59 protein-coding genes, 1 other RNA gene and 4 pseudogenes (2 of these 64 cut by a window edge) are annotated in these 57,671 nt (G+C 36.6%); 34 read left to right on the top strand and 30 right to left on the bottom strand.

The window, feature by feature from the left end:
* Positions 1-1,164: the 5' portion of an insulinase family protein gene (locus BMW38_RS07995; RefSeq protein ID WP_213031125.1), read on the bottom strand. 1,776 nt of this gene lie to the left of the window's left edge; 1,164 of the gene's 2,940 nt are visible here — the first part of the coding sequence; it begins with the start codon at positions 1,162-1,164; its stop codon lies off the left edge, out of view.
* Positions 1,165-1,544: 380 nt separating this feature from the next.
* On the opposite strand from BMW38_RS07995, the gene BMW38_RS07990 reads away from it, so the two are divergent.
* The 8 genes from BMW38_RS07990 to BMW38_RS07955 all read left to right on the top strand — a co-directional run bounded on the left by BMW38_RS07990 (position 1,545) and on the right by BMW38_RS07955 (position 7,223).
* Positions 1,545-2,549, top strand: coding sequence for an adenosine kinase (locus tag BMW38_RS07990; RefSeq protein ID WP_092707097.1), 1,005 nt, complete (start codon positions 1,545-1,547; stop codon positions 2,547-2,549).
* Positions 2,550-2,565: 16 nt separating this feature from the next.
* On the top strand, positions 2,566-2,874 hold the full coding sequence (locus tag BMW38_RS07985; RefSeq protein ID WP_003652095.1) for a Rieske (2Fe-2S) protein: 309 nt from the start codon (positions 2,566-2,568) through the stop codon (positions 2,872-2,874).
* Between the two features lie 25 nt (positions 2,875-2,899).
* On the top strand, positions 2,900-3,508 hold the full coding sequence (locus BMW38_RS07980; RefSeq protein ID WP_003652096.1) for an OB-fold-containig protein: 609 nt from the start codon (positions 2,900-2,902) through the stop codon (positions 3,506-3,508).
* A gap of 380 nt (positions 3,509-3,888) precedes the next feature.
* Complete coding sequence (cydP, locus tag BMW38_RS07975; RefSeq protein ID WP_003652097.1) at positions 3,889-4,083, top strand: cytochrome oxidase putative small subunit CydP; 195 nt, start codon at positions 3,889-3,891, stop codon at positions 4,081-4,083.
* Entirely contained in the window at positions 4,083-5,669 is a 1,587-nt protein-coding gene (locus BMW38_RS07970; protein ID WP_092707095.1) for a cytochrome ubiquinol oxidase subunit I, read from the top strand. Before cydP ends, BMW38_RS07970 begins: the two co-directional genes overlap by 1 nt.
* Complete coding sequence (gene cydB, locus BMW38_RS07965) at positions 5,666-6,811, top strand: cytochrome d ubiquinol oxidase subunit II (RefSeq protein WP_005040079.1); 1,146 nt, start codon at positions 5,666-5,668, stop codon at positions 6,809-6,811. The genes BMW38_RS07970 and cydB overlap by 4 nt, the downstream gene beginning before the upstream one ends.
* A 10-nt stretch (positions 6,812-6,821) precedes the next feature.
* The gene (gene cydX, locus BMW38_RS07960) at positions 6,822-6,923 is read left to right on the top strand and encodes a cytochrome bd-I oxidase subunit CydX (protein ID WP_000270276.1); all 102 of its coding nucleotides are present in this window, start codon (positions 6,822-6,824) and stop codon (positions 6,921-6,923) included.
* On the top strand, positions 6,924-7,223 hold the full coding sequence (locus BMW38_RS07955; protein ID WP_080593069.1) for a cyd operon YbgE family protein: 300 nt from the start codon (positions 6,924-6,926) through the stop codon (positions 7,221-7,223).
* Positions 7,224-7,236: 13 nt separating this feature from the next.
* On the opposite strand, the gene BMW38_RS07950 is transcribed toward BMW38_RS07955, so the two are convergent.
* The 6 genes from BMW38_RS07950 to BMW38_RS07925 form a co-directional block, all read right to left on the bottom strand.
* A complete protein-coding gene (locus BMW38_RS07950; protein ID WP_092707093.1) occupies positions 7,237-7,761 on the bottom strand; it encodes a GNAT family N-acetyltransferase in 525 nt (174 codons plus the stop codon).
* Positions 7,762-7,839: 78 nt separating this feature from the next.
* Complete coding sequence (locus BMW38_RS07945; RefSeq protein WP_092707091.1) at positions 7,840-8,511, bottom strand: YccT family protein; 672 nt, start codon at positions 8,509-8,511, stop codon at positions 7,840-7,842.
* 218 nt (positions 8,512-8,729) lie between these two features.
* A complete protein-coding gene (locus BMW38_RS07940; RefSeq protein ID WP_004643073.1) occupies positions 8,730-9,326 on the bottom strand; it encodes a nitroreductase family protein in 597 nt (198 codons plus the stop codon).
* Positions 9,327-9,513: 187 nt separating this feature from the next.
* Complete coding sequence (gene ftsY / locus BMW38_RS07935; protein ID WP_005040068.1) at positions 9,514-10,626, bottom strand: signal recognition particle-docking protein FtsY; 1,113 nt, start codon at positions 10,624-10,626, stop codon at positions 9,514-9,516.
* A 120-nt stretch (positions 10,627-10,746) separates the two neighbouring features.
* Complete coding sequence (locus BMW38_RS07930) at positions 10,747-11,073, bottom strand: hypothetical protein (RefSeq protein ID WP_004643075.1); 327 nt, start codon at positions 11,071-11,073, stop codon at positions 10,747-10,749.
* A 98-nt stretch (positions 11,074-11,171) separates the two neighbouring features.
* Positions 11,172-11,531: a hypothetical protein gene (locus tag BMW38_RS07925; protein ID WP_005046658.1), complete on the bottom strand. Its 360-nt coding sequence runs from the start codon at positions 11,529-11,531 to the stop codon at positions 11,172-11,174.
* A 217-nt stretch (positions 11,532-11,748) separates the two neighbouring features.
* On the opposite strand from BMW38_RS07925, the gene BMW38_RS07920 reads away from it, so the two are divergent.
* The 3 genes from BMW38_RS07920 to BMW38_RS07910 all read left to right on the top strand — a co-directional run bounded on the left by BMW38_RS07920 (position 11,749) and on the right by BMW38_RS07910 (position 13,249).
* Complete coding sequence (locus tag BMW38_RS07920) at positions 11,749-11,982, top strand: hypothetical protein (RefSeq protein WP_003652111.1); 234 nt, start codon at positions 11,749-11,751, stop codon at positions 11,980-11,982.
* A 316-nt stretch (positions 11,983-12,298) separates the two neighbouring features.
* The gene (locus tag BMW38_RS07915) at positions 12,299-12,673 is read left to right on the top strand and encodes a DUF2750 domain-containing protein (RefSeq protein ID WP_005040064.1); all 375 of its coding nucleotides are present in this window, start codon (positions 12,299-12,301) and stop codon (positions 12,671-12,673) included.
* Between the two features lie 144 nt (positions 12,674-12,817).
* Positions 12,818-13,249, top strand: coding sequence for a CBS domain-containing protein (locus tag BMW38_RS07910; RefSeq protein WP_003652114.1), 432 nt, complete (start codon positions 12,818-12,820; stop codon positions 13,247-13,249).
* A 53-nt stretch (positions 13,250-13,302) separates the two neighbouring features.
* On the opposite strand, the gene BMW38_RS07905 is transcribed toward BMW38_RS07910, so the two are convergent.
* Positions 13,303-14,511, bottom strand: a complete 1,209-nt coding sequence (locus BMW38_RS07905) for an aspartate aminotransferase family protein (protein ID WP_092707089.1) — start codon at positions 14,509-14,511, stop codon at positions 13,303-13,305.
* Between the two features lie 226 nt (positions 14,512-14,737).
* Here BMW38_RS07905 and grxD point away from each other — a divergent pair, with 226 nt between their 5' ends.
* Positions 14,738-15,079: a Grx4 family monothiol glutaredoxin gene (gene grxD, locus BMW38_RS07900; RefSeq protein ID WP_004643080.1), complete on the top strand. Its 342-nt coding sequence runs from the start codon at positions 14,738-14,740 to the stop codon at positions 15,077-15,079.
* Between the two features lie 47 nt (positions 15,080-15,126).
* On the opposite strand, the gene BMW38_RS07895 is transcribed toward grxD, so the two are convergent.
* Entirely contained in the window at positions 15,127-15,450 is a 324-nt protein-coding gene (locus BMW38_RS07895; protein WP_005040058.1) for a hypothetical protein, read from the bottom strand.
* 243 nt (positions 15,451-15,693) lie between these two features.
* On the opposite strand from BMW38_RS07895, the gene BMW38_RS07890 reads away from it, so the two are divergent.
* Positions 15,694-16,593 carry a LysR family transcriptional regulator gene (locus BMW38_RS07890; RefSeq protein ID WP_092707087.1) on the top strand — a complete coding sequence of 300 codons (900 nt, stop codon included), beginning with the start codon at positions 15,694-15,696 and terminating at the stop codon, positions 16,591-16,593.
* Between the two features lie 42 nt (positions 16,594-16,635).
* Here the strand turns inward: BMW38_RS07890 and map are convergent, their stop codons facing one another.
* Complete coding sequence (gene map, locus BMW38_RS07885) at positions 16,636-17,430, bottom strand: type I methionyl aminopeptidase (RefSeq protein ID WP_017392243.1); 795 nt, start codon at positions 17,428-17,430, stop codon at positions 16,636-16,638.
* Between the two features lie 353 nt (positions 17,431-17,783).
* On the opposite strand from map, the gene brnQ reads away from it, so the two are divergent.
* From brnQ to BMW38_RS07870, 3 genes are all read left to right on the top strand, one after another.
* Positions 17,784-19,085, top strand: a complete 1,302-nt coding sequence (brnQ, locus tag BMW38_RS07880) for a branched-chain amino acid transport system II carrier protein (RefSeq protein ID WP_092707085.1) — start codon at positions 17,784-17,786, stop codon at positions 19,083-19,085.
* A 192-nt stretch (positions 19,086-19,277) separates the two neighbouring features.
* Positions 19,278-19,697, top strand: a complete 420-nt coding sequence (locus tag BMW38_RS07875; RefSeq protein ID WP_092707083.1) for a GlcG/HbpS family heme-binding protein — start codon at positions 19,278-19,280, stop codon at positions 19,695-19,697.
* 266 nt (positions 19,698-19,963) lie between these two features.
* Positions 19,964-20,206 (top strand): hypothetical protein, encoded by a 243-nt coding sequence (locus BMW38_RS07870; RefSeq protein ID WP_004643085.1) that lies wholly within the window; start codon positions 19,964-19,966, stop codon positions 20,204-20,206.
* 38 nt (positions 20,207-20,244) lie between these two features.
* Here BMW38_RS07870 and BMW38_RS07865 read toward each other — a convergent pair whose 3' ends face one another.
* A complete protein-coding gene (locus BMW38_RS07865) occupies positions 20,245-20,700 on the bottom strand; it encodes a hypothetical protein (protein WP_092707081.1) in 456 nt (151 codons plus the stop codon).
* A gap of 141 nt (positions 20,701-20,841) precedes the next feature.
* On the opposite strand from BMW38_RS07865, the gene BMW38_RS07860 reads away from it, so the two are divergent.
* From BMW38_RS07860 to BMW38_RS07825, 8 genes are all read left to right on the top strand, one after another.
* Positions 20,842-21,702, top strand: a complete 861-nt coding sequence (locus BMW38_RS07860; RefSeq protein ID WP_092707079.1) for an alpha/beta hydrolase family protein — start codon at positions 20,842-20,844, stop codon at positions 21,700-21,702.
* Between the two features lie 324 nt (positions 21,703-22,026).
* Complete coding sequence (gene ptsP / locus BMW38_RS07855; RefSeq protein ID WP_092707077.1) at positions 22,027-24,882, top strand: phosphoenolpyruvate--protein phosphotransferase; 2,856 nt, start codon at positions 22,027-22,029, stop codon at positions 24,880-24,882.
* A 15-nt stretch (positions 24,883-24,897) separates the two neighbouring features.
* A complete protein-coding gene (gene pfkB, locus BMW38_RS07850; RefSeq protein WP_092707074.1) occupies positions 24,898-25,845 on the top strand; it encodes a 1-phosphofructokinase in 948 nt (315 codons plus the stop codon).
* The gene (locus BMW38_RS07845) at positions 25,832-27,550 is read left to right on the top strand and encodes a fructose-specific PTS transporter subunit EIIC (RefSeq protein WP_092707072.1); all 1,719 of its coding nucleotides are present in this window, start codon (positions 25,832-25,834) and stop codon (positions 27,548-27,550) included. The genes pfkB and BMW38_RS07845 overlap by 14 nt, the downstream gene beginning before the upstream one ends.
* Before the next feature lie 839 nt (positions 27,551-28,389).
* Positions 28,390-28,854 carry a MarR family winged helix-turn-helix transcriptional regulator gene (locus BMW38_RS07840; RefSeq protein WP_002121027.1) on the top strand — a complete coding sequence of 155 codons (465 nt, stop codon included), beginning with the start codon at positions 28,390-28,392 and terminating at the stop codon, positions 28,852-28,854.
* A gap of 196 nt (positions 28,855-29,050) precedes the next feature.
* Positions 29,051-29,266: a hypothetical protein gene (locus BMW38_RS07835; RefSeq protein ID WP_003652142.1), complete on the top strand. Its 216-nt coding sequence runs from the start codon at positions 29,051-29,053 to the stop codon at positions 29,264-29,266.
* A 601-nt stretch (positions 29,267-29,867) separates the two neighbouring features.
* Positions 29,868-31,964, top strand: a complete 2,097-nt coding sequence (locus BMW38_RS07830; protein WP_092707070.1) for a sensor domain-containing protein — start codon at positions 29,868-29,870, stop codon at positions 31,962-31,964.
* A 140-nt stretch (positions 31,965-32,104) separates the two neighbouring features.
* The gene (locus BMW38_RS07825; protein WP_005040033.1) at positions 32,105-32,548 is read left to right on the top strand and encodes a universal stress protein; all 444 of its coding nucleotides are present in this window, start codon (positions 32,105-32,107) and stop codon (positions 32,546-32,548) included.
* A gap of 56 nt (positions 32,549-32,604) precedes the next feature.
* Here BMW38_RS07825 and BMW38_RS07820 read toward each other — a convergent pair whose 3' ends face one another.
* Positions 32,605-34,047 (bottom strand): glucose/sorbosone family PQQ-dependent dehydrogenase, encoded by a 1,443-nt coding sequence (locus BMW38_RS07820; protein WP_092707068.1) that lies wholly within the window; start codon positions 34,045-34,047, stop codon positions 32,605-32,607.
* 275 nt (positions 34,048-34,322) lie between these two features.
* Here BMW38_RS07820 and BMW38_RS19600 point away from each other — a divergent pair.
* Both BMW38_RS19600 and BMW38_RS07815 read left to right on the top strand, forming a co-directional pair.
* Positions 34,323-34,418, top strand: a pseudogene (locus BMW38_RS19600) (SOS response-associated peptidase); the annotation flags it as partial.
* Between the two features lie 242 nt (positions 34,419-34,660).
* Positions 34,661-36,115 carry a SulP family inorganic anion transporter gene (locus BMW38_RS07815; RefSeq protein ID WP_092707066.1) on the top strand — a complete coding sequence of 485 codons (1,455 nt, stop codon included), beginning with the start codon at positions 34,661-34,663 and terminating at the stop codon, positions 36,113-36,115.
* Between the two features lie 47 nt (positions 36,116-36,162).
* On the opposite strand, the gene BMW38_RS07810 is transcribed toward BMW38_RS07815, so the two are convergent.
* From BMW38_RS07810 to BMW38_RS07800, 4 genes and pseudogenes are all read right to left on the bottom strand, one after another.
* The gene (locus tag BMW38_RS07810; RefSeq protein ID WP_092707064.1) at positions 36,163-37,341 is read right to left on the bottom strand and encodes a S8 family peptidase; all 1,179 of its coding nucleotides are present in this window, start codon (positions 37,339-37,341) and stop codon (positions 36,163-36,165) included.
* 252 nt (positions 37,342-37,593) lie between these two features.
* Positions 37,594-37,707 carry a hypothetical protein gene (locus tag BMW38_RS19595; protein WP_227558840.1) on the bottom strand — a complete coding sequence of 38 codons (114 nt, stop codon included), beginning with the start codon at positions 37,705-37,707 and terminating at the stop codon, positions 37,594-37,596.
* Positions 37,708-37,907: 200 nt separating this feature from the next.
* Positions 37,908-38,185, bottom strand: a pseudogene (locus BMW38_RS07805) (DUF6527 family protein).
* Positions 38,186-38,716: 531 nt separating this feature from the next.
* Positions 38,717-39,025, bottom strand: a pseudogene (locus tag BMW38_RS07800) (alpha/beta hydrolase); the annotation flags it as partial.
* Between BMW38_RS07800 and gigD the strand changes: the two are divergent.
* Positions 39,023-39,309 (top strand): annotated as a pseudogene (gene gigD / locus BMW38_RS07795) (Lrp/AsnC family transcriptional regulator GigD); the annotation flags it as partial. The pseudogenes BMW38_RS07800 and gigD overlap by 3 nt on opposite strands.
* Positions 39,310-39,339: 30 nt before the next feature.
* Positions 39,340-39,873 (top strand): GNAT family N-acetyltransferase, encoded by a 534-nt coding sequence (locus BMW38_RS07790; RefSeq protein WP_092707060.1) that lies wholly within the window; start codon positions 39,340-39,342, stop codon positions 39,871-39,873.
* Here BMW38_RS07790 and BMW38_RS07785 read toward each other — a convergent pair.
* Entirely contained in the window at positions 39,870-40,184 is a 315-nt protein-coding gene (locus BMW38_RS07785; RefSeq protein ID WP_092707058.1) for a hypothetical protein, read from the bottom strand. The two genes, BMW38_RS07790 and BMW38_RS07785, sit on opposite strands and share 4 nt — an antisense overlap.
* Before the next feature lie 462 nt (positions 40,185-40,646).
* Here BMW38_RS07785 and BMW38_RS07780 point away from each other — a divergent pair, with 462 nt between their 5' ends.
* From BMW38_RS07780 to BMW38_RS07765, 4 genes are all read left to right on the top strand, one after another.
* Entirely contained in the window at positions 40,647-41,333 is a 687-nt protein-coding gene (locus BMW38_RS07780; protein ID WP_213031124.1) for an HAD-IA family hydrolase, read from the top strand.
* The gene (locus BMW38_RS07775) at positions 41,317-41,745 is read left to right on the top strand and encodes an RNA-binding S4 domain-containing protein (protein ID WP_004643101.1); all 429 of its coding nucleotides are present in this window, start codon (positions 41,317-41,319) and stop codon (positions 41,743-41,745) included. Before BMW38_RS07780 ends, BMW38_RS07775 begins: the two co-directional genes overlap by 17 nt.
* Positions 41,746-41,890: 145 nt before the next feature.
* Positions 41,891-42,937 (top strand): recombinase RecA, encoded by a 1,047-nt coding sequence (gene recA / locus BMW38_RS07770; protein ID WP_005040004.1) that lies wholly within the window; start codon positions 41,891-41,893, stop codon positions 42,935-42,937.
* 56 nt (positions 42,938-42,993) lie between these two features.
* Positions 42,994-43,476, top strand: coding sequence for a regulatory protein RecX (locus BMW38_RS07765; protein WP_045431055.1), 483 nt, complete (start codon positions 42,994-42,996; stop codon positions 43,474-43,476).
* Between the two features lie 15 nt (positions 43,477-43,491).
* Here BMW38_RS07765 and ffs read toward each other — a convergent pair.
* An RNA gene (gene ffs, locus BMW38_RS07760) (signal recognition particle sRNA small type) lies at positions 43,492-43,588 on the bottom strand.
* A 317-nt stretch (positions 43,589-43,905) separates the two neighbouring features.
* Between ffs and BMW38_RS07755 the strand changes: the two genes are divergently transcribed.
* Positions 43,906-44,769 (top strand): YbgF trimerization domain-containing protein, encoded by an 864-nt coding sequence (locus tag BMW38_RS07755; RefSeq protein WP_092707056.1) that lies wholly within the window; start codon positions 43,906-43,908, stop codon positions 44,767-44,769.
* 58 nt (positions 44,770-44,827) lie between these two features.
* Here the strand turns inward: BMW38_RS07755 and lpxA are convergent, their stop codons facing one another.
* From lpxA to rimO, 12 genes are all read right to left on the bottom strand, one after another.
* Positions 44,828-45,616 carry an acyl-ACP--UDP-N-acetylglucosamine O-acyltransferase gene (gene lpxA, locus BMW38_RS07750; protein WP_003652175.1) on the bottom strand — a complete coding sequence of 263 codons (789 nt, stop codon included), beginning with the start codon at positions 45,614-45,616 and terminating at the stop codon, positions 44,828-44,830.
* The gene (gene fabZ, locus BMW38_RS07745; RefSeq protein ID WP_003652176.1) at positions 45,613-46,098 is read right to left on the bottom strand and encodes a 3-hydroxyacyl-ACP dehydratase FabZ; all 486 of its coding nucleotides are present in this window, start codon (positions 46,096-46,098) and stop codon (positions 45,613-45,615) included. The genes lpxA and fabZ overlap by 4 nt, the downstream gene beginning before the upstream one ends.
* Positions 46,099-46,104: 6 nt before the next feature.
* Complete coding sequence (gene lpxD / locus BMW38_RS07740) at positions 46,105-47,175, bottom strand: UDP-3-O-(3-hydroxymyristoyl)glucosamine N-acyltransferase (protein ID WP_092707054.1); 1,071 nt, start codon at positions 47,173-47,175, stop codon at positions 46,105-46,107.
* 4 nt (positions 47,176-47,179) lie between these two features.
* Entirely contained in the window at positions 47,180-47,680 is a 501-nt protein-coding gene (locus tag BMW38_RS07735; protein ID WP_042894155.1) for an OmpH family outer membrane protein, read from the bottom strand.
* Between the two features lie 40 nt (positions 47,681-47,720).
* Positions 47,721-50,297: an outer membrane protein assembly factor BamA gene (bamA, locus tag BMW38_RS07730; protein ID WP_213031123.1), complete on the bottom strand. Its 2,577-nt coding sequence runs from the start codon at positions 50,295-50,297 to the stop codon at positions 47,721-47,723.
* On the bottom strand, positions 50,278-51,633 hold the full coding sequence (gene rseP, locus BMW38_RS07725) for an RIP metalloprotease RseP (RefSeq protein ID WP_092707052.1): 1,356 nt from the start codon (positions 51,631-51,633) through the stop codon (positions 50,278-50,280). The genes bamA and rseP overlap by 20 nt, the downstream gene beginning before the upstream one ends.
* 1 nt (position 51,634) lies before the next feature.
* On the bottom strand, positions 51,635-52,831 hold the full coding sequence (ispC, locus tag BMW38_RS07720) for a 1-deoxy-D-xylulose-5-phosphate reductoisomerase (RefSeq protein WP_092707050.1): 1,197 nt from the start codon (positions 52,829-52,831) through the stop codon (positions 51,635-51,637).
* Entirely contained in the window at positions 52,832-53,656 is an 825-nt protein-coding gene (locus BMW38_RS07715) for a phosphatidate cytidylyltransferase (protein ID WP_005039985.1), read from the bottom strand.
* Complete coding sequence (gene uppS, locus BMW38_RS07710; protein ID WP_092707048.1) at positions 53,656-54,408, bottom strand: polyprenyl diphosphate synthase; 753 nt, start codon at positions 54,406-54,408, stop codon at positions 53,656-53,658. Before uppS ends, BMW38_RS07715 begins: the two co-directional genes overlap by 1 nt.
* Before the next feature lie 5 nt (positions 54,409-54,413).
* Entirely contained in the window at positions 54,414-54,968 is a 555-nt protein-coding gene (frr, locus tag BMW38_RS07705) for a ribosome recycling factor (RefSeq protein WP_003652184.1), read from the bottom strand.
* A gap of 85 nt (positions 54,969-55,053) precedes the next feature.
* On the bottom strand, positions 55,054-55,782 hold the full coding sequence (pyrH, locus tag BMW38_RS07700; protein ID WP_003652185.1) for a UMP kinase: 729 nt from the start codon (positions 55,780-55,782) through the stop codon (positions 55,054-55,056).
* 49 nt (positions 55,783-55,831) lie between these two features.
* Positions 55,832-57,175 (bottom strand): 30S ribosomal protein S12 methylthiotransferase RimO, encoded by a 1,344-nt coding sequence (gene rimO / locus BMW38_RS07695; protein ID WP_092707046.1) that lies wholly within the window; start codon positions 57,173-57,175, stop codon positions 55,832-55,834.
* A gap of 342 nt (positions 57,176-57,517) precedes the next feature.
* Between rimO and glnL the strand changes: the two genes are divergently transcribed.
* Positions 57,518-57,671 carry the 5' end (the start) of a nitrogen regulation protein NR(II) gene (gene glnL, locus BMW38_RS07685; protein ID WP_092707044.1) on the top strand. It continues 956 nt past the right edge of the window, so only the first 154 of its 1,110 coding nucleotides appear in the window; its start codon is at positions 57,518-57,520; the stop codon falls past the right edge of the window.

The following is a 57,671-nucleotide window of genomic DNA, read 5'->3' as shown; positions in this document are numbered from 1 at the left end:
AATCGCATCGACTAAATCGCTATCAATTGGTTTTGCAGCGACATCACGTAAAATATTTAAAACACCATCTTTAAAGGTTTCAGCATGCTCAGGGTTTGAACCTTGAACACCACAGTAGAAAGTCATTTCAAAGTTACTGTCGTCTACACCCATTAATGGACCAGTGGATTGAGCATAACCACACGTTTCTAAATAATGGCGTAGTGGTGAAGCTGAATTTTCTAATAAAATTCCTTCAACTAAACGCATTCCCAAACGCAATTTAACATCGTTTGCTTCAGGTAATAACCAAGATAAGACATGATAAGTTTTATCTTTTAAATCATCACTATCAACGCCATAGTTTTCTGTTACTTCAATTGGCGCAGCTAAACGTTTTTCGGGCTTAGAATATAAAGTTGTACCCACAGAAAACTTATTTAGAGCTAGTTTTTCAAATTGCTCTTGTAACTCATAAGCTGTTTGATTCCCGAAAGTCATAAACACCGCATTACTTGGATGGTAATGAGTTTTATAAAAATCGACTAACTGCTCATACGTTAAATCAGGAATATCTTTCGGATCGCCACCTGAATTGTAATGGTAGGTCGTTTCAGGAAATAAATGATGAGCCAACTGGTGATAAAGTTGGTCAGACGGTGCACTCATGGCACCCTTCATTTCATTAAAGACCACACCTTTATAAACAGGTTGTCCATTTTCAAGTTCAATGCGAATACCTTCTTGAGCAAAATCAAGTGGATTCAAATTAGCGGCAAACGCCGCATCAAGATAAACAGAAAGTAAGTTTTGGAAATCTTTTTTGTTTTGAGTAGCAAATGGATACGCAGTCCAATCTGCTGCTGTAAATGCGTTCATGAACGTATTTAAAGAACGGCGAATCATTAAAAAGAACGGATCACGTACCGGAAACTTTTCAGATCCACACAAAGCGGTATGTTCTAAAATATGTGCCGTGCCTTTAGAGTCCATAGGCTGTGTTCTGAAAGCAACAAGAAATACATTTTCATCATAGTCAGTTGCCAAGTGATAATGCACAGCACCTGTAACTTTATGCTTATATTCAGACACTAAAATATCTAATGCTTCTACATGGTGCTGACGTAGCAACTGAAACGCAGGGTGAACAGTTTGAGAAATGGTTTCAGTGACATCTACAGTCATGTGATCTCCTAACATATCGGATAAGTGAATAAGTCTCATTATAGCCTGAGTCAGCTTGAGATTGGCGAACAAAAGCCAAGTAAAATACTATGTTTTTGTTGGGTATTAGTTTTCAAGGGCACAGCTTTGATATCAAGCACATAGCCATGAATGTTTTATCCTACCAGAACAAAAGCTTTTAATTCTATGTATATGACAGACATTGAATAAAAAAGCTTATCAATTTTATCTCAATGACCTATCCTCAGATCTAAAGAATATTCAAACAACAATATTTCTCCACTTATATTTGAATTAACTGAATTTTATTCAACAAACTACAGCAAATCCAAGCAATGGTGTAAACTTAGCTACCTGATTTTTTATTTGTGACAACACATATGGCAACTGTAGATCTTTTTGCAATTGGTAATGCATTAATCGACCAAGAATTTAAAGTGTCTGATGATTTTCTTAATCAACAAGGCCTGCAAAAAGGCACAATGCAGTTGTCCGATGGTGACACTCAATCTGCTCTTTATGCAGAGTTAAAACAGCATCAAGACTACAAGGGTCAAGCAAGTGGCGGTTCTGCAGCAAATACGACTGTAGCTTTTAGTGCATTAGGTGGAAGCGCTTTTTATGGTTGCCGTGTTGGTCACGATGATTTAGGTGCGATCTACCTACAAGGTCTAAATGAAGCTGGCATCCAGACTACCCCAAAATCAATCAGTGAAGGCGTAACTGGCACATGTATGGTGTTAATTAGCCCTGACTCTGAACGCACTATGCACACCTATTTGGGTATTACTGCTGAACTTTCTCAAGATCAAATCGACTTTGAACCATTAAAAACAGCAAAGTGGCTTTATATTGAAGGTTATCTTTCTACAAGTGAAACGGCTCGTAAAGCTGTAAAACAAGCAAGAGAAATTGCAAAAGCAAATGGCGTTAAAATTGCCCTCTCTCTTTCAGATCCTGCCATGGTGCAATACGCTCGTGAAGGCTTGGAAGAACTTATGGATGATGGCGTAGACTTACTATTTTGTAATGAGCAAGAAGCCTTAATGTATACCAATACAACTTCTGTAGAAGATGCTCTTACTCAATTACGTTTTAAAAATTATACCGTAGTCATTACACAAAGTGCCAAAGGTGCTTTAGTTTCTAACCCAACTCAACATTTTCATGTTGCGGGACGCCACGTAGAAGCAGTTGATACAAATGGTGCAGGCGATGCATTTGCAGGCGCGTTCCTTTATGCCCTAAACCATCACCAAGATTTGAATGCTGCGGCTCAGTTAGCCATCTTAATTTCGAGTGAAGTAGTCTCTCAATTCGGACCACGTTTAGCTGTAAATGATTATGCTAAACTTCTTGAAAATTTTCAGAAGGAATGTGCTTGAAATGGAAAGGATCTGTATGACGGAAGAAGTTCCTGAGCGTGAAGCTAGAGCTTTTGACACTTTACAAGGAACTACTATTTTCGTTACGCAACGTGACGGTGCATTCTATGCTTATCAGAATTTATGCCCTCACCTACAAACTGAGCTTGAATATTTAGAAAATCAATTTCTCGATCAAGACCAAGAATACATCCAGTGCTCTACTCATGGTGCTTTATTTACTGTGGAAACAGGCGAATGTATTTCAGGGCCATGTTTAGGTGATTTTTTAAATAAAGTTGAGCTTAAAGTACATTCAGATGGCGGTATCTATATCGTAGACTGAAGCTATAAACATTAGAGTTTCTGCCATGGCTGATTTCTTTTTCAATTATTATCTTATGCCATTTCACTTAAGTGTAGTGGCTTTGATATTGCTCAGCGTGGTAGAAACCATTGGTATGTATATTGGACTCCGTCCAAGTCAGTTACTTAAAAAAATTGCACCGGATTGGCTTTCTAACTCACCACTACTTAATGTTAAATTTTCTAAAGCTCTAATTTTCGTTTTTTTACTCATCAATTTCAGTTATGCAGGTTACTTTTTACAACTCTCTTTCTTCGCAATACAGCATTATTTTATTTCACCATTTTATTTAATCGTCCCAGCACTTGTGATCGCAATTTTTTTTACTGTGTTCATGATTCACTGCCTTGACCAAGTAATTAAACCGAAGCTTACACATACCAACTATAACCTTTTAGGGCGATTAGCAACTATTTCCAGTGGTAATGCCAGACCAGGTTTTTCTGCTCAAGCACGCGTACGTGATGAATTTGGTCAACTTCACTATGTTCAAGTAGAACCAGAATACGGCGAACTCGAATTATATTCCCAAGTCATTCTTGTTAAAGTGCATAAAAGCCATTATGTAGCCAAAAAAATCTCTATCTCAAACGATCTTTTCGCACCCGATTAATCCTTAATAATTCTTTTAATCCATTATTGCTTTTTTGCAGGCTTTATTACGGCCTTATTTTATTATTTTCTTTTTAATTAATTATTTATTATCCCGACTATTTTAGTTAGAAATAAAATTAACAAATATTATATACAACCATTTTAGTCGGAATTAAATTCAAAACAAACCATTTTAATCAACTTAATAATTTTATTTACAATTATTTCAGTAGGAATTAATAATCAATTCAAACCATTTTAGTATAGTATTATTTTATAAATATTAAATATTTGTTTTTTATGAATTAATTATTTAAATATCTATTTAAAATATATTTATTGTTTATTTTTATTATATTTTGATTAATAATAAAATTAATATCAAATGAGGTTTAATGAATGAGCCTTAATTTTCAAAATCTTAATAGCCGTTTAATTAAAGAAATCACTATTATTCTAATAATAAAAATAGTGCTTCTTTTAACGATTAAACATATTTGGTTTGATGCTCCCACCATCCCCAAAAATTTTGACAATCAGGTTGCCGAGCATATTGCTGGCGATAACATTTCCAACATTAAGGAGACACGTTGATGATTTCTGAAAGCGTGGTTGATCTTTCGCGGTTTCAATTTGCAATGACCGCAATGTATCACTTTCTTTTCGTCCCTTTAACTTTAGGTTTGGCTTTTATCCTTGCCATCATGGAAACCACCTACGTCATTTCTGGTAAAGAAATTTACAAAGATATGACTAAATTTTGGGGAAAATTATTTGGTATTAACTTTGCGTTAGGGGTAACGACTGGCTTAACCATGGAGTTCCAGTTTGGAACGAACTGGGCTTATTACTCACATTATGTAGGTGATATTTTTGGTGCGCCATTAGCAATTGAAGGTCTGATGGCATTCTTCCTTGAGTCGACATTTATTGGTTTATTCTTCTTTGGATGGGACCGTTTAACTAAGGTTCAGCATCTAGGTGTAACGTGGTTAGTTGCGCTAGGCTCTAATATGTCAGCGCTGTGGATTTTAGTGGCGAATGGCTGGATGCAAAACCCTGTAGGTGCTGCATTCAACTTTGAAACGATGCGTATGGAACTAGTCGATTTCGGCGCGCTTATCTTTAACCCCGTAGCTCAAGTTAAATTTGTACACACTGTATCAGCAGGCTATGTAACTGGTGCGATTTTTGTACTAGCTATCTCAAGCTACTACTTGCTTAAAAAACGTGATCTTCCTTTCGCTCGTCGTTCATTTGCAATTGCTGCGATTTTCGGTCTTGCATCTACACTTTCAGTGATTTTACTCGGTGATGAATCTGGCTATGAATTAGGGGATGTTCAAAAAACTAAACTGGCTGCAATTGAAGCTGAATGGGATACTCACCCTGCTCCAGCTCCATTTACTTTATTTGGTATACCGAACCATGAAGAAATGCGGACAGATTATGCAATTAAAATTCCATATGCATTAGGTTTAATTGCAACCCGTTCAACAACCAAAGAAGTTACTGGGCTTAAAGATCTCATGCAGCAGCACGAAGTTCGTATTCGTAACGGTATGCTTGCCTATGCTGAACTTGAAAAACTACGTGCGGGTGATCGCTCACCAGAGTTATTAGCCTCTTTTGAAAAAAATCAAAAAGATCTAGGTTATGGCCTACTTCTTAAGAAATATGCACCAAATGTAGTTGATGCAAGCGAGCAAAATATTAAAGCCGCTGTGAAAGATACTGTTCCAAATGTTACAGCACTTTTTTTCTCTTTCCGAGCAATGGTTGCCTCTGGTTTCTTGATGCTATTACTTTTCATTTTAGCAACTTGGGCTGTAGCAAAAAGAAATGCTGAAAATAAACCTTGGCTACTTAAATATGCATTGTTTGCCTTGCCACTTCCTTGGATCGCTGCACAAACTGGTTGGTATGTAGCTGAGGGTGGCCGTCAACCTTGGTCTATTGGTGAAATCTTACCAACTCACCTATCTACTTCTAGTTTAAGTAGTGGTGATGTGTGGGGTTCTATTCTTGCGCTAGCCGCGTTCTATACCGCACTTTTAATTATTGAAATGTATTTAATGATCAAGTTTGCTCGTCTAGGGCCAAGCTCTCTGCACACTGGTAAATATCATTTTGAAAAGCAAGAACCGAAAACAGCTGTTAATGGGGAGGCCTTATCATGATTGAATATGAACTGTTAAAAATCATTTGGTGGGTGTTAGTTGGTGTACTTCTGATCGGCTTTGCTCTCACTGACGGTTTCGATATGGGCTCCATGGCTCTCATGCCTTTCGTTGGGAAAACCGATAACGAACGACGTGCGGCCATTAACACGATCGCTCCTCACTGGGATGGCAATCAGGTTTGGTTTATTACAGCAGGTGGTGCATTATTTGCTGCATGGCCAATGGTATATGCTGTAGCTTTCTCTGGTATGTATTGGGCATTACTACTGGTTTTATTCGCCCTTTTCTTACGACCAGTCGGCTTTGATTATCGTTCCAAACTTGAAAACACCAAATGGCGTAATTCCTGGGATTGGGGCCTATGCATTGGAGGCGCTGTGCCAGCGCTTGTGTTCGGTGTAGCCTTTGGTAATTTATTTCTAGGCTTACCTTTTGGTTTAGATGACACTTTACGCTCTGAATATACTGGCAGCTTTTTTGCTCTTTTAAATCCGTTTGCATTAGTTTGCGGTATTGTCAGTCTATCAATGCTCTGTGCCCACGGCGGTGCATGGCTCATGTTGCGTACAGACGATGCTTTAAAGCAACGCTCTGCAAAAGCAACCCAGATTATGGCAATGCTATTTTTAGCTTGTTTTCTTGTTATTGGAGCATGGCTGTATTTTGGTCAAATACCCGGTTATAGCTATGCAGTAGCAATTGATCCAAATGCTGCACTCAACCCTTTAGCAAAAGAGGTAGTTACCAATAGCAACCCAGGTTGGATGAACAACTATAGTACCTATCCAATTACTAAAGTTGCTCCAGTTCTTGCAATCTTAGGCGCAATCATTGCAATTATTGCAGCTTCAAAAGCAAAAGCAGGCTTAAGTTTCACTGGTACAAGTTTAATGATTGTAGGAGCAATTTTAACCGCAGGTTTTGCACTATTTCCGTTCTTACTGCCATCTAGCATTAATCCTAATTCTAGCTTGACGATGTGGGATGCTGTTTCAAGCCACCTTACTTTAGGCGTTATGACTGTAGCTGCTGGCATTTTTGTACCACTCATTTTGATCTATACCAGTTGGTCTTATTACAAAATGTGGGGAGTCATTACCAACAAACACATCGAGTCAAACTCGCATAGCTTGTATTAAGGAGAAGCAAATGTGGTATTTCGCATGGATCCTTGGCATTTTGATGGCATGTTTTGCAGGTGTACTCAGTGCACTTTATATCGAGCACCATCAGAACTTAGATGAGGAATAAATCATGGCAAAAGCAATGACAGCATCAAATCATCGAAAAGTTCAAGCATTCGCAATGGCCCTTTCATTTCTGTTGGCATTGCCTCTTGCTGCAATTTTGCTGGTTTACCCTTCACTCATGTTAGATGCAAACGGACACTACAATCACAGTCAACTCATGTTGGTGATGATTGGTATTTCTGGTGGCTTTATTTACGGAGTAGGTTTCGTACCCAACTTCTGGTTATGGAAATGGCTATTTAGCCCATGGGTGGCTTGGCCTCTCATGCTTTTAGGCTATTACATCTGGTTTTTAACCTAAATGAAAAAAGACCTCAAATGAGGTCTTTTTTCATTTCAATCAACTTAATAGGCACCCTTGGCACGCCTACATTTGCTTCAACTGGATATGGTTGTTCATTACCCGTTTTCACATATCCACGTCGTTCATAATAAGCAATCAACTCTGAACGTACATCTAGCACATACATTACGGCGTTGGTCAGATGGGGATCTTCTTTCAATGCATATTGCTCCGCATATTCTAAGACAGAACGACCCATTCTCATATTTTGAACATGAGGATCTGTACAGAACGTCCCAACCTCAACCTGATTGTTTTCAAATGTAAGTCCAATGCATGCAACAATTTTGGAAGAGTTAGTTTCCCCTACCAATAATGTCGAATTCGAAAGTTGTAGCTGTTCTTCTAATTGATGCTCTGTAATACGCTGCCCGTTTACAAACTCAAGCTCAGTTGTCCAACTTCTGCCTTGTTGCTCTCGATAAGACTTATTAATTAAATCTACGAGCTGTGGAATATCAGCGAATTGAGCTGAACGGAAATTTAAATTAGTCATAAAATATACTTAGGCTATTTATAAAAATTCTAAAAATAAAGCCGATATTAAATCGGCTTTATTTTAAATAGCAATTGATTAATTTGATTGTTCAGCTAACCATGCCATAAATTTTTGACGCTCAGCTTTAGAAGCTTTCTGCCAAGTTTCTACCAAACGCTGATCATTGGTTTGTGCCACACCAGTTACTGGCATAGATGTTGGAGCTGGCACCACAACTTGAGTAGATGCAGGTTTGGCCGATGCATAGACTGCTTCAGGCTGTGGTTTAGATGATTTAGTCGTAAAATCAGTTACTTTACCCAATAAGCCAGTTGCAAACCATGGTTTTGCTTCATTGTTTGCGCCCGTTTGTTTCACAATTAATTCATTATTTGCACCATACAAAGCAACTGTTGGTTGCTCTGCATATTTCTTCGCATTTTCATAATCTTTAGGCACATCTACCATTGAAAGCTTGTAGGTTTTCCCATCTTGCAATGCAGGTGTTTGAATTGTGACTACACCAGATTTAACAATGTCATGCTCGCCATTTAAATGTTCAAAATATTCTTGGTAACGCACGCTTAAGCTAGTCTCACCTGCATCGACTTTATAGTTATTTTTAGATGAACGAAATAACCCAGAATTGACTTCTTGACCATTTACCGCAAGGATTACAATTTCCTCTGGTGCTGTAATTGTAACTGCTGAAAATACTGAACCACTGAGTAATAAACCAATTGCAGCAACACCTAATCTTAAAGTCATCTGTTTCTTTCTCTGTATTTGATAAGCTATTAAATCATGAGCAATATGCAATATGATTGTGACTATTTTATGACAGTGCAGTTATTGGCTAATTTTCAGATTTATTATTTTTAAAATATATAATTGAATTTCATCAATTTCCGTTTTATTTAGTCCTTTTATTAATTCTAAAGACATAAAAAAAGAACACCTAAATAGATGCTCTTTTTAACTTTCAATTAGTTGAAAGTTTTGAAACGATCAGCATCATTAATAAATGCTTTTTCGCCTGCTGGTGCTTCAACTGAACCAAATACTAATTGAGCACGTAATTTCCAAGTTGCAGGCACATCAAATGCTTCAGCTGCTTCGGCATCAACAATCGGGTTATAGTGCTGCAAAGATGCACCTAAACCAAGCTCTGACAGTGCAGTCCAAGTTGCAAATTGAGCAATCGCGCTTGAATGTTCAGACCATACAGGGAAGTTATCTGCATATAATTCGAATTGCTCTTGTAAATTTTTAACAACAGCTTGGTCTTCATAAAATAAAACCGTACCAGCACCCGCTACAAAGCTATCAATTTTTGTGTTTGTACCAGCAAAAGCTTCTGCAGGAACAATTTTACGTAATGCTTCACGAACTAAATTCCAAAATTTAGCATGAGATTCACCATATAGTGTCACCACACGTGAAGATTGCGAGTTAAAAGCTGAAGGGCTATGTTTAACTGCTTCACGGATCGTTTCTTCAATTTTGGTGCGATCTAATGCAACATTTTTACCAATTGCATAAATTGTACGACGGTTTTTAATTTTATCTAAGAAAGTAGACATTTTGTTATTTCCTACCTATTTGATTGACCATGGGTCGTTGTTTGGGAATGAATACAGTGTATTGAACTCATTTTTTATAATCAGCATTAAAAATATGACAGTTCGTTTTATTTTCGCAACAATAAAAAAGATATAGATATAAAAAAGCTTCACCATTTAGTGAAGCTTTTTTATATCTGACAACCAATTATTTATCAGTTTCAAACAGCGCAGCGACAAATGATTTAGCCGAGAATGGTCTTAAATCATCAATTTTTTCACCAACACCAATAAAACGAATTGGCACATGAGTACGGCTTGCAATATTAAAGAGCACGCCCCCTTTCGCAGTTCCATCTAACTTGGTAATTGTAATACCAGTTAAACCCACAGTCTGGTCAAACTCTTGCACTTGGTTAATCGCGTTTTGCCCTGTACCCGCATCTACGACTAACATAATTTCATGAGGTGCAGTCGCATCAATTTTTTGCATAACGCGCTTAACTTTTTTAAGTTCTTCCATCAGGTTGCTTTTATTATGTAAACGACCTGCTGTATCTGCGATTAATACATCAATTCCTTTAGCGCGAGCACTCTCAAAGGCATCAAAAATAACAGAGGCACTATCAGCTCCGTGACCTTGGGCTACAACAGCGATATCGTTACGTTCACCCCAGATCTGTAATTGCTCTGTCGCTGCGGCACGGAATGTATCACCAGCAGCTAACATCACTTTCTTACCTTCACCTTGCAAACGTTTCGCTAATTTACCAATAGTTGTGGTTTTACCAACACCATTTACCCCAACCATTAAAATCACATACGGTGATTTGTTCGGGTCAATATGCAAAGGTTTAACACGTGGAGCCAACAAAGCAACCAACTCTTCTTGTAAAGCTTTATAAAGAGAGTGGGAATAGATCAAATCACCACGAGCAGTCCGCTCTGTTAAATTGGTAATGATCGTTTTAGTTGCCTCAACACCAATGTCTGCAACCAATAATTGCTCTTCGACTTCTTCGAGTAATTCATCGTCAATTTCCTTTCCACCGATCAGGATATTGACCATTCCATCAGCGAAATTACGACGAGTTTTGGTTAAACCTTCTTTCATCCGGCCAAAAAAACCAGATTTTGGTTGTTCAACCGCTGTTTCTGTTGAAGCCGATTCAACTTTGGCTACTTCAATGTTTTCTTGTGACTTAACAGGAGATTCAACGATGGGAACATCGATAGCAGGTAAATTAGGTAATGTGACATCGTCATCACCGATCTCAGCATCTATCAAGAATTTATTTTGCATATTCGATTGTTGCTCCATGCGGATTCCTTGAAAAGCAGCGCGTTTAAAAAGAGAAAGTTTAGCATAAATTCAAAATTTTGCCTGCCACAATAGTGCTCAAAAAGCTTTGGAAACCAAGATTTAGCCTGATTAACCCAATTACTGAGTATCTTCCTGAGCGAGTGCCGGATATTGCTTAATATGAGCACCCTCAAATTGGTAAGCATGCATTAACTTTAAATACTCAGCTCGATGAATTTCTGACTGAGCTATAAGCAACTCAGCCATGTCTTGAGTTCTTGGATAAGTCGCCTGATGAGAAAGTTGTACAATTCGTTGATATTGATCCGGACTAATAGGCCGAAGTAATGCTAAATATGACAGCACAAAAATACAGCCAATGACAATAACCACAAACAGGTTAAAACATTGATCAACTTTTAACTCAGACTTTAATTTAAGAAAATTTTGTTTGAATATGAGCATGACCTACCTCGAATTAGTGTAGTGTAGGGTTCAATGCACATAAGCACAAGATCAAACATCCAGTAAGGTTAATAATCGTACCTTACTGGATAATATGCTTAACTTATTAGTGAACGAATGACGGAAAAGTATAAAATTGCCGCAATAATAACCAAGACTAAAAACATGGCAAAAATACTTAACCCTTCTTCTGCATCTGCTGGATGCAACTCGTCTTCATCGGCAATTTTTCGAAGCTCCCCATCATAGACTTGATAAAACCAGTTTTTTTGGGTGGGTTCCAAATGCCCAGCAAAATCAAATACCCTTTTGCGCTGTGCAAGACAATAATCCCCTAAATGGATTTCCTGATGAAAGATAGCTTCATCTAATAATTTACGGTGATAATGGGCCAGTTCTATGATTTGTTCCTCTTTAGGCGGAGTATCAAAAACAAAGCCATCGATTGTATTTGTCATATTTTATTCTCCTTGTCTTTTATTCTCATATTGATTTTAATCAAAATTATTTGTGAATAATGTTTAATCATGTATCCTAATAGTGAACTAAGCGATATGCACTAATAGTTGACAAATCCATCAATTTGTAATATTAGTTTAATAATTCTAAGTTAAATTAATTTAAAGGCAGTGGCCTTTAGAAAAAAGTAATCATAATTACAATAAGGAGTTTTCTATGATTCAACGTATCTCTCATCATGATTTAGAACATGTATATGCAACTGCAGTAAACACAATTCATTCTCAAATGAACTTTCAAGATGCAGTTACACAGTTAGAAGAAGTTGCTCGCGCTGGGCACGGTAAAGCTGCTCTATTCTTAGCAGAATTGTATTATCAAGGTTTCCGTGTTGAACGTGACTCACTTAAAGCACAATATTGGCAAAAGTTAGCCACAATGCAAGCATAAAGAAACGTCACTTAGGTGGCGTTTTTTTATATCTATAAGAACCTAAAGTTGTCAATTTATCTAAAGCCTTACTTCGCCACTTTAGTCATGGCTCAGGTGGCGTTTTTTTATGTCGGTAAAAAGTCCAATACAAATTTTAATAAACTAGGCACTTTGTTTGCCTTACGCTTCGCCAAAGCTTTAGTCGCTTTGTCTTGCTCAGGTGGTCTTTTCTTTAGCTGTGAATATTTGTTTACGATTTGATACCTGTTTAAACTGAAATGTCATCTATTTTTTCTATAATAAGCAAGACAAGTTAAGAACCATTAAATTGACAATGAATAGTTTAAGCAATCTACAACCGGTTTCAAAAGACTTGATGATTAAGATTTATATTTTAAGAACCATGATGTACTGCGGAGTTCTTTGGGGATTATTTCATCAAGGTTGGGCAATAAAATCGGATAATGAAGATTTTATCTTTCCTTTCTGGCTCAATGGATTGCAAGCTCACCGCTACGCTAAAGAACATTGGCCACATTACAAACCAAGAAGAATTACCCCCAAAGATTTTCATGAATCTTTATTACCAACATTAACCAGACTCAACGTTACGCCCGCTTTGTTTAATTCTTCTCACAGGAAGTTGAAATTATCTACTCAGCAAATGCATCATTTCTTTTTTAAACATCCGCACTGGCAAGAAGCCTAAAGTTTTCTTTAGGTTCTTAACCACTATTAGAATGCTTTTTGAACGCTTGAGTGTAAAACTTGTATTTGAATGACTATCAAGTCTTTGCATTTTTATAAAATCAAGCTAATTTAAAACAAAATGATAAAACACGGGATAGAAGAAATGACAATCGTTGCACAAGTAATCAAAAACAAATCAGAGCAAGATATTTTTACAATTTCTCCAGAAGCCACTGTCCTTGAAGCTATTAAAATCATGGCTGACAAAGGAATTGGTGCGTTAGTCGTAGCCGATGGTGAAAAAGTTGTCGGAATTTTATCTGAACGTGACTACACGCGCAAAGTGACGCTTATGGAACGTTCTTCATATAGCACTACAGTCGCTGAAATTATGACATCTAAAGTACTTACTGTAAGTTTAAACAACACAGTTGAAGAGTGTTTACAGTTAATGACAGATCGTCACTTACGTCATTTACCAGTATTGGACAATGAAAAATTAGTTGGTTTTATCTCTATTGGTGACTTGGTAAAAGCAGCAATGGAAGATCAGAAAAACTTAATTGAACAGTTAAAGCAGTATATCTCTGGTTAATGCTTTGAAATAAAAAAAATGGGCACATTAAGTGCCCATTTTTATACCAAAACTTAAAGATAGCTATTAATCAAAGTAACTAAACGTTCTAACAAGTCATCGGCCTGTGCTTGAGTCATATTAATAGGCGGTAATAGACGAACTACCGAACCTGCTGTAACGTTGATAATAAGCTTATGTTCATCACGAGCAATAGCAACGAGTTCAGCACAGTCTTTAGGTAATTGAATACCAATCATCATACCAAAACCACGCACTTGAACATTCTTGTTAGCTAACTTTGCACGAAGTTGATCAACGATATAGCGTCCTACTACCGCCGCATTTTCTACAGCATTCTCTTTTTGAATTGTATCAATGACTGTATAAACCACACGAGAACCTAGTACAGTACCGCCATAGGTAGAACCATGACTACCAGGTCCCAATAAACCAACAGCTTTACCTTGTGTCATTACAGCACCCACAGGGAAGCCATTTCCGAGTCCTTTCGCAGTCGTCAGGACATCAGGCACAATGTTGGTGTGCTGATATGCAAAATATTTACCAGTACGCCCATTACCTGTTTGAATTTCATCTAGCATCATAAGCCAGTTATGCTGATTACAAATATTGCGAACTTCTTCAAGATAGCTAAAGCCTTGAGGAGCGGTATTAATACCACCCTCACCTTGAATTGGCTCAATCAAAATTGCAACAATATCTGGATGCTGCAAAGCGGCTTCCTGAATTGCTTCCACATCACCAAACGGCACACGAATAAAATCATTCACCAAGGGAACAAATCCATCTTGTACTTTTTTATTACCCGTTGCTGAAAGTGTTGCCAAAGTACGACCATGAAATGATTGTTCTGCCACAATAATCTTTGGCAAACGTACACCTTGTTGGGTACCAAATTTACGAGCAATCTTAATTGCACCTTCATTTGACTCAGCACCACTGTTTGAAAAGAAGATCTCTTCCATGCCAGAAACCTCAGCAAGCTTCTGAGCAGCAGCAGTTTGCCAAGGGATTTCAAATAAATTACTTGTGTGCACAAGTGTTGCAGCTTGTTCAGCAATTGCTTCTGCAATGACTGGATGTGCATGACCTAAACCACATACAGCAATACCAGTTAAGGCATCTAGATATTCTGTACCATCTTCAGTATATAGATATGCCCCTCGGCCTCGTACAAAACTGATCGCTTGGCGACCATAAGTAGCCATTAAGTGTGATGGTTGATCAGGTTGTATTGGAGCTAGGGTAATATCAGTCATAACGAACTCTGTCTATATGAGGTTTTAAGAAGGGTTTATATAAGCAAAAACTGGCTCTAATGAAAAGTCTCATCAATCATTTATCTAAAATTTCGTCTGCTTTTCGCTACCACTTCGGTTTATACAATAAAATATGAAGATTCAATGCAACTTTAAGTAATCAGGTGGTTTGCAAAGCGATGTAAACACCCCCTATAATGCTGCTAGATTAGTTGAGGATCTATTTATGACTGAACAAGCACGTGATACTGAAGCGTTAATCCGCGATCAAATTGCGAAGCATCCCGTTTTACTTTACATGAAAGGCACTCCACAGTTTCCACAATGTGGTTTCTCTGCACGTGCTGTAGAGGCGCTCAGTCAAATTGGTCGTCCATTTGCATATGTAAATATTTTGGAAAATCCTGATATTCGTGCAATCTTACCAGCAATTGCGAATTGGCCTACATTCCCGCAACTTTGGGTAAATGGCGAACTTATTGGCGGTAGCGATATCATGCTTGAAATGTTCCAAAATGGTGAATTAAAACCATTAGTTGAACAATATAGCGCAGCGCCAGAAGCGTAAATAATAAAAAAGCCAATCAATAGATTGGCTTTTTTATGCTCGCAACTTTAAAAATCGCTCACTCCCACATAGCGGAATAAACCCTCCACACCTAAATCAGATTTTAAAACAATCAGATTCTCATAAGGTGTCGTAGTTAGAGCTTCAAAAATATTCATATTTGGATCTTCGTGTAACTCATCCACACTCTGATTCATGCACTCTTCAAATCGATCTGCAACAAATTCGAATCCCAAATCCATAGCAATAAATAAAGTATGTTCACATGGCTGAACGTATTGCTCTTGTGCCCAGTCAATTATCGCTTGTTTGCAAAATGGGCACTCAATATTCGTAGAGGCATCGTTAAGTTCTATCAATTGATAAGGCATTAGATTTGAAAAGTAGAGAAAAATATAGTGTAGAAGAAATTGATTAATAGTTCTATAGACAACCCATAAACCCAATTAAAACACACACATTAAAATTACAACGTAATTACAGTGTGATTACAAATTTATCTCCAGTAATTAGATAATGAATTTATCTCCTGCTTACAAAAAATTTAGTATAAGAATTATCGTTGCAAAAATAATGATGTAAAATCATGGTTGTTGCAGAAATAGGATATTTTAATGCTCACTGATCTTGATGATTTTTATTGTTTTGCTCTCGTTGTTGAGCATGGTGGCTTTAGTGCTGCTGAGCGTGTAACGGATATACCAAAATCAAAATTAAGTCGTCGTGTGTACAGCTTAGAAGAAAACTTAGGTGTTCGCCTAATCCAACGTAGCTCTCGACATTTTGCCGTTACAGATATTGGAATGGATATTTATAGACATGCTCAAGTCATGATGAATGCTGCACAAGCTGCTCATGATTTGGTTGATCATTTAAGTATTCAACCTAGAGGTGTGGTGAAGGTTAGTGTGCCCGTTGATATTGCTCAAAATCAACTTCCTAAAATCCTACCTGCTTTCTTAAAAAAATATCCTGAAATTCGTTTGCAACTTATGGTCAGTAACCGCCGAGTGGATGTCATTAATGAAGGGATTGATATCGCTTTACGTGTTCGCTCAAAACTAGATGACGATCCAAGTTTAGTTCTTAGACAGTTTGCCCTTATAGAACAAAGTTTATTCGCAAGTCAGGCATATTTAAATGAGTTTGGGGATATAAAAAATCCAGAGCAGCTCAGTGAACACCGCATTTTAAGTTTATCTGAAGAACATCTTGATCAACAATTCATTTTGCATGGACCTGACAATCAACAAAAGAAAGTCAAAGTCAGCCCGATTGTAATGGGCACAAACATACACATGTTGGCTCAATTGGCTAGTCAGAACTGTGGTATCGCCTTATTGCCAGAGAGTGCAGCAGAAGATTTCCTGAAGTCTGGGCAACTTCTACAGATATTGCCAGATTGGAAAGCGCCTCATGGAATATTACATGCTGTATATCCATCACGCCGAGGATTATTACCTGCTGTCCGAGTATTCATTGACTATTTAGTCGAACACCTTTCTGAGCGTTAAAATAAAAAAGTTCGATAAATTATCGAACTTTTTTTATATTTTTTAAATTGCAGGATAATTTCCCACACCTTCGGGCCATGGTGTTAATAGTTCAAAGCCAGTATCTGTTACTGCAACCATATGTTCCCATTGAGCAGATAACGAAAGATCTTGAGTAATGACTGTCCATCCATCATTTAACTCTTTCACTTGCGGCCTACCTGCATTCACCATAGGCTCAATGGTAAAGACCATTCCTTTCTTCAACACCAAACCTTGCCCACGCTGCCCATAGTGCAAAACATTGGGTTGTTCATGATAGACCTTACCAATCCCATGTCCACAGTACTCTCGAACAATACTATAGCCTTCTCGGTGAGCAACCGATTGAATAGCATAACCAATATCACCCAATGTAGCTCCTGGCTTAACTGTATGGATACCAGCAACCATCGCTTCATAAGTTGTATCAACAAGTTTTTTTGCTTGTGGGTTTACATTACCCACAAAATACATGCGGCTCGTATCACCAAAATAACCATCTTTAATTATTGCGACATCAATATTAATAATATCGCCATCTTTTAAGATTTTATTCGGCGATGGTATTCCATGGCAAACAACTTCATTGACTGAAGTGCATATCGTTTTTGTAAAACCGTGATATCCCACATTAGCAGGAATAACTTTTAAATTATTTACAATATAGTCATTACAGAGGTTATCTAAATATTCAGTAGATACGCCTGGTTTAATATAGGCCTCTATCATTTCTAAAACTTGCGCAGCCAAGCGTCCAGAAATTCTTAATTTTTCCAGATCTTGTTCAGTTTTAATGGTAACAGTAGAAGCTCTCATTCAATTCTATCCTCGCAGACAAGAAACATGCCCGTCCCTACAAAACCTAAGGTTATTCAAAATATTTTAGGATGAATATAAGTCAGACCAAAAGCCTAAAATGCTTAAATATTCAGCATTCACAGTAAAAATTTATCTTTTTATTCTTACATATTTTTTATAAAAAGTCAGAACTTAAAAAGAAGTTCTTTTGTCCTTTTAATGCCTTTTCAAGCACATACTTTAACCAAACAATCGCTTATAACACCATATATCGTTTTAACCACCCGAAAAAAAGCTTTTTCACATAAATTAGCGCTTGAACATGATTACTTTTGCTCTAAAATTCCTTCTTTTTTATTCACTTTTAATTTATGCAACATCTTCGCACTGGAGATATTATTGCCTTAGGTTTTATGACCTTTGCCCTTTTTATTGGTGCTGGCAATATTATCTTTCCTCCCATTGTCGCTCAACAAGCTGGTGAACATGTCTGGTTAGCTGCACTAGGCTTCTTGATTACGGCTGTCGGCTTACCTGTAATTACCATTATGGCTCTCTCTCGCATGCAGGGATCCATTGAAATTATTAGTTCTCCCTTAGGTCGAGTAGCAAGCCTGATTTTAACTGTTGTTTGTTACTTATCAGTCGGACCTCTATTTGCTACCCCACGTACAGCTACTGTTTCTTATGAAATTGGTTTTTCCTCTTATTTTGGAAACTCAAGTAGTAGTCTTCTAATCTATAGTGCAATCTATTTTTCATTTGTAACTGTAGTTTCACTCTATCCAAACAAGCTTTTGGATACAGTTGGGCATGTACTTGCACCACTAAAAATTATCGCTTTAGCAATTTTAGGAATTGCAGCGGTCATGATTCCTGCTGGTTACGTTCCTGCACCAATTAATCATTACGTTGCGTCTCCTGTTTCCGAAGGTTTCGTAAATGGCTATCTCACCATGGATACCTTAGGTGCCTTGGTATTTGGTATTGTGATTATTCAAGCGATTTACTCTCGCGGTGTAACCGACAAAAAGCTAGTAACTAAATATGCAATTATTGCCAGTCTCATTTCAGGTGTTGGTCTTACTTTAGTTTATTTAAGCTTGTTCAAATTAGGTTTAGGTAGCCATGAAGTAGCACCAAATGCAGCAAATGGCGCAGTAATTTTACATGCATATGTTCAACATGCTTTTGGAAATATGGGTTCATTATTCTTAACTGGTCTCATCTTTTTAGCATGTATGGTTACAGCAATCGGCTTAACTTGTGCGTGTGGTGAGTACTTTGCTCAGTTAACCAAATTACCATATAAGCTTTTAGTATTTATTTTAGTTGGTTTCTCTTTCATTATTTCTAATCTTGGATTAACTAAACTGATTGCTATATCAGTACCTGTCTTAAGTGCAATCTATCCACCTGCAATTGTGGTGATTATGCTGAGCTTCTTTTGGAAATTTTGGCACAAACCTTCTTTTATTGTCGGTTCAGTAACGAGTATTGCTTTAATTTTCGGTATTATTGATGGTCTTAAAGTTGCAGGTTTCAGCGATTATTTACCTGAATTTTTTCAACATTTACCTCTAAACGAACAAAACTTAGCATGGTTGATCCCATCTTTAGTTGTTCTTGTAATTACCGTAATTATCGACAAAGTTAAATTCAAAAACATTTAATTTAGTGGCTTTTTTTGAAATCGAGTTTTATCCAAACATGATTTTATATATTGAATAAAATGCTGTGTTTACCCAACCAGCATTTTATTTCCACACTAGCTTTTAATGACAAATCAACAATAGATATAATTAATTTTTACTGTAAAATTACACTAAAATAATTTTTAGCTTACTCAGGAAAGAAGAGCAACAATGAAAACTAAATATTACTTAACATTAGCAGATGCAGAGTTTTTAATGGAAGAAGCTCAAAAATACGCAATTGAACACAACTTTAAAGTCAGTATTGCAATTGTTGATGAAACAAGCTCCTTATTACTCATGAAACGTTTAGATGGCGCCTCTCCTTTAAGTTCACATCTATGCTTAGAAAAAGCGAAATGCGCTTCAATATCAGGTAGACCGTCAAAATTTTACGAAGAACTTCTAAAAAGTGGGCGTCTTGGTTTCTTAAGTATGCCTAGTGCTCAAGGGATGTTAGAAGGTGGAATACCGATTATTTATGAAGGTGAAATTTTAGGTGCTATTGGTGTATCAGGTGTTCAATCTTTTGAAGATGCAGAAATTGCTCAACACGCAATTGACACATTTTTTAAAAAGCAAAATAGCTAAAATAAAATGATAGGAAAGAGAAATTATTACACTTTTCACTTAAGTAATCTCTCTTTCCTAAAAGAATAAGTATTTCATACAAAAATATTTAATATTTACTTTTTTAATACCTTAAGCTTTTATAAATATAGAGTTTTTTATAAAACTGCTCAAAAAAATTGCTATTTGCTATTGAATTGTATGAAAAATAGAAGTACAACATTAAACTTAAAACAAATTCTTGACTAAAACATTAGGTTTTAGTACCACCACAAGGAGGGATGGAGATGTTATCATTACATTTCAACAAACAAGTCTTCATTAACACTCTGAACAGCAAAGATTCAGTTGTTTATGGAGTAACGCCGCTTGCTCTTATGCTGACTTTACTGTTTCAAGGTATGATTAAAGGAAATCTGAAGCCCGAATACTTTATGTATGCGATGGTTGTTTCTTTCATATTTTGTCTGTGGGCCTTTGTCGATCATAAGATGCGAAAATTAGCTAAACGACGTCTTAGTCAACAATAATTGTAAGATTAAAAAAATGGATGAGTGATCATCCATTTTTATATACCTAAAAATAAAAAAACTGTTCCCATAACTAAAATAGCTGTAGCTAATAATTCAGCAATAATCAATGCAACCATCATTAAAGACATTAACCATGAAGGTAGGTTAAAACGACCTAACCGATGGGGTTGTTTAAATTGATTTGTCGTGTCCTGTAAGTACCCATGTACGATATAAACTAAAATTGAAAAACTAAAAAACAAGAGGTTTGCTAACACACACCACAAAGTAATATTTTCGCTTAAAACAGTAAAATAACTTAGCACAGCAAGAATTAAACTCGCAGCTGCGTAAAGTAAGCTACTTCGATGAGCAATATCCACATAATAATGTGCACGACTTAATTCCGAACGGCGTATTTGCCAATATTTCCATACCCCTGTTAACATTCCTATCCATAAAAATATGCCACTAAAAACAATCGCTAATTGTACAGCTTTTGGTAAATCCATCTTTTTCCCAATTATTCGTTTTATTAAAATTTAATGAGCTGTATAGCATAAATCCTGACTTTATAGTCACATTTTAATCAAGTATCATTTTAGAACTCATGTAAATTAAAGTCATCAACAAGCTAATCATTACGTAATATTATGGATAACACTTTTGAATCATTTTGGATAACCTGCGAAGATGGTTATCAACTTGCTGCACAATTTTATCCAGCTCAATCAAAAAAATCGGCAAATCCTGTTTTGATTTGCCCAGCCACAGGTATTACCAAAAATTTTTATCATGCTTTTGCTACATGGTTAAGCCAACAAGGTTATGAAGTATTAAGTTTTGATTTCCGTGGAATTGGAGACTCATTGCATGGACCTTTAAAGCAAAGCGATGCAAGTATTAATGATTGGGGAACGCTTGATATTCCTTGTGCAATTGATGCTTTATTAGAAAAAACACAAGCAGAACAAGTAACTCTTCTTGGCCATAGTGCTGGGGGGCAACTATTAGGAATTGTGCCTAATTTTCGCAAAGTAGCAAAAGTTGTTGCGATAGCAGGTTCTACTGGCAACGTAAAAGGTCTTAAAGGTAAAACCAAGTTTTTGGCACCTGTCATGTTTAAGGTTATCTTTCCAATTTCTAGTACTTTAAAAGGTTATGGCGCTACTCAATTTATTGGGATGGGTGAAAACTTGCCTAAAAAAGTTGCTCAACAATGGAGAGAGTTTTGTAGCAACCCAGGCTATGTAAAAAATGCCATAGGTAAAACTGTCTTTCAGGATTTTCATACTGAGATTATTTGCCCGATTACTTCGATTTGGGCAAGTGACGATGAAATTGCCACTCAACATAACGTTGAAGAATTATTAAGTTTATATCCTAATGCATCTACTAAAATGCTAGAGCTAAGCCCTCTAAAACTCGGATATAAATCAATCGGACACATGTTAATGTTTAAAAAATCACATCAAAAGATCTGGCCTCTTTTAGAGCAAGAAATTCAATACTAATTTTCAATTCATCATTTACTTTTTGCCTCTATACCAGTAATCCGGTTTAGAGGTTTTTTTATTATTAAAACACCCTTCTCTTTTATAAAATAATCTTATTAAATTTATAGTTATCATAAGATAAGTAAAACATATCCGACATTCACTTCTTTGTATTAAAAACGAGCATTTTTTTACGTAAATACGTCGATATAGCTTTAAAGTTCTGCTATGGTAATTTATCTGAAGCTGTTGTTTAAAAACGGTTAAACTAACCTATTTTAATACAAACAGCTTCTTTTTTTCTGTTTTAGCTAAAGCCAAAGAAATTGTTCAAGGATAATTATGCTAGCACTAGAGCCTCAACATATTCATATGAATCAACATGCTGTTGATAAACAACATGCATTACAGTGTCTAGTAGATATATTAGTGAAAGATGGGTTGGTTACTCCTGACTATATAACAGGACTTATCAACCGTGAACAGCAAAGTGCGACCTATTTAGGTCAGGGAATTGCAATTCCCCATGGGACGCCTCAGTCACGAGAATTTATTTTAAAAACTGGTATTCGTTTAGCCCATTTTCCAGAAGGAATAATATGGGATGGGGAAAATACGATTTATTTAGCTGTTGTTATTGCAGCAAAATCTGATGAACATTTACAAGTATTACAAATATTAACTAGAGCGTTAATGCAGGATGTAAGTGAACAAGTAAAAAATGCATCAAAACCTGAGCAAATTATTGAACTATTACAAGCTCAACCATTATCTTTAACACTACATGAAAATTTAATTCAAACTGAAATTGAAGCTCAAGATATTGAAGATTTGTTTTGGGCAGCAACTCAAGTACTAAAAAAACAGAATTTCGTAAAATGTGGTTTCTTAAGTTCTTTAGCTCCAGAGCAAGTCATTCAGTTGCAAGACCAGATCTGGTCTGTTTCTAGTAATCAGTTTGTGCAACAACCAGCTATTAGTATTGTAAAACCACGTCATCCTTTAGATGTAAACGGGCAGAAACTAAATACTTTAGTCTGTGTTGCTGCAAATGATCAGTTAGATAGCCAAAGATTTAATAGGCTGATTGATATTTTATTTAATCCAGAACAAGTTGCTCAATTAGATCAAACCCAAGCACCAAATGAAATTGCTAAAATTATTGGTGCGGAAGTGATTCCCGATTGGCCAAACCGCTCAGTTGTATTGGCCAATGCACATGGATTACATGCCAGACCCGCGACTCATTTAGTGAACTTAACAAAAACTTTTCAAGGCGATATTCAAGTTGCAGTAGATGAAGGTAGTTTTGTTTCAGCTAAGAGTTTGACTCGCTTATTGGCTTTAGGATGTAAACGAGGTCAAACTTTACGTTTCATTGCAGAACCAGGAACAGATGCAGTAGAAGCTTTAGATAAAGTGATTTTGGCAGTACAACAAGGCTTAGGGGAAGAAATTGAACCGCTACTCTCTTCCGATACCAAAGAAGACCAAAAACTTCAAACAGTAATATCATTACCAAAAACATTGAGTACAAATACCGGGATTCCGGCTTCTAGTGGTTTAGCTTTTGGCCCAGTGCATGTCATTAAACCTAAAGTTTACCAATATGAACGTATGGGTTTAAGTGTTAAAGCTGAGAAAGAGAAACTTGATATTGCTCTTCATGCAGTTAAAAATAATATTCACCAAGTGATTGCGAAATCTGAAGCTTCTGAAATTAAGCAAATATTCCAAGCACATTTAGAAATGTTGGATGACCCCGATCTTATTAATGGTGTTTATCAAAAGATTAACTTAAACCTTTCTGCCCCTGCTTCTTGGCATGAACATATTGAAGCAGCAGCTAAAGAGCAAGCGGCTTTACCAGACCGTTTACTCGCTGAGCGTGCTACAGACTTACGTGATATTGGTGATCGAGTTTTGGCTCAACTCTGTGGTGAAGTTATCATCGAAGAACCTAAAGAGCCTTATATCCTAATTATGTATGATGTGGGACCAAGTGATGTGGCTCGCCTCAATAAAGATCGTGTTGCTGGTATTTTAACAGCTGTTGGCGGTGCTAGTGCCCATAGTGCTATTGTTGCGCGTGCTTTAGGTATTCCTGCAATTGTTGGTGCTAGTGATCAAGTATTAGATATTGAGCAGAAAAGCTCTCTTCTAATTAATGGAGACACGGGAGCTTTCGTTTTAGATCCAACTACTCAACAAATTGAACACGCAAAACAAGAACGTGAGCTTCAACAAAAAATTCGTGAAGAAGCTGAACGCCACTGCCAAGAACCTGCGATTACTCTAGATCAACATCAGATCGAAATTGCAGCCAATTTAGGAAAAGTTCAAGCCACAGCCCACGCAGTAGAATGTGGCGCGGAAGCAATTGGCCTGCTTAGAACAGAGCTGGTTTTTATGGCTCATAGTAGCGCCCCAAATGAGGCAGCCCAAGAAGCAGATTATCGGGTTGTCTTAGATGCACTTGCTGGTCGTCCTCTCGTAGTACGCACTTTAGATGTAGGAGGCGATAAACCTCTGCCTTACCTACCAATTGCAGAAGAAGAAAATCCGTTTTTAGGACTAAGAGGTATTCGCTTAACCTTAAGACGGCCAGAGCTATTGCGTCAACAGCTTACTGCTTTGCTTAAAGCCGCAGATGATCGCCCTTTAAGAATCATGTTCCCAATGATTGGCCGTGTAGAAGAATGGCGTGCTGCTAAATCAATTCTTGATGAAGTAAAAGCTGCATATACATGTGCGAACTTACAAGTTGGCATTATGATAGAAGTTCCTTCTGCCGCATTACTTGCCCCTATTCTTGCTCAAGAAGTGGACTTTTTCAGTATTGGAACAAATGACTTAACTCAATATACCTTAGCCATTGACCGTGGCCATCCTATCCTCTCTGCTGAAGCAGATGGTCTGCATCCAAGTATTTTACAATTGATTGATCAAACAATAAAAGCTGCACACAAACATGGCAAATGGGTAGGAGTATGCGGTGAACTAGCGGCTGATCCAAAAGCTGTGCCTATTCTTATGGGATTAGGTGTAGATGAACTCAGCATGTCCCCGAATAGTATTCCCTTGGTAAAAGCGCAGATTCGTACACTAGACTACAGCCAAGCTCAAATACTTGCACAGCGCGCACTTGAATGTGATAGCGCCCCTGCTGTACGTCAGTTATCCGAACAAGAACTGTAAAGATTAGGAATGGTAATGGCTAAAATTTTAACAATTACTTTAAATCCTGCAATTGATGTCACGATACAACTCAATGAGTTGCAGATAGGTGAAGTAAATCGCCAAGAATCTGTAGAGATTCATGCTGCTGGAAAAGGGCTTAATGTTGCACAAGTTTTAAAAGATTTAGGACATGATGTTATTGTTTCCGGTTTTCTAGGAAATAGTAATCGACAGATTTTTGATACACATTTTGAGCAAGTTCAATTTCAATCTGAATTTATTTATATTGAGGGTGAAACGCGCCAAAATATAAAAATTGCTGAACATTCCGGCCGTATGACCGATTTAAATGGAAAAGGATTTTTAGTATCTGAACTGGATAAAAAGAACCTATTCCAAAAAATTGAAATGATTTTGCCGCAAGTAGAAGTCGTTGCTATTGCTGGTAGCCTTCCACAAGGTTTTGGTATTGATGAGTTTCAGAAGCTTATTAAGCTGATTCAAAAACATGGTAAAAAAGTTGCCCTTGATACAAGTGGTAAAGCGTTAGTGGCTGCAATTGAATGCCAACCATGGATGATTAAACCAAACACCGATGAGTTAATAGAAAGCTATCAGCTTCCTGCCACAACCTATATCCAGCAAAAAGAGCTTTTTAAAAATTTAGCTAAAATTGAGCATGTCGTTATTTCGATGGGTGAAGACGGTGTAAACTGGCTACATGAAACACATCCACTACATGCCCAAGCCCCTAAAGTGATCGTTAAAAGTACCGTTGGTGCGGGCGACTCTCTTTTAGCCGGCATGATTCACGGCTTAATAAATAACTTCTCTGCCGAAGAAACATTGAAAACGGCTACGGCAATTGCGAGCCATGCTGTAACACAAATTGGCTTTCGTATTCCAAATGCTGAAATGCTAAACCAATTAAAAGCCCAAACTACAATCAATTCATTGAGTGAATCTGATGCCAACTGCTAAACATTTATTATTTGTCATTAATAGTCCGCAACAGCAAGTCAATGCTTTGATTTTAGCTCGAAAGCTTGCACAGGTAGCATCCCAACAGGGTTACGAAAATAATATAATTTCGCTCGATGAATTCGAAGAAAATCAAAACTTTGATCAAATCATTGTTATTGGACAACGTCCGAAAAATCTTAATATTTTTGGTACACACCCTTTATCTTTAATTAGCATTGAAGAAATCAAAAATGATGCTCATTCAGCTTTCCAAGCTGGCTTAGATCATTTAAAGCCAGCTCAAGATTGGCAGAGTGATAATACGCCATCGCCAAATAAAGCGACTAAATTTGTTGCAATCACTGCGTGCCCTACAGGTGTTGCTCATACCTTTATGGCTGCTGAAGCATTACAACAAGGTGCAGAAAAACTTGGTTATGATATTGAAGTAGAAACACAAGGTTCCGTTGGTGCAAAAAATATTTTATCAGCCCAAGCTATTGCTGAAGCGGACATCGTGATTCTTGCTACTGATATTGAAGTTAATACAGACCGTTTTGTGGGCAAGCGTGTTTACCGATGCGGTACTGGTTTTGCATTAAAGCAAACAGATAAAGCTTTTGCTGAAGCGATTAGTAATGCACAAGTTTTAGATCAAGGTAAGCAACAAACATCAGCAGAGAACAAGGATAAAACCGAAAAAGTTGGCGTATATAAACATCTCTTAACAGGTGTTTCTTATATGTTACCTATGGTGGTGGCTGGTGGTCTTCTAATTGCCCTATCCCTATGCTTTGGCTTAAATGCTGCTGAGCAAGCCGGAAGTTTACCAGCCATATTAAAACAAATTGGGGCCGCTGCATTTATGCTCATGGTCCCGATGTTATCGGGTTATATTGCCTACTCCATTGCTGATCGCCCTGGCCTCGCACCTGGCTTAATCGGCGGCTTACTCGCCTCTCAATTACAAGCAGGCTTTTTAGGCGGCATCGTTTCAGGTTTCCTTGCGGGCTATATCGCACTTTTTATTGCAAAAAAACTCAAACTTCCTACTAGTCTAGAAGCACTTAAACCGATTTTAATTATTCCTTTGTTAGGAACATTATTTGTCGGCCTTATTATGTTCTATGTGGTTGGACAGCCTGTAGCACATATTTTCGAGCTCATGAAAGACTTCCTGAATAATATGGGTACAACAAATGCTGTGTTAATGGGAATTATATTAGCAAGCATGATGTGTATCGATTTAGGTGGCCCAATCAATAAGGCAGCCTACGCTTTTACTGTGGGATTGCTTACAACAAATACCTATATGCCTATGGCAGCAACAATGGCGGGTGGTATGGTCCCTGCTATTGGTATGGCTATTGCGACTTTCGTGGCTAAAAATAAATTTAGTACAGGAGAGAAAGATGCCGGAAAAGCCGCTTTTGTACTAGGTTTATGTTTTATTTCAGAAGGTGCAATTCCTTTTGCAGCAAAAGACCCAATGCGCGTTATTCCGACTTGTATTTTAGGTGGTGCAGTAACTGGCGCACTTGTTGCACTATTCCACTGCGAGTTAGTTACTCCTCACGGCGGTGTATTTGTTCTTTTAATTCCAAATGCAATTAATCATGCTTGGTTATATCTTGCTGCAATTGCTGCTGGCAGTATTGTTACAGGAATAAGCTATGCAATTGTTAAGAAAAAAGTAGAAGAAAAAATTGTAACCATTTCATAATTTAAAAAGGGAGAATTAATATTCTCCCTTTTTTTTAATTAAATACTATTCAACAATCTGTTTTAGTAGTGCTTATATCATTTAATCTGAGTAGCTCTTGCCATAATCTGTACTGGCACTTCTTCTATCAACATTACAGTTAAAGTTGGGTCTTTTTTTGGGGATTTAGTAGATGAACGGCATACTGCCTGAGTAAAAATTGTTAAAAATATAATTTATAGACAAAAAAACTAAATTTATAACGCTAATCATTCAACTAGTTTTTTTAATTTTATATAAAATAATCAATAAATTACCCAAAAAACCCATTTTATTTTGCTAAATAATAGATGATTCATGTTAAATGTATGGTAAATTTCATTAATAATAAAATAAATTAAAACATTGATATTTATAAATATTTTTTATTTAAATATCTTGATTTTTCATAGTTATGACTTTAGAGACAAAAACTATCTCGTTCAATGCCACGGTCAAATCATAATTTTTTTTCTACGATGCGTTTGCAAGCCAATATCGTTTAATTAACGATCAAGCAAGCCTAGATGCAATCTTGTATATCTGTTCAAAGATTTTAAGGAATTAATGACTATGACTTATCAAGTCACATTAATTTTCAACAAACTTTGACTATAGAAGAAAAGTATTTGTAGTTTGTGCAAAGTATAGGGATGTTTATCAAGACAAGGGGAACTAAACCATGTCATTGTTAAATTTAGCTATATAAATTTTGCTCAGCAAGTAAAGTCCTGATATAACTTGCTTGATGAAACTATATTTTTCAACTATTAAAGATAGTTCACCAGAAATGCGATCCACCAAGGTATGGGGAAAAGTCAATGACAAAGAAGTATGCGCGTTTTTTACCTACAACAGAATCTTTTACTCTTGAAGATTTTCCATATTATTGGATTACTCAAGTACATGCTCAGTATGTACAAAATATTGATAATGCTTTAAAAAAATATGGTTTAGATAACTCACGTAGACGCATTATGTTGGCTTTAAGCAGTAAGCCCCATGCGAGTGTTTCTGAACTTTCAGATATGATTATTTCAAAAATGTCGACAACGACTAAAATTGTCTATCGCTTAAAAGATGAAGGTTTGGTTGAAACTTATTCTTGTCAGACCGATGGTCGAATCACCCGCGTGGTACTTACAGAAAAAGGTACTGAAATGATCAATAAGATTAATGATCTAACCAGTGTAGTACTCGAGCAATCATTCGAAGGTATCACCCCATTGCAATTAGAAAAAATGATGGAAAGTTTAAAATTACTTTTAAAAAATCTTTCCCGTTAAAAATGGAATAGATCTTTTACTCGTCAGTAATACCTAAGCTCTCTTCAGGAGAGCTTTTTCTATTTTAATGCCTCGTCTAAGCATTGATAGAAACAATACCCTACATAAAATAATCAATTAACTTCACATCTGTTGACTTGAGCTCTTAACTCCAGTAGAAATTCTCTTTCAATAACTGAATAGCAAATTTTTGAAAATGGCTAAAAGAAAATACAAAAGTGACAAGTTTCAAGTGCGCCGTATTAACCGTCAATGGTGGGTACTTGAAAAAGACCTCGAATCAAACTGCTATTTAAAACATGAACAAGTGGCAACGAAAACCTTAGCAAACAACTATGCAGATGATTATATTGAACAATACTATATGAATCTTTACATTCAACAAGAGTTGAAAAAACCTGAAACTGTATAAAAAAGCCATTTGGCTTTTTTTTATTTTTAATAGTTTAAAATTATAAAATCAAAAATTAGGAATAAAAAAAAACCTACATCTTGGGGAAAATGTAGGCTATAAAATGCACAAAAAGGAAATATATATCCTTCTTGATGAAAAGAATTTTACGATAATATAAGCCTTTATTTTATATTACTTTTGTAAACTTAATGGTGGTTATTGTATTTATCTAGAATTTTTTAAACCTGCCCCTCTTTATATATTGTGGTTAAAATTTGTTTTATTAAAATTTTAACCACAACAATTTACTTTGCATCATTTTTATAATTTATTTTCATTAGTTTTATTAAGATAGGTTTCTAAAGACAATTATAAGTTTCTGTTTTAATAAGTTTTTTACAAAAATAAGCATAAATCTTTTTTTTAACTTAACACAGATAAAAATCAATAAATAACAAAAACATAAATTAAATATTAAGTATATAATATATTTAACACCTCAATTTTAGTTCAAAAAAAAGACAGGTGAAAATTATTTATTGCTGTTTTGATTACTACAGAAAGATTACAATAATGACTTATAAATAGATTAACCCCATACAATCTTTCTAGGCATGTTATGACTTCAATGTCGAACAACACCCAAAAGCATTTTATTGTTGAGCAAATTCCACTACCGACTTGGGTGAGTGATGAAAATGGCTTGATATTATATTGCAATGTAGAGTGTACAGAATATTGGCAGGATACTTTTTCTCCATTACCTCAGCAATGGTTAGATTTTATATCTCCTGTCGATTTAGATGAAGTCAAAAATAGATGGCTCGAAGCAATTCGCCTGCAAAAAAGAATAGAATTAAAATGTCGACTTTTACAAAGTGGCAATCAATATAGATGGTGCAAACTTTCTATTCAAGCCTCCAAATATCGCGGCTCTTCTTTATCCAGTGAATGGTATGTCAGCTTTTTAGATATTGACCACGATATTCAAGAACAACAAAACTTGCAAAAGAATATTGAAATACAAAATCAAATGTTAGACATCAGTGTTGATTGCATTAAAGTATTAAATGTTGATGGCACAGTTTCTCATATGAATAAATCAGGATGCCTCGCTTTAGGCGTTCCTGTTGATGAAACAGAATTTGGAATGAAATGGCTTGAGCTTTTACCACCTCATATTCGTAAACGTGGACGCGTCGCTTTAAAAAAAGCCCTTCAAGGCAAAGTTGCCAGATTTGCTGGAATGAGCTGTTTACCAGATCAGGACCCCGAATATTGGGATAATATGCTGACCCCGATTCATCGGGAAAATGGTGAAATCGGACAAATACTTTGTGTATCTCGTAACGTTACTCAACAGCATTTGACAGAAAATCAGCTTAGAAATATGAGTGAAAGAGATGACCTAACCGGATTATGTAATCGGCGCTCATTTAAATTTCAACTTAAACGTACCCTTGCATATTCAAAAGATAGTCAAACAAGTGTGGGTTTACTATTAATTGATCTTGATCATTTTAAGCATATTAATGACACTTTAGGGCATAGCGCAGGTGATCATCTTTTAAAAGTTTTATCCAAACGCTTTAGTCATTGTGTTGATGATGAAAGATGCTTTGTCGCAAGACTAGGTGGAGATGAGTTTGCGGTTATTATTAATAACCTTAAATCTGAAAATGATGTTCGTGACCTAGCAGCCATTTTACTTCAGCAGTTAAATCAACCTATCACCTATTTAGGTAATGTTCTCAATGGTGGTATGAGTATTGGTTGTGCCATTTATCCTCAAGATGCCGTAGACCAGTCAGGTTTACTCAGTTGTGCGGATATGGCATTGCATGACTTAAAAGCGCGTGGTCGTGGTGGTATTCGCATGTATGATCCATGCATGATGCAAATGACCGAAACAGTCGCATCTCAACTTAATTTAGCACGCCAGCTTATTCGCCATCATACCATCCAGCCCTACTACCAACCCAAAGTAGATTTAAGAACTCATCGTGTTGTAGGTTTTGAAGCTCTATTACGATGGCATACTACTTCAGCCCAAAGAGGTTACCCTGCACAAATTGCAGAGGCTTTTAAAGATTATAATTTAGCGAGTAAGATCGGTGAAACTATGCAACATCAAGTTTTACGTGACATCGCAAAATGGATAGATCTTGGTATTAAACCTCTTCCTGTTTCGCTCAATGCTGCACCAGTTGAGTTCTTAAGAGACAACTATGCTGAAAAGCTTTTGAAAAAGATCAATCAATTTCAAATACCGACACATTATATTGAAGTAGAAGTCACCGAACATATGCTTGGCGACCGAGGTTCAGAATATGTGATCCGGGCACTTAATAAATTAAAACAGCATGGAGTCCACATTGCACTAGACGACTTTGGTACTGGTTTTTCGTCGTTAACCCATATTCGCGATTATCCAATTGACAGCTTAAAAGTAGATTGTAGTTTTATACAAAAGATGCAACATGACCCATCAATTTATGCGATTGTCCAAGCCATTGGTTTACTCGCTCCAAATTTATCACTGGGGCTCATTGCAGAAGGAATTGAAACTCCAGAACAAGAAGAACTACTTCGACAATTTGGATATAGTATAGGTCAAGGATTCTTGTTTGAGTCCGCTATAGATGCCAATCAAGTCATTTCAATACTAAAACAGAATCAACCCTACTTAGAAAGTCATTACAATGCTTTAAGATAAAATCTTTAATAAACTTTCTCGCTTCTATTCATACTAAAAATAAACAATAACTTTTTAAAATTTGTTCATAATATAAGCATAAAGATAATAAGTCGGTGTTTTGACACCATACATTGTCATAGGACAATAAGGAGCAATATATGAGTTATCACCATATCTTGGTTCCAGTCGATGGTTCTCCTACTTCACTCATTGCTGTTAATCATGCAGCAGCACTTGCTAAAGCCTTCGGTAGTAAAGTGACTCTAGTATATGCGCTTACTATAGATCCTTTCATTTCTGTAGAATTCATTGATAGTACAGAATTAGCACAGGATTATTTTAATAAAGCTAGAGCATCGATTCAGGGTATTTTAGACCAAGCGAAAGAACAATTTAGCCAACATGGAATTTATGTTGAGACAAAAATTGTTGAGGGTCAAACAATCCACACAGAAATTATTAAAGCAGCTACCGAGCTCAAAGCAGACTTGTTAGTCATTGGTTCTCATGGTCGAAAAGGGTTTAAAAAGTTCTTCTTAGGAAGTGTGACTCAAGCTCTTTTAGGAGAAATTCATTTACCGGTATTAGTCGTAACTGAATAGTTTTTCTGAAGCTAAAAAAACCGATCTTATGTAGATCGGTTTTTTAATAGCCTGTTTTACTGAGCTTTATATGTAAATCTAATCAGAGATCCTGGATTTTCTAATGTATTCGTTACAGAGCCATCATCTTTTTGGACATTTCCGGAAGTATCAGTCAATACATATAAAACATTCCCATCTGGACTGGCAATCACGTCACGATAACGGTTATTGCTCTTAAACATCGGCACAGCATCATCATAAGTAGCACTGTAAGTTGGATCCAGCTTAATACGGAAAATAACACCGCGCTTTAAAGATGGAACCAATAATGTATTTTCCCAACCAGAAATTGCTTTTTTGCCTCCCTTATAGACATAAGCAGATGATGGCGCAACTGTTGGCCAGCAAATGTAGGCCATATCCCCACAGGTAGGGTCATTATAGTTATAGGTATCTTGGACGGTATATAAAGTTTTTAACGGTGGTACAAAGTTTTTACCAGTCCATTCAGACTCTTTCATCACAGGTACACCTGCCGCTACTTTTACTCCATTTTGCCCTAAATCTTTAATTTGTGACTTATTGGTTGCTGCCGAATAATTTGCATAAGCATAACCGCTGTCATCTTTGTAACCTGCTACATTTGGCCAACCATAGTTACCACCTTTAACAATGAGATTAATTTCATCGTCAGAGTTTGGACCTTGTTCAGATTGCAACAGTTTACCATTTGGAGTAAATGCCAAGCCCTGTGGATTACGATGACCGAGCGTATAAATATGGCTAATTACACCGTTAAAGCTTGGATTATCTTTTGGAATACTTCCATCCAGATTTAAGCGTAATACTTTACCCATATAGGTATGATAGTCTTTGCCGCTCAGTTCCTGTTGAGTCGGCGTATGTTGTGCTTGATTTGGCAAGAATAAATAAGCCAGTTGGTTACGCCCCTGATCACCAATCGTATAGTAAATCTTTTGGTCTGGACCAATCACAAGACGACCCGACTGATGGTCTTTCGATGAAGGTAATCCTGCTAATAAATCTACTGGTTTCTCAAGAGTATCAGTTGCCTTGTTATAGGTATATCGACGGATAATAGTTTGATTTGGTAATTCTTTATCTGTAGATTTCGGATTTTTAAATGTACCTGAAACATAGATATAAGGATTATTTTTAAAGTCAGGATGAAAGGCAAAACCCAATAAACCGTTTTGTCCATCAGCATCATTTACAATCTCAGGAACCTGAAAAACTGTTTTTACACTGCCTGATTCAGGGTTAACTCTTAGAATCTTGCCTGTTGCCCGCTCTGTTAACCAAATTTGATTATCAGGTCCCCACAACAAAGCATGCGGCTTATTTAAATTAGATAAAATAACTTTCTTGTCAAAGTTTTCTGTTTTTGCTTTTGCAAATTGAGCGGGAGTAAGAGGGACATCAGCAAATGCTGAATTGAGTGTAAGTAGCTGAGCAGCACCTAATAAAGTAATTTTAGCCAATAAATGTTTATTCATATGTCCACCTTATAAATTGTCAAAATTTTCCGAGAATTTTTAAACCGTTAATAAAGGGTTTGTAGGAGTTCTCTATATGATTTGTATTATGATGAATAACGAATCTATTAAAATCTAAATTTCTGAAAGGCTCTGTTGCATAAAAGTAGCTATTAAAAAGAGATAAACACTCTCACTAAGCCTTTTTAAGATGAGTAACTTAATGCTAATTTTGATCTATTTTTATACGTGCTCAATTAATTTTATATCTTAATATTTTTTTGAAATGGTCATCTAAAGTTAGCGCAACATCGCTATTAACCATGAATGCAGATCAGTATCCTTTCTTAAAACAATTTCATAAACCCAATGATAAAAAACATTCAATTATAAAGTTTTTGCTACGCTAATTTCCTAAGCTCAGGTTAGTCAACCTTAAAAACTTATGCTATTCTTCGGCCACTTTTTAAAGCCTCAAATTCTCTATTCCCATGACACTTACGCCACCTTAAGTTTATTTACCCTTACCCATTGTAAATAACTCATCACTGTTTAGTGATGTGGTGTAGTCGCTTGTGTTGATATATCACATCACTAGCGTTTTCAAAATTTAGAACTATAGGCTATCCCCCTCATGTTAACGAATGTCCGAGAACAATGGTTCTCTAATGTCCGTGCAGATATTCTTTCTGGTCTTGTTGTTGGTCTTGCTTTAATTCCTGAAGCAATTGCATTTTCAATTATTGCGGGTGTAGACCCGAAAGTTGGGTTATATGCGTCTTTTTGTATTGCAGTCATTATTTCATTTGTAGGCGGTCGCCCCGCTATGATTTCGGCAGCTACGGGTGCCATGGCTCTAGTCATGACTACACTGGTAAAGGACCATGGGCTTCAATACCTATTTGCAGCAACTGTTTTAACTGGTGCCATACAGATCTTAGCTGGATATTTCAAACTCGCCAAACTCATGCGTTTTGTTTCCAAATCAGTCGTTATTGGGTTTGTTAATGCCCTAGCCATACTCATTTTTATAGCCCAACTACCAGAATTGGTAAACATGACGTGGCATGTCTACTTATTGGTAGCAATTGGTTTAGCAATTATTTACCTATTCCCCTATATACCCAAAATTGGAAAGTTTTTTCCTTCCCCTCTTATTTGTATTGTCGTCGTTACACTACTCGCCATTTTTCTAGGTATTGATGTTCGAACGGTTGGTGATATGGGTTCATTACCAGATACCTTACCTATATTTTTAATTCCAGATATTCCTTTTAATTTAGAAACACTGCTTATTATTCTTCCCTATTCATTAGCCCTTGCTGCTGTTGGTTTACTTGAGTCAATGATGACAGCAACAATTGTTGATGAAATGACGGATACACCAAGCGATAAGTTTCAAGAGTGTAAAGGTCAAGGGATTGCCAATATTGCCTCAGGCTTTATGGGAGGAATGGCCGGTTGTGCCATGATTGGTCAATCCATGATTAATGTAAAATCGGGTGGTCGCACACGCCTATCTACATTTTGTGCAGGAATATTTTTACTGATTTTAGTTGTATTCTTAAGTGATTGGCTAAAAGTAATTCCAATGGCCGCTCTTGTTGCTGTCATGATTATGGTGTCAATCAGTACTTTTGAATGGAAGTCGCTTATTCACTTTAAAGCGAATCCTAAAAGTAGCAATGTCGTTATGATTGCAACTGTCATTGTTGTTGTGGCTACCCATAACCTAGCACTAGGCGTATTAACCGGTGTTTTACTTTCCGCGTTGTTCTTAGCCAATAAACTTGAAAATGATATTCATGTAAATACATCCTTTGAAGGTGAAACGCGTGTGTATGATTTAAGAGGACAAATATTTTTTAGTTCTTCTGAAAAGTTTATGCAAGGGTTTAACTTTAAGGAAGATGTAAAAGAAGTCATTATTGATCTTACACACTCACATATTTGGGATGTAACTTCAGTAGCAATGCTTGATTCGGCCATCAATAAATTTCAAAAAAATGGCATAAAAGTTACTGTACGCGGCTTAAATGAAGCCAGTTCAATCATGATTGATAAATATGGTACTCACGCTAAAATTTAAAAAAGGTCCTTCGGGACCTTTTTACGATCTACAGATTAAATTTTTTATTAAGGAGATTTATACAACAAACGATTTGGACTACCAGATGGATTTTTTATCACATTGCTACTTGCTTGATTTAAAAGATTAGTAGAGATGGTTTGTGGCGTCGCAGTGGGTGTACTTTGCAGCATTTCAGCAACGACACCTGCAACATGTGGCGTAGCCATCGATGTTCCATTTAGAACTTTAGTAGCCGTATTACTGCCTATCCAAGAAGAATTAATTTGGCTTCCCGGTGCAAAGATATCAACACAGCTTCCATAATTAGAATAACTTGCGCGCATATCAGTACTATCTGTAGCAGCAACTGTAAGTGCTTTACTTACTCTTGCAGGTGATGCACTGCAAGCATCAGTATTTGAGTTTCCAGCAGCCACCACCATGACATAACCATTATTAAATAAATTTTCAACTGCACTATCTAAAGAGGTACTCGCATCTCCACCTAATGACATATTCACAACTGCTGGTTTTTTACCATTTTTTAATATCCAATCTAAACCAGCAATCACATTACTAGATGCACCAGAGCCATCACATCCTAAAATCCGAATTGGAACCAAATTTACATTCTTAGCAACACCATAAGTACTTCCACCAACCGTTCCGGCAACATGAGTACCATGCCCATTACAGTCAGTTGTACCATTCCCATCAGATATTGCCGTATACCCACTTAATACCCGCCCAGAAAATTGTTGATGGCTAGACAATATACCTGTGTCAACAATATAAGCTGTCGTACCAGAACCCGTCTGTAAATATGAATAAGCAGAATTTAAAGGTAAAGCTTTTTGGTCAATACGATCTAGTCCCCAATCCGGATTACTCTGCGTAGTGGCATCAATTTTCATGACTGTATCGTTTTCTATAGAAAGTACTTGCGGATTTTTTTTCATTGCTTCGACAAAAGCAGTGGCCGCTGTCTCGGGTAAATAAATTGCGAAACCCTGAAGTACAGTGTCATATGACTGTAAGACCTTAGCACCATGTTGCTTAGCAATATTTTGGGCAAAATCTATAGATGGTCCAGCATCTTTATTGAGAATAACAATATATTGGTTTTTAATAATTCCCTTTGCTTGAGAAGAATCTAGTAAAGAACTGGTTGTGTTTGGTGCTGCATGGACTAGATTGACGGCGGCCATTGTTAAGAAAGCAGCCGATACTTGGCAAAACTTCATGAAAAATCTCCATATCTTTTATTCATACATCGTTGTTATGATTTGTACTGTCGTTATATTTAAGAATTAAAACATTTTTGGTAAGAAATTTTGCTTGAACTCCCTTGCATCAAAACTAAATCATATTTTCATAAAACTTTGTTTTATACAACGCTAGTATCTTTTTTAGATCAAAAATGTGAACCAATTCTAAAAATTAGAGAATTATAGGTTTGGGTTTAAAGATTAATTATTATTCTTACCTATAAAATTTCAAGAAGGATCTACAATATAAAAATATATAATCATTACCAATAATATAAAAGTAGAAAGTGCAAGATAGGTACCAACTGTATTAAAACTTCGCAAAAATTTCCAGATATCCATAAAAACATAACAAAACAATTATTTATAAAAATTATTTCAGAATTTAAATAAATCAGCAATCAGAAGAGATTTACAATTTTTTTAACTATAAAGGTTCAGTATTAAATACGTAAAAAAATATTACTTAAAAAAATAAAAATAAAATAAAATAAAATAAAATAAAATAAAATAAAATAAAATAAAATAAATATATTATACAATTATAAATTATTCGTGATTTTTAGTTCAGGCAATTCCAATTTTTGTCCCGCTAAATGATGTTTACAATTAAGAGAATATTCAATAAAACCTTCTTCTATAAAATAATGACAACGCCAATGATACTTATGCTCGGATTAAATGTTGGTTTTTCAAGGCTACCGTTAAAGAACCACTGATTCCCATTAGAAAAGGGGTGCTCTACCGGAATATAGTGGAAATGCCCACAAGCTGGACACATATGTACATACATCCCACCTTCAAAATATTGTACTTTCATAAAGGCTCCTTTTTAAATAAAAAAGCCAACCCATATGAGCCGACTAAATCTATCCACGTAAGAACACTACCTATTATTTAATTATTCGTTATAGTTTTCTCTTTTTTGTTTTTCTGCTTTTACTTTAACCAAGAGATATTACAGATTGATGAAGATTTTTTTAATTATGTTTTACATAAATTTTATTATGAAATGATTTTATAAGCACACATTTAAAAAACTATAGATTCTAAATAAGTTCTAAAATCATAATAAATAACTATTATATTTTACTTTTAATTAAAAAATAAAAAAGTCCGTATCTTGGGAAGCTACGGACTTAAAAACTCATCTAAACAACAGCTAAACATTTTGTCGCTTAGTGAGAAAGCACTATCTTTTTAATCTAATTAAGTTCTATATTCAGGTCAAGAACAACTCGCACTTTCTGTAAAAATCAGGGTAAGTTGTGATTTATCTCACATTTATCTTATGATCGGCTTAGGTTAAGAATTTTATAAAACAATATGGCATATATTATTTTTCAAATACTTAACTTAATATATGCCTAAAATAATACTCTAAAATCGTATAATGATTAATGTGAGGAATAAGTGAAAAAGATACTAACCTCTGTTCTTGATCTTTTTTACTTTCAAAATAGTTTTGGCTTTGCCATTTCAATTCTTCGAGTTCAAGTTCTCCACATAAAATTGTGCACGGGATATCAATCCGCTCTTTATGATGAATAGGGCTATATTTCAAAATATCTTCTTTTGTCAAATTCAGCGCATGATTTAAATGAGTCTTTTGTATTGGCTCTAAATCATAAATTCCACTTAATAAGACCATCTCAGATATGAAAAATTAGGCATAAAAATTGAGGCAATTGTTGAAATTAAACTTACACAATTAACCGAAAACGATCACAACTTTTTTTAAGCCAGATCAAAAATTTTGATGAAGTCATTAATGCTTATATTATTACAGGCAAATCTAATTATGTTTTGCACGTTGCGACTAAAGATTTAAATTCGTTTTCCCATTTTGTCATTAATACCTTAAACAAAATTAAAGGTGTCGTCAGTATTAATTCCAAAATCATTTTACAGAAGATTGTGCAGAAACCGCTAACCTTCTTATGAAAAAGATATCGTTTATTAAAGAGTTATTCTATGATTGAAACTGAACGTCTAATCCTAAGACAATGGAAAGAAAGTGACTTTGAACCTTTTATCAAAATGGGCCTAGATCAAGACGTCATGCAATTTTTCCCAAGCCTTCTAACACCTCAAGAAAGTCTTAACTTAATCCAGAAAATTTCACGTCTCATTGATGAAAATGGTTGGGGCTTTTGGGCAGTAGAGTTAAAAGAAAGCCATCAATTTATCGGATTTATTGGTTTACACAACCAACCTGAACAATTTGATTTTTCTCCATGTGTCGAAATTGGTTGGAGACTTGCAAAAGAATTCTGGAAACAAGGTTATGCTACCGAAGGAGCAAAAGCAGTTTTAGACTATGCTTTTAATGTACTCAATTTAGATAAAATCGTTTCGTTCACAGCTACTCTTAATAAACCATCTCAAGCTGTAATGGAAAGGCTTAGAATGCAGAGAGTTAAAAACTTCGATCACCCGAAAATCCCTCCCCATCACCAATTAAGACCACATGTTCTTTATGAAATATCTTGTGAAAGAAATACCTAGTCATCAAAATCATAACCAACAGAGGTTGAAAACTCCCAATATTTATTGATTTTATTTGCTATTTCTTCTTTCTCCATACTGGTGAGCACATAGAAGAGTTTAGCCTCTTTATTTTTTCTTAAGATTAATAAATTATAGTAATCATATTCAGGACCATTAAGTCCTAAATTAGGCTGCCACTCACCTTCATTTATTTGAGTTTCACAGTGTTTCTCAGCTTTATAGTGCCATTCCAATTTATAAGTATCGAGGCCATCAGCAGCATTAATAACTATGCCATCATTGGCTCCTCCAATAAATCCAATTTTCATTGCCTTCTCTAAATTCTTATTAGGATAATTTTCAATATAGCGCTAATTGAGTATTCTTCAATTTATATATTGTTTATCAAAAAGTATCGTATGTAAGCAAAAATAACGATCATTAATATGGTTCACATAAACGTACAGCACGATTTAAATATCTAATTTATAAAATCCAATCCATTCCTTTTTACTTTAACTAAAAGAAAAATCTTTTCTCCTCAAAACCATTTCATTACTCTTTTTTTTATGCAAAATTACGCGGTACTTCTAGACTAACTACTGTCCATGCCAGCTATAATATTATGTACAAACTTTTGTACAATTTTTTGTTTGTTGCATGAATTACTTTGTTGAGCTTTGAATTTCTTTGAATGCAACAAAACACTCATAAATTATTATTTTTTAAAGGTTATATGACAAAATCATTTGAAAAATTGTGCTTTGAATACCTTTGGAGATTTTTGACGCATGTCTAAGATTGTAATGTTTGATATGGATGGAACACTATTAGATCTTGCCTTCGATGACTTCATTTGGAATGAATGTCTTCCTGAACGACATGCGAAAATACATCAAACTCCACTCGCCGAGAGCAAAAAAAAGCTATATCAGTTTTATCAATCACATCGGCACACTCTTGTTTGGTATTCATCAACCTATTGGACTAAAACAGTAGGCGTTGATGTACTCAAATTACAACAAGAATTTCAATCTAAAATCCAAGCTCGCTCGGACTGTTTTGAGCTTCTACAACAACTTAAAGAACTGGAATACACCTGTTGGCTAGTGACTAATGCTGACCGCGCTAGCTTACGCTTAAAACTCGATAATATTGCAATCGAACATTTTTTTGACGTAATCATATCAAGCGAACAAGTTGGTTATGCCAAAGAAAATATTAATTTTTGGAAAGAACTCCAGCGACTACACCCCTTCAATTCAGATGAAACAATTTTTATTGACGATACGACCCCGGTATTAAAAACAGCAGAAAAATTTGGTATTAAACACTTGTTTACTATCTCACAGCCCTCAAGTCTAAAGGGTATAAGACAGCTTCAGGAACTAGAATATAAAGCACTAGATCGACTTACAGAGTTGCTGTCTATATTGAATCAAATTAATAGAAAGGATAACGATGTCAAAATTGCGTGAAGACGATGCTGTAGAGACCATGCGTGTTGACAAATGGCTATGGGTTGCTCGTTTTTTTAAAACTCGTTCAATTGCTAAAGCAGCAATCGAAGGAGGTAAAGTACATCACAATAATGAACGTGTAAAAGTTTCCAAAGAAATTCGAGTGGGAATGGAGCTTATTATTCAGCAAGGGTTTGATAAAAAAACTATTGTAATAAAAGCGCTTTCCAATACACGTGGCCCAGCGCCAGTTGCACAGCAACTTTATGAAGAAACCGAAGTGAGTATTGCTAGACGGGAGTTGATTGCATCCCAACGAAAATTGCATAATCTAGCTCGACCTGACCATAGACCGGGTAAAAAGGATCGTCGACAAATTATTCGGTTTAAACAGGAGAATGATCAAAATTGGTCATACGATGATGAATAAAAACGTCGAGTTGTGTCGCACACACACATACAACACATAGAAGCTATAGAAAAAATCTGTCACTATTAACCCAGTGAAACAAGTTGAGATTCAATGCATCCACTTGGGTTAAACGTGATGAACATAGAGTATTGAGGTTTTTGAGATGGATGAGAATAAAAGCAAAGCATTACAAGCCGCGCTAAGTCAAATTGAGAAACAATTTGGCAAAAATACGGTGATGCGTCTCGGTGACAACACTGTTCAAGCTGTTGAAGCTGTATCTACAGGCTCTTTGACTTTAGATATTGCATTGGGGATTGGCGGTTTACCAAAAGGCCGTATTGTCGAGATTTATGGTCCAGAATCTTCTGGTAAAACCACAATGACTCTACAAGCGATTGCACAATGTCAAAAAGCTGGCGGTACTTGTGCATTTATCGATGCAGAGCATGCATTAGATCCACAATATGCACGTAAACTCGGTGTGGACATTGATAACCTGCTTGTATCACAGCCTGATAACGGTGAACAAGCTCTCGAAATTGCGGATATGCTAGTTCGTTCTGGCGCAATTGATATGATTGTTGTCGACTCAGTCGCTGCTCTTACCCCTAAAGCAGAAATTGAAGGTGAGATGGGTGACTCTCATATGGGCTTACAAGCTCGCTTAATGAGTCAGGCACTTCGTAAAATTACTGGTAATGCTAAACGCTCAAACTGTATGGTTATTTTCATTAACCAGATTCGTATGAAGATTGGGGTAATGTTTGGTAGCCCTGAAACCACGACTGGTGGTAACGCATTGAAGTTCTACGCTTCTGTACGTTTAGATATTCGCCGTATTGGTCAAGTAAAAGAAGGCGATGAAATCGTCGGCTCTGAAACTCGAGTTAAAGTTGTTAAAAACAAAATGGCTCCTCCTTTCAGAGAGGCTCTTTTCCAAATTCTCTATGGTAAAGGCACAAACCAGCTAGGCGAACTTGTAGATTTAGCTGTACAGCAAGATATCGTACAAAAAGCAGGTGCTTGGTATTCATATCAAGGTAATAAAATTGGTCAAGGTAAGAACAATGTTATTCGCCACTTTGAAGAGAACCCTCAAATGGCTGGAGAGATTGAACGTAATATCCGTGAACAACTGTTAACAACAGGTACTAATACTGCTCAAGTTGAAGATGAAGAAGAAGCTGATCTTTTATTAGAATCTTAATTATTCATAAGCCTTAAAACGCCCTTCGGGGCGTTTTTTTACAAGGGAATCCTAATATGTTCAAAAGAACAGAAGAACAGCCTCAACAACGAGCTCCGCTTACTGGCCAGCGTTTACGCTCGTATGCATTTGCTTTACTAACTCGTCGGGATTATTCCAAAGCAGAGCTTACTGAAAAATTGACTCGTTATGCTCAGAATCCAGAAGAGGTTAAGCAACTCGTTGAAGAGCTTTCTGAACAAAATTATCAAAGTGATCAACGTGTTGCTGAACAAATGCTTGCTAGCCAAATTCGTAAAGGTAGAGGACCAAAACGCATTCAACAAGCTTTAAAAACTAAACAACTTGAAAATGATTTAATTGCAGATGAAATTCATGATATTGATTGGGTAGAGCAAGCATATGAGCTCAAAGTGAAAAAATTTGGTGAAGAAGTAGAAAAAGATCCAAAGCTTAAAGCAAAACAAATTAGATTTTTACAATATAGAGGATTTGATTTAGATGTAATTATTAAAGCAGTCCAACGGAGAGTGGACTAATAGAAATGGTGGCAGCCCCACTAGCAAAACTTCGGCACATCATAGATCTGCTACCGTTGCTACCTTCCGGTCCTGGCGGGGTTCACAGAGTACAATTGCGAAGCCACCAGCAGGGCTACCATTGCCAGACAAAGTATAGAGATTTTTAAAAGAGTTGCAAGCCTTCTTCCTAGTTTTAAGCAAGTTTATGTTTCGATTGATTAATTCATCAGCAAAAATACATAACTTTTTATACTTCCCTCTCCCTTATTCTTTTTTGTATCTTATTTTGGATAAAATATGCTTGAAGATTGTAAACTATTCTTGCATTTATATTGTTAGCTGTTTTAATTGCATTAACCAATTAAAACCTTAGTTAGATAGTTAAGTGAATAGTTTATATATTCCTTTCTCAAGTTGGCTTTTACATAAAATTATGGACCTATACTCATGCGATTGATGAAGCATTCTTTATTATTTATTGCCTTAATGAGCACTACCTCTCTCTATGCCAACATTCCAATTGAGTCTCGCGGTTTAAGCCAAAGCGGTGGCAGTCCAACTAACACGTCTTCTAATAATGTTTCGGTACCTAGTAATTTAAACTGGGAATTAATGCAAAAAAACCAACAATTAGAGAATGATATACGTAGCTTACGTGGGCAATTAGAAGAGCAATCAAACGATATTGAACAATTGAAAAAAGATTTATCTAATCGTTATACTGACCTAGATCAACGCTTAGAGCTACTTAATCAGAAAGTTGATCCGGAAAGTGCGTCCTCAGATAATCCTGCAAACAGTGATACTCCAGCTTCAGCAAGCACAGAAACCTCCACAGTAGATAATAAAGTAGTAAATGCCACTCCTACAAGCAGCTCTTCTACCACGCCTCCACCACAACCAGAAGCGTCTCAACCACCAGCACAAAATCAATCAAACCCAGTAGAGCTTGAAAAGGCAGCTTACACTGTAGCTTTAGACGCCTATAAGCAAGGTGGCGCAAAAAAAGCCATCGCTCCAATGCAAAACTTTATTAAAAATCATCCAAATAGTGTTTATACGGGAAATGCTTACTTTTGGTTAGCTGAATTTAATTTAGCAACTGATCCGGTAAACTACAATGAGGCAAAAAAGAACTACAATGTAGTAGCAACTCGATATCCAAATTCGAGTAAAGCTCCTCGTGCCCTGTATCAACTCTATAGCATTGTTAAAGATGTCGATAAAAATCCAGCCTCAGCAAACCAATATAAAACTAAAATTCTAAATCAGTATCCAAAATCTGAAGAAGCCAAATTTTTTAATAAATAATAATTTTAAGCAAAAAAAAGACACTGCATATTGCAGTGTCTTTTTTTAATATATTGTCTTAGCGCACAATGCCACGTTCTGACTGTTCAACAGAGTCAATTAATAATTGAGCTTCAGGAACATTCGGAAGAATATCATTTTTAATCTGCTCAACAGCTTGAACAGAGGTAAGGCCTGATTTAAAAATTAACTTATAAGCCTCTCTGAGACCTTGAATTGTATTTTTAGACCAACCCTTTCTACGCATTCCTTCGATATTAATACCAAATGCATGGGCTGGATTACCAGAAGCCATAACGTAAGCTGGTACATCCTTTAAAATTAGTGATGCTCCACCCACCATACTGTAAGAATCGATTTTACAGAATTGATGAATGCCAGAATTACCACCAATAATGATGTGATCACCTATATGTACGTGTCCGGCAACACCGACATTATTCGCGAAAATATTATGATCACCAACAATACAATCATGTGCAATATGCGTATTAACCATCAATAGGTTATGACTTCCTATTTTAGTTAAAGCATTATCTTGCACAGTTCCTCTATGTAAACTGCAATGCTCACGAATTAAATTATGATCACCAATCTCTAACCAAGTTTCTTCACCTTGATATTTCAAGTCTTGGCAAACTTCACCAACACTTGCGAACTGGAAAATCTCATTATTTTGACCAATTTTGGTAAAACCACCCACTACTACATGTGAATGTAGCTTAGTACCCGCACCAATCGTCACATTTGGACCGATAACGCAATAAGGTCCTATCTGGACATCTGGAGCAATCACTGCAGATGGATCAATAATGGCCGTAGAATGAATTAAGTCGTGATTGCTCATGCCTGCTCTGTTTTTTGGTGTGAAATCATAATTTCAGCGGTTGTTGCTACAATACCGTCAACGGTAGCCGTACAGTTATATTTGTAGATACCGCGTTTTTGCATTACTAATTCAGATTTTAATACAAGTTGGTCACCGGCAACTACTTGTTTTTTAAATCTAACTCTTTCCGCACCAGCAAAGAGGAATAAAGAACCAGGTTTTGGCGTTTCATTGTTCATGATAAACCCTAGAACGCCTGAAACTTGAGCTAATGCTTCTACAATTAGAACACCAGGCATAATTGGATATTCTGGGAAATGTCCCTGTAGGAACTCTTCATTGATAGACACATTTTTATAGCCAACAATACTATTGTCAGTAACTTCAGTCACACGATCAACCAATAAGAATGGGTAACGATGCGGCAAATATTGACGAATCGTTTGAATCTGCATTGGTAATTCAGGGATGGCAAATTTAGGTGTAGTTGACTCGGTCATAATATTCTATTTACGCAAATTAAAGGTTGATTCAAGAGACTCTATTTGAGCTTGTATATGATCAAGTCGTTTAGTGATTTGGGTCAATGGCACATCTGCTAATTGTCGCAAGCGTACAATTGTCTTTTTCCAATGACTATTTTCAAACAATCCAATTCCTGAAGAGTAAGTTCCAGCTTCAGAAATATTTTTTGTGACCATTGACATTCCTGTCAAAGTCACATTATCGGTAATAGAAAGGTGCCCTGATACACCGCAAGCCCCTGCTAGAATACAGTTTTTGCCAATTTTAACACTACCAGCAATTCCGCATTTAGCAGCGATAGCTGTATTTGAACCAATATGAACGTTATGCGCGATTTGCACAAGGTTATCAATAATTACCCCATCTTCCAAAATTGTGTTGTCGAGTGCGCCTCGATCAATACTACAATTTGAACCAATGCGAACATCGTTACCAATAATAACTGAACCCAATTGAGCAATGCGATGCCACTTCCCTTGATATGGCGCAAAGCCAAAGCCTTCACTACCAATTACAGTACTTGCGTGAACTCGCACACGATCAGATAATTTAGATTCACCAGTAATGGTGACATGAGCATCAATGAAACAATCTTTTCCAATTTCCACATTATCATCCAGTCGAGTATGAGACTGAATAATCGTATTATCGCCTACCACACAATTTTCGCCAATGACGACGTAATGACCAATATATGCTGTTTCGGAAATGATCGCAGAAGGATGAATTTGAGCTGTACTTTCTATACCTACCGATGTGATTTTTTTATCAAAAACATGAGTAAGTATGGCAAAAGCTAAATAGGGATTATCAACAATAATAAAATTTTGTTTGTCAGTAAGCTGTTCTTTAATAAGGCTTGTAACAATGTACGCACCCGCACGGCTAGCCTTTGCTTGATCAATATACTTTTCGCCATTCACGAAAGCAATTTGATGAATTTCAGCATTTTCTAAACTTGCTAAGTTTATAAAATGAAGACTACCCGTACCTACTAGCTCACCATTTACGAGGTGAGCTAGTTCATCTAAACGATAATGTTGCACTTTCATTAATTTATTTCATTGAATTAACCTTTTGTATCATTTTATCAGTTAAATCATATTTAGCGTCATAGGCAACGGTTGAATTTTTATTCAAAATGAAGTCAAGATTATTTTCTTTTCGTAATTGTTCAGCTGCTTGCTTCACACGACTCTCAAAAGTTGAGTTCATTCCTTGCAAACTAGTCTGAACTTTAGACTGCAAACCTTGTTGAGTCGAATTAAATTCGTTAAGTTTTGTCTGATATTGCGCTTGGAGCTTTTTAATATCATCTTCTTTCATCTTTTGCCCTTGAGTTTGGGCTTGACGCTGAAGGCCTTCTAATTCTTTACCCAATTGCTCAAGACGAGTTGTTGTAGGCTTAACTGATTGATTTAAACTTGCGTTTTGTTGTTTCAAATAAGCACTGCTTTCAACAACTTTAGCAAGATCAATAACACCATAACCCGCAGCGTTAGTCATAGCAGAAACTGTCAGACCTAGTCCTAACATTAATATATTTAATTTTTTCATTTAAGTTTGTGTCCTTATTTCATGTTTAGTCAAGTCGTACTTAGAAAGTACGACCGATTTCAAACTGGATCTCTTTAGTTTCATCACCAGGCTTATCATTTAGAGGGAATGCATAGCTAAGAGATAATGGTCCGATCATGGTGATCCATGTAAAGCCAACACCTACGCTATAACGCATATTGCCTAAATCGAAACCGTAGTTATCTTCACAGTATTTTTTAGCATCTGCTATTTGCTGACCATTCATAATCATAGAATAAGAACCAACGTCGCACTTAGTATCAAATACTTGACCACCTTCAGCAAAAATGACTGGTCTCACTTGACGAGTCCAGTCGCCTTTGAAAGGTAATGGTAAAGCTAACTCAGTACCAAATTGTACTAAAGCATTACCCCCCACTTCTTCTGGAGAACCGTCATTTTGATTGGTTTCTTGTAAATTTACACTTGCATACTTAGGACCCAAGGTACTGTTATCATAACCACGAACAGAACCATAACCACCTGCATAGAAGTTTTTATAGAATGGTAAATCATTACCATAGCCAAGTTTACCGTAACCACGTAATACGAAACCAGTATTACTAATTGGCCAGAATGCTTGTGCATCATAAGTTGCTTTTTGATAGTCAACATCACTACCTGGCAAACCAATTTCAAGACCTACACGATGCGACATCCCTGATGTTGGGAAAATTGGACGGTTTAATGTATTATATGACCAGCCTAGATTTAAGTTGTAAGTAAAGAACTCACCCTCAAAGGCATTATCATAACTAATCGGCGTTACCTTACACTTAATTTCGATAACATTACCCTGATCATCTTTTACTGGCTCTTGTTGATCTAATGGACAATAAGTATCTTTACCAGTTGCCTTACCACCATTTGCCAATAAGTAGTCACGTACATACGTAGATACATATGCACCAGTAGTTACCTTAGTATTATCAATACCTAATGATGCACTTAAACTTTGATTTTCATCAATTGGATAGCCAAAACTTAAACTACCACCGAAACTATCGGTAACATAGTTATTAACGTTATAGTCATCATTTAGTTTTGTTTTACGATAGTAAACGTTATAACCGCGGCTTACCCCATCAATTGTAAAGTAAGGATCAGTAACGCTTAAGTTGTAGTAATCTTGAGTTTCTGAACGAGATAAATCGATCGCAACACGGTTACCCGTTCCCATAAAGTTAGTTTGACTCAGACCTGCTTGGAATGTGATACCACCACTTTGTGAGTAACCCACAGCTAATGTTGTAGTTCCCGAATGTTGTTCTTCAACATTTACGTTTAAATCCACCTGATCTGGTGAGTTTGGAATACGAGCCGGTTTAATATCAACAGTCTTGAAAAACCCTGTACGCTCTAAACGAACCTTAGACAAATCAATTTTTTCATTACTGGCTAAAGCGCCTTCCATTTGACGCATTTCACGACGTAATACTTCATCGGCAGTTTTACTGTTACCTGTAAAGTTAATACGACGTACAGTAACTTGCTGACCTGGGTTTACATAGTAATTTAAGTCAACAACACCTGTTTCATTATTAATTTGCGGAACAATATTCACATCTGCAAAGTAATAACCAGCATTACCGTATTTACGCAATAATAATTGCTTAACAGCATTCACTTTTTCTTGTGAATAAGTATCGCCATCTTTATAGATTTTTAAAGCTTGTAATTCTTCAGGTTTATAAAGTGCATCACCTAAAAACTTGGTTTGACCAAATTTAAACTGACTGCCTTCCTCTACAGCAACTTCAATAAAGATGTTCTTTTTATCTTCACTAATATTAAGCTGTGAGTTATTGATATGGAAATTGATATAACCTTTATTGAGATACATCGCACGCAAAGCTTCAAGGCTCGCTGCCATTTTCTCTCTAGCATAGCGGTCATTACGCGTTACAACAGAAGCCCAACCACTTTCTTTAACTGCAAAGGCTTGTTTAATTTCGCTGTCTTTAAAAACAGTATTACCAATAATATTGATATTAAAAACTTTAGCGGCTGTACCTTCATTAAAATTTAATTTAAGTTCAACACGGTTATTTGGACGAGCGATCGTATCAACGGTTACATCAGCATCGTAACGACCCTGCTGGGTATATTGCTGCTCTAATTCAGTTTCAATTGTTTGCAAAGCCGATTTTTTGAAAACTTCGCCTTCAGCAATTCCCATTTTTTTGAGGCCTTGTTCCAATGCCTCTTTAGGAATAAGTTTATTACCCTTAAATTCAAGCTTTGAAATAATTGGGCGCTCTACGACATTAAAAACTAAAGTATCGTTATCTCTTGATGCTTTAATATCGTCAAAAAGTCCAGTGGCATACAATGTTCGAATTGCTTCTGCGATCATCGGTTCATTAACGCGATCGCCACTGTTGATTGGCAACATAGTATAAACATTTGCAGGAGTAAGACGGACCAACCCATCTACGCGAATATCTCGAACAACGAAATCATCAGCTGCATATGCTTGTTGTACCGCCGCCATAGCGCTAACAAGTGCCAAAGGCATTAAAAAATGTGTGTGCCGCATGCCAGTTTTTTCCAGTAAGTTATAAGTCCATATACGTTTACAAACGCATAAAATCATTAAATAAAGCCAAAAGCATCATACTACCGAGCAGTACCATACCAATTTTTAGACCAAACATTTGTATTTGTTCAGAAACAGGCTTCCCTCGAATAGCTTCAATAATGTAATAAACCAGATGTCCACCATCTAGCATTGGAATTGGTAATAAATTTAGAATTCCAAGACTTACGCTCATTAAAGCCATAAATGAGATAAAAGTCTGCCATCCCATTTCTGCACTTTGTCCCGCTACTTTCGCGATTGTAATTGGTCCAGAAAGATTCTCTAAACCAATTAAACCCTTAACCATTTTTACTATTGAACTCAATATCATGCTAGAGATCTGACCAGTTTTATCTAGTGACATCTCGAAAGCTTGTATTGGAGTATATTGAATTGTTTGCTTATATTCGTCAGGAATTGTAATTTTTCCTGCATCACTTTTCACGCCCAAAACACCGCTCACTTGCCCCATGTTATCCCGTTTTCCTTGAGGCATGACTTGCAAATGAACTAATTGACCATTACGCAAAACATCAATATTAAGTAATTTTTCTGGAGAATGTTGTACTACCTCTACAACATCAAACCAGTCTTTCATTGCTTGACCATTAATTGAAACAATACGATCACCTACTTTCATTCCTTGACGAATTGCAGCTCCATCTTGAGTCAACTCAGTCACAACAGCTGGAATAACAGGACGATATGGTAAAAAACCTAACACATCTAAAGCTGATTCATTCTGGTTTTTTAAGAAATCTTTAATCGGTAAAACAATATTTTTTTCAGTACCTGCACGGTCTACATCAATATTTACATTACCAGTTTCACCTACACGATCAATCAAGGCAAAATTAAGCTTTTCCCAAGTTTGCGTTTCTTTTCCATCAACCGCAATAATCTTGTCACCTACTTGCATTTGTGCAGTGGCTGCTGGTGAGTTTGGTATGACTTTACCAACTCTAGTGTTTAGTTGTTCTTGTGCTGGTAAAAATAAGATCCAGAAAAGTAAGACAGCAAAAATCAAGTTAATTAAAGGGCCAGCTGCAACAATTGCTATACGTTTCCATGGTTTTTGGCGGTTAAATGCATAAGGTAAATCCTGCTCTGCAACATTACCTTCACGCTCATCGAGCATTTTGACATAACCGCCCAATGGTAAAGCTGAAAGCTGGTATTTGATTCCAGATTTTTTTGATGTCCATTTGAGTAAGGTAGGTCCAAAACCAATGGAATATACTAAAACCTTAACACCTAGTTTTCGTGCCACCCAGTAATGGCCGAACTCATGGATTGCAATTAAAGGACCAAGTAAAAGAGCTGCTGCTGCAATCATAAATAATGCGCTCATTTCAGCCTCCTATACTTGATATATATTGCTGTGCTACGTGTCGTGCTATTTCATCTTTATCTAAAATGCACTCAATATTTTCAGCAACTGAATTTTCCAATTTTTGCAAAGTATGTTCTACCACTTGTGGAATATTTGTAAATCCAATTTGTTCCTTTAAAAATGCAGCAACAGCAACTTCATTTGCGGCATTTAAAATAGTAGGTGCCAAACCTCCCTCACGCATTGCTTGACGTGCCAAATCAAGTGCTGGGAATTTTTGAATATCTGGCGCTTGAAAATTAAGCTGAGAATACTCAAACAAATTTAAAGCAGGAACATTAGTCTGTAAACGCTCAGGCCATGCTAGAGCATGCGCAATTGGCGTACACATATCTGGATTACCCATTTGTGCTAATGTTGAACCATCAACATATTGCACCATAGAATGAATAATACTTTGTGGGTGAACAACAACTGTAACAAAATGTTCAGATATTGAAAACAAATGGCATGCCTCAATCAACTCTAACCCTTTATTCATAAGAGTAGCCGAGTCAACTGAGATTTTCTGCCCCATAGACCAATTAGGATGCTTACAGGCTTGCTGAGGAGTAACTTCTTTTAATTGCTCTAAAGAATGGTTTAAAAAAGGGCCGCCAGAGGCTGTCAATAAAATTCTAGATACGCCCTGCTGTGGCTGCCCATTTCTTTCGGCTTCTAAATAATTATGAGGTAATGACTGAAAAATAGCGTTGTGTTCAGAATCTACTGGCAATAACAAGGCCTGATGATCACGTGCTGCTTGCATCATGATTTCACCAGACATAACCAAAGCTTCTTTATTCGCTAATAATACCCGCTTGCCAGCTTTTACAGCAGCCAGAGTGGGCAACAAACCTGCGGCACCAACAATTGCAGCCATAACCACATCAACATCTGGATGAGAAGCAATACTTACCAGACCATCTTGACCAACCAGAATTTCAATATTTTGTAACTTATTATCTGCAAATAGAGCTGTTAATTCGGCAACTTTTTGCTCTGGAACAACCACAACCTTTGGTTGGAACTGTTTACAAATTTCAACCAACTCAGAAATTCGGCTATGAGCTGAAACTGCAAACACTGAATACTTATCAGGATGTTGATTTAAAATTTTTAAGGTACTTTGACCAATGGAACCGGTTACACCTAATATGCAAACAGATTGTGTCATCTATAAATCTACACCAATAAGTTTTAATATATACATTCCCGTTGCAAAGATCGGGGCTGCAGCAAGTAAAGAGTCAATACGATCTAAAACACCACCATGACCAGGTAGAACACGGCCAGAATCTTTAATACCGGCACGACGTTTAATCATTGATTCAAATAAGTCACCCAAAACTGAACCAAATACTGTAATTAATGACAATATAAGAAACAGAATTTGCTGAATTAAAGTTAAGTTTAGATAATGATATTGCACAACCAACATTATTACTACGGTCGTAATAACACCACCGTACAAACCTTCCACTGATTTGTTAGGGCTTACAGTCGGAGCTAGCTTTCTTTTTCCAAATTTGCGACCAACAAAGTAAGCACCACTATCTGCGCCCCATACGAGCAAGAACAGATACATTAACCACCATGGTGAACTTTGCCATACTACAAAAATTGACGTTACCGCAGCGCAGACTAAAATTATGCCAATCACATACAAAGTCGCGTTATACCAGCCATCAAATTCGGGAAATGACTTAACCCAATATACACTTACAATCCAAGTCAAAATTGAAGCAGACCACAAAAGTAATGCAATATCATGGAAAAATAGGGCAACACCTGAAACAAATGCAACAAGCAGACCGTAGCACCAAGCTTTGGGTTTAACAGCATTTGCAGTTTCGCGAGGCATTAATTTATACCATTCATACCCCGCAACCCCTGCTGCAACAATCATAAGAACCAACATTGGATAATGTGATTGCGTAGCAAACATACAGCCTAAAACAACTGCAACAAGTACCAATGCGGTAACAATCCGCTCTAACATTATAAATTCTCTATTTTCTCTTGCTGAATTTGTTCAGATGTTTTGCCAAAACGACGTTCACGCCCAGAAAAAACATTCAAGGCATGATCGAACTCTTTTACTGTAAATTCTGGCCATAAAGTATCCGTAAAATACAGTTCCGCATAAGCTGCTTGCCATAACAAGAAATTAGATATGCGATAATCTCCGCCTGTACGGATTAATAGGTCCACAGCCGGCAGATCGTTTAGACTGACATATTTTTCGAACAAATCAACATTTATTTGATCAGCACCAAATTCACCACGGGCAACTGCTTGAGCAACCTGTTTTGCTGCATTTGCAATGTCCCACATCCCACCATAGCTGATCGCAATAGTTAGAGTCATAGTGTCATGGTGTGCTGTCTGTTGCTCTGCATCTTCCATTAAGGCAACTAAGTGTGAAGATAATCGAGAACGATCACCGATAAAACGTAAAGCAATATTAAATTTCTTCATGCGAGGTATTTGCTCATGAATACTTTCTTCCAGAAGCTTCATAAGCAGATCGACTTCATACTGCGGTCGACTCCAATTTTCACTTGAAAATGCAAAAACAGTTAAAGCACGAATACCAGTTTTTTTACAATGTTCAACGATAGGATCGAGAACATTTTTACCCTCCCGATGCCCATCACCTTTTTGCATTTGATTTTTTTTTGCAAAGCGGTTGTTGCCATCCATAATGATGGCAACATGCTTGGGAAGATGATACTCTTCAGAATCGGTCATAAAAATTAGACCTTCATCAATTCTGCTTCTTTCGCTGCAAGACGTTTGTCTACTTCTGCAACATATTTGTCAGTAATTTTCTGAATATCATCACCTGCACGGCGTTCATCATCTTCAGAAATTTCTTTTTCTTTTAGCAATGCTTTGATATCACCCAATACATCACGGCGAATATTACGAATCGCAACTTTTGCATTTTCAGCTTCATTACGCGCAACTTTTTGCATATCACGACGCGTTTCTTCAGTTAATGCCGGTAAAGGTACACGAATTGCATCTGCTGTAATCGGGTTTAAACCAAGATCACTTTCACGGATTGCCTTATCAATAGCTGAAACCATTGTACGCTCAAATGGCTGAACAACAAGTGTACGTGAGTCTTCGATACCCACGTTTGCTACTTGATTTAAAGGCACATCAGAACCGTAGTAAGGAACCATCACACCATTTAAGATTGATGGGTGTGCACGGCCGGTACGAACTTTAGCAAACCCTAGTTCCAAAGACTCTAGAGTTTTTAACATACGCTGTTCGCTGTCTTTTTTCAGATCGTTAATCATATGATCTACCTTACTTATTTATTCAAAGATATATTTAACAAATTTAATTTAGCGCTAGTATAAAGAGCTTTAGGTAACACGTACATTATTTAGTAACGCGCGTCCCTTCTTTTTCACCCATTACTACTGACAATAACGCACCTGATTTATTCATATCAAAAACTTGTAATGGCACATTATGGTCTCGACATAAACAAATAGCAGTCAAATCCATAACACCAAGTTTTTCATCTAACACCTGATCAAAGGTTAAATGATCGTATTTAACAGCGTCTTCAAATTTACTTGGATCTTTATTATAAACGCCATCTACTTTAGTCGCTTTTAAAATCAAATTCGCTTCAATTTCAATTCCGCGTAAACATGCCGCTGTATCCGTTGTAAAGAATGGATTTCCTGTACCCGCAACGAAAACACAAACTTCACCTTGGCTCAAATGACGAATAGCATCACGACTTGAATAAGACTCTACTACCGTACCAATTGGCAATGCAGACATAAGACGAGTTCTGATATTACGACGAACTAGAGCATCACGCATAGCTAAGCCATTCATTACAGTTGCAAGCATACCCATTTGATCGCCTGTTACACGACCAACTAGGCCATCTTTTTGCAACTGACTACCACGGTACAAATTACCGCCACCCACAACGATACCCACTTGTACACCCAAGCCAACCAAGTGTGCAATTGAAAGAGACATATGATCTAAAACTTGAGCATCAATACCCATGTCTTTATTACCTGACAATGCCTCACCAGATAATTTTAATAGAATACGTGAATAACGAGGGCTAATTGTTTCCGCCATGACTTTGCTCCAAAACCTCTTAAACTGAATGCTCTTTAATATATTTCGATTAAACCGATTTAATTTTAATTAACTTTGCAAATAAATCGTATTCATCCGCATCGGTAATTTCGACTTCCAACATATCGCCCGGTTGAATAGTGTTCTTATCGATATCTTCTACAAACACATTACCGTCAATTTCCGGAGCATCAGCATAAGAACGTGCAACGGCAACAGGATATTCATCTTCTAAACTATCGACCAAAACAGTCATCGTTTGACCAATACGTTTTTGCAATCTAGCAGCAGAAATTTCTTGCTGGACTTGCATAAAGCGCTCGTAACGATCTTGTTTAATTTCTTCTGGTACATGATCTGGCAAATCATTTGCCGTTGCACCTTCTACTGGCGAATAGGTAAAACAACCCACACGATCAAGTTGAGCTTCAACTAACCAATCAAGCAACAGCTGGAAATCTTCTTCAGTTTCACCCGGGAAACCGACCACGAAAGTAGAGCGGATCACAAGATCAGGACATTTTTCACGCCACAACTTAATTTTTTCTAGTGTATTTTCACTGTGAGCCGGACGCTTCATTAATTTAAGAATACGTGGGCTTGCGTGTTGGAATGGAATATCTAGATATGGCAGGATTTTACCTTGTGCCATTAAATCAATTACCGCATCCACATGTGGATATGGATAAACATAGTGTAAACGCACCCAGATGCCAAGTTGGCCTAGAGCTTCACACATGTCGAAGAATTTTGTCTTAACAGGCTGACCATTCCAGAAGTCAAGTTTGTACTTGGTGTCTACGCCATAAGCTGATGTATCTTGAGAAATAACCAAGATTTCTTTAACACCCGCTCTTTTAAGCGCAGCTGCTTCTTCTAATACACTACCGACTGGACGAGAAACCAAGTCACCACGCATACTTGGGATAATACAGAAGGTACAACGATGGTTACATCCTTCAGATATTTTTAAGTAAGCATAATGCTTTGGTGTTAAGCGAATTCCCTGTTCAGGAACCAAGTCAATAAACGGATTATGTTTAGGTGGTGCTGGTACATATTCATGTACAGCTTCCATCACATCTTGATAAGCTGCCGCACCAGTAACCTTTAAAACGTTTGGATGCATTTGACGAATTTTATCTTCGTCTTTACCTAAGCATCCAGTAACGATCACTCGACCATTTTCACTCATGGCCTCGCCAATTGCATCTAGCGACTCTTGTACCGCAGATTCAATAAAACCACAGGTATTAACAACTACTAAATCAGCACCATCATAATCTGATGCAACTTGATAACCTTCAGTCTTTAACTGAGTTAAAATTCGTTCAGAATCTACCAATGCCTTAGGACAACCTAAAGAAACAAAACCGACTTTGGGGGTCTTCATGAATCTGCGCTCCACTTGAATGCGCGTATTGTATGTCTTTTCTTGTCTCAAGCATAGGTGGAAAGCCTACTCTTTGTGTAATGCACCAAAATACAACCAACATTTGCACCAAAACTCACCTTTGCACCAATTTAGATCATGTTATTATCTAGACTTGAGCCATCCGCTTTGATCAAAAGATATAAAGAACGATTTCAGCGCGTTTTTAAGTACCTTAAAACTTTAAAATAACCCATAAACAAAGTTGGCGTATATTTTGCATCGTTCATGTTCTATAACGGTGAAAATCCGATAACCAATGAAGATGCCATTGCGCTATTTTAAGACAGGAACGATTCGCTAATGGATCAACACAACCCTATCGACTATCGCCTATTGGTAGACAATTTAACTACTGCGATTTTATTAATCGATAGTAACTTGAACATTTTTTATTTAAATTCAGCCTGTGAAGCACTATTTGACATTAGTTTGCTCCGTGCTTCAGGACAGCCCG

Source organism: Acinetobacter sp. yr461, assembly GCF_900110445.1.
GTDB lineage: Bacteria > Pseudomonadota > Gammaproteobacteria > Pseudomonadales > Moraxellaceae > Acinetobacter > Acinetobacter calcoaceticus.
This window is presented reverse-complemented; position numbering and strand designations above follow the sequence as displayed.

What these genes read in the sequence shown, in the direction of transcription:
- BMW38_RS07990 (WP_092707097.1), top strand. Translation starts at nt 1,545, where the DNA reads ATGGCAACTGTAGATCTTTTTGCAATTGGTAATGCATTAATCGACCAA.
- BMW38_RS07985 (WP_003652095.1), top strand. Translation starts at nt 2,566, where the DNA reads ATGACGGAAGAAGTTCCTGAGCGTGAAGCTAGAGCTTTTGACACTTTA.
- BMW38_RS07980 (WP_003652096.1), top strand. Translation starts at nt 2,900, where the DNA reads ATGGCTGATTTCTTTTTCAATTATTATCTTATGCCATTTCACTTAAGT.
- cydP (WP_003652097.1), top strand. Translation starts at nt 3,889, where the DNA reads ATGAGCCTTAATTTTCAAAATCTTAATAGCCGTTTAATTAAAGAAATC.
- BMW38_RS07970 (WP_092707095.1), top strand. Translation starts at nt 4,083, where the DNA reads ATGATTTCTGAAAGCGTGGTTGATCTTTCGCGGTTTCAATTTGCAATG.
- cydB (WP_005040079.1), top strand. Translation starts at nt 5,666, where the DNA reads ATGATTGAATATGAACTGTTAAAAATCATTTGGTGGGTGTTAGTTGGT.
- cydX (WP_000270276.1), top strand. Translation starts at nt 6,822, where the DNA reads ATGTGGTATTTCGCATGGATCCTTGGCATTTTGATGGCATGTTTTGCA.
- BMW38_RS07950 (WP_092707093.1), bottom strand. Translation starts at nt 7,761, where the DNA reads ATGACTAATTTAAATTTCCGTTCAGCTCAATTCGCTGATATTCCACAG.
- BMW38_RS07945 (WP_092707091.1), bottom strand. Translation starts at nt 8,511, where the DNA reads ATGACTTTAAGATTAGGTGTTGCTGCAATTGGTTTATTACTCAGTGGT.
- BMW38_RS07940 (WP_004643073.1), bottom strand. Translation starts at nt 9,326, where the DNA reads ATGTCTACTTTCTTAGATAAAATTAAAAACCGTCGTACAATTTATGCA.
- ftsY (WP_005040068.1), bottom strand. Translation starts at nt 10,626, where the DNA reads ATGGAGCAACAATCGAATATGCAAAATAAATTCTTGATAGATGCTGAG.
- BMW38_RS07930 (WP_004643075.1), bottom strand. Translation starts at nt 11,073, where the DNA reads ATGCTCATATTCAAACAAAATTTTCTTAAATTAAAGTCTGAGTTAAAA.
- BMW38_RS07925 (WP_005046658.1), bottom strand. Translation starts at nt 11,531, where the DNA reads ATGACAAATACAATCGATGGCTTTGTTTTTGATACTCCGCCTAAAGAG.
- BMW38_RS07920 (WP_003652111.1), top strand. Translation starts at nt 11,749, where the DNA reads ATGATTCAACGTATCTCTCATCATGATTTAGAACATGTATATGCAACT.
- BMW38_RS07915 (WP_005040064.1), top strand. Translation starts at nt 12,299, where the DNA reads ATGAATAGTTTAAGCAATCTACAACCGGTTTCAAAAGACTTGATGATT.
- BMW38_RS07910 (WP_003652114.1), top strand. Translation starts at nt 12,818, where the DNA reads ATGACAATCGTTGCACAAGTAATCAAAAACAAATCAGAGCAAGATATT.
- BMW38_RS07905 (WP_092707089.1), bottom strand. Translation starts at nt 14,511, where the DNA reads ATGACTGATATTACCCTAGCTCCAATACAACCTGATCAACCATCACAC.
- grxD (WP_004643080.1), top strand. Translation starts at nt 14,738, where the DNA reads ATGACTGAACAAGCACGTGATACTGAAGCGTTAATCCGCGATCAAATT.
- BMW38_RS07895 (WP_005040058.1), bottom strand. Translation starts at nt 15,450, where the DNA reads ATGCCTTATCAATTGATAGAACTTAACGATGCCTCTACGAATATTGAG.
- BMW38_RS07890 (WP_092707087.1), top strand. Translation starts at nt 15,694, where the DNA reads ATGCTCACTGATCTTGATGATTTTTATTGTTTTGCTCTCGTTGTTGAG.
- map (WP_017392243.1), bottom strand. Translation starts at nt 17,430, where the DNA reads ATGAGAGCTTCTACTGTTACCATTAAAACTGAACAAGATCTGGAAAAA.
- brnQ (WP_092707085.1), top strand. Translation starts at nt 17,784, where the DNA reads ATGCAACATCTTCGCACTGGAGATATTATTGCCTTAGGTTTTATGACC.
- BMW38_RS07875 (WP_092707083.1), top strand. Translation starts at nt 19,278, where the DNA reads ATGAAAACTAAATATTACTTAACATTAGCAGATGCAGAGTTTTTAATG.
- BMW38_RS07870 (WP_004643085.1), top strand. Translation starts at nt 19,964, where the DNA reads ATGTTATCATTACATTTCAACAAACAAGTCTTCATTAACACTCTGAAC.
- BMW38_RS07865 (WP_092707081.1), bottom strand. Translation starts at nt 20,700, where the DNA reads ATGGATTTACCAAAAGCTGTACAATTAGCGATTGTTTTTAGTGGCATA.
- BMW38_RS07860 (WP_092707079.1), top strand. Translation starts at nt 20,842, where the DNA reads ATGGATAACACTTTTGAATCATTTTGGATAACCTGCGAAGATGGTTAT.
- ptsP (WP_092707077.1), top strand. Translation starts at nt 22,027, where the DNA reads ATGCTAGCACTAGAGCCTCAACATATTCATATGAATCAACATGCTGTT.
- pfkB (WP_092707074.1), top strand. Translation starts at nt 24,898, where the DNA reads ATGGCTAAAATTTTAACAATTACTTTAAATCCTGCAATTGATGTCACG.
- BMW38_RS07845 (WP_092707072.1), top strand. Translation starts at nt 25,832, where the DNA reads ATGCCAACTGCTAAACATTTATTATTTGTCATTAATAGTCCGCAACAG.
- BMW38_RS07840 (WP_002121027.1), top strand. Translation starts at nt 28,390, where the DNA reads ATGACAAAGAAGTATGCGCGTTTTTTACCTACAACAGAATCTTTTACT.
- BMW38_RS07835 (WP_003652142.1), top strand. Translation starts at nt 29,051, where the DNA reads ATGGCTAAAAGAAAATACAAAAGTGACAAGTTTCAAGTGCGCCGTATT.
- BMW38_RS07830 (WP_092707070.1), top strand. Translation starts at nt 29,868, where the DNA reads ATGACTTCAATGTCGAACAACACCCAAAAGCATTTTATTGTTGAGCAA.
- BMW38_RS07825 (WP_005040033.1), top strand. Translation starts at nt 32,105, where the DNA reads ATGAGTTATCACCATATCTTGGTTCCAGTCGATGGTTCTCCTACTTCA.
- BMW38_RS07820 (WP_092707068.1), bottom strand. Translation starts at nt 34,047, where the DNA reads ATGAATAAACATTTATTGGCTAAAATTACTTTATTAGGTGCTGCTCAG.
- BMW38_RS07815 (WP_092707066.1), top strand. Translation starts at nt 34,661, where the DNA reads ATGTTAACGAATGTCCGAGAACAATGGTTCTCTAATGTCCGTGCAGAT.
- BMW38_RS07810 (WP_092707064.1), bottom strand. Translation starts at nt 37,341, where the DNA reads ATGAAGTTTTGCCAAGTATCGGCTGCTTTCTTAACAATGGCCGCCGTC.
- BMW38_RS19595 (WP_227558840.1), bottom strand. Translation starts at nt 37,707, where the DNA reads ATGGATATCTGGAAATTTTTGCGAAGTTTTAATACAGTTGGTACCTAT.
- BMW38_RS07790 (WP_092707060.1), top strand. Translation starts at nt 39,340, where the DNA reads ATGATTGAAACTGAACGTCTAATCCTAAGACAATGGAAAGAAAGTGAC.
- BMW38_RS07785 (WP_092707058.1), bottom strand. Translation starts at nt 40,184, where the DNA reads ATGAAAATTGGATTTATTGGAGGAGCCAATGATGGCATAGTTATTAAT.
- BMW38_RS07780 (WP_213031124.1), top strand. Translation starts at nt 40,647, where the DNA reads ATGTCTAAGATTGTAATGTTTGATATGGATGGAACACTATTAGATCTT.
- BMW38_RS07775 (WP_004643101.1), top strand. Translation starts at nt 41,317, where the DNA reads ATGTCAAAATTGCGTGAAGACGATGCTGTAGAGACCATGCGTGTTGAC.
- recA (WP_005040004.1), top strand. Translation starts at nt 41,891, where the DNA reads ATGGATGAGAATAAAAGCAAAGCATTACAAGCCGCGCTAAGTCAAATT.
- BMW38_RS07765 (WP_045431055.1), top strand. Translation starts at nt 42,994, where the DNA reads ATGTTCAAAAGAACAGAAGAACAGCCTCAACAACGAGCTCCGCTTACT.
- BMW38_RS07755 (WP_092707056.1), top strand. Translation starts at nt 43,906, where the DNA reads ATGCGATTGATGAAGCATTCTTTATTATTTATTGCCTTAATGAGCACT.
- lpxA (WP_003652175.1), bottom strand. Translation starts at nt 45,616, where the DNA reads ATGAGCAATCACGACTTAATTCATTCTACGGCCATTATTGATCCATCT.
- fabZ (WP_003652176.1), bottom strand. Translation starts at nt 46,098, where the DNA reads ATGACCGAGTCAACTACACCTAAATTTGCCATCCCTGAATTACCAATG.
- lpxD (WP_092707054.1), bottom strand. Translation starts at nt 47,175, where the DNA reads ATGAAAGTGCAACATTATCGTTTAGATGAACTAGCTCACCTCGTAAAT.
- BMW38_RS07735 (WP_042894155.1), bottom strand. Translation starts at nt 47,680, where the DNA reads ATGAAAAAATTAAATATATTAATGTTAGGACTAGGTCTGACAGTTTCT.
- bamA (WP_213031123.1), bottom strand. Translation starts at nt 50,297, where the DNA reads ATGATTTTATGCGTTTGTAAACGTATATGGACTTATAACTTACTGGAA.
- rseP (WP_092707052.1), bottom strand. Translation starts at nt 51,633, where the DNA reads ATGAGCGCATTATTTATGATTGCAGCAGCAGCTCTTTTACTTGGTCCT.
- ispC (WP_092707050.1), bottom strand. Translation starts at nt 52,831, where the DNA reads ATGACACAATCTGTTTGCATATTAGGTGTAACCGGTTCCATTGGTCAA.
- BMW38_RS07715 (WP_005039985.1), bottom strand. Translation starts at nt 53,656, where the DNA reads ATGTTAGAGCGGATTGTTACCGCATTGGTACTTGTTGCAGTTGTTTTA.
- uppS (WP_092707048.1), bottom strand. Translation starts at nt 54,408, where the DNA reads ATGACCGATTCTGAAGAGTATCATCTTCCCAAGCATGTTGCCATCATT.
- frr (WP_003652184.1), bottom strand. Translation starts at nt 54,968, where the DNA reads ATGATTAACGATCTGAAAAAAGACAGCGAACAGCGTATGTTAAAAACT.
- pyrH (WP_003652185.1), bottom strand. Translation starts at nt 55,782, where the DNA reads ATGGCGGAAACAATTAGCCCTCGTTATTCACGTATTCTATTAAAATTA.
- rimO (WP_092707046.1), bottom strand. Translation starts at nt 57,175, where the DNA reads ATGAAGACCCCCAAAGTCGGTTTTGTTTCTTTAGGTTGTCCTAAGGCA.